Here is a 57,671-nt window from a genome sequence, read left to right as displayed (position 1 = left end):
CAACATTGACGCAATCCCTAATTTGCTTAATCCAATGGCCTTAGCCACTAGATAAATCAACGTTAAAGAAATAAAAGAACCAACAACTAACGCTAATAAGATCTCTTTCCAAAATTTCTTCACAATATCATTACGTTTATACAACGGGACTGCAAACGCAATTGTGGCGGGGTTCAAGAACCAAAAGATAATGTCACCACCCGGCTTATAAGCTTGCGTGTAAAAGGCCGCGGTGCTCATTCCGAGCATTTTTGCCAATGCCATTAATGCTAAAATCCCAGCAACCATGCCGACAAATAAGGGCTGAAATAAAAAGAAACCATGCGAAATCTTAAATAACCATTGACCCAGTAAAAAGACCACAATCGATAGAAAAATACCAAAAAATGGGGTAACAAAGTAGGCCAAAGGTCCCTTAACAACGGGTGCTGTTGCCATTAGTAACGTACCAATTGTCATTTTGCTTACCTCTCATCTTTCGTTTCTGTGTCCACGTGAGCATCTTGGTGCAACCAGTGAACACGCATCCAAATAAAGAGCCGCGTACAATACGCAATCGTAACCAGCAAAATCACCGTCGAAATTATGATGACAACAATTAATTTCCATCCTTCCTTACCTAAAATATCAAGAGTGCCGGCTAGTTGAATCCCTGATGGAACAAACAAGAAGCCAATGATCCCAATCAAAAAGGCGCCCAATCCATCCACCCATTCAACTTTAATAACGTGCAAATTCAAAGCGACATATAAAAGTACTAACCCCACTACTGGTGTCGGTAATGGAAAATTGGGAAAGGTTTTCGCACCCCACTCAGAAATCAACCAAGAAACAAACAAGACAGTTGCATAAACGCCAATTTGAATCAAAATTGGTGCAGGCTTTGGCGCTGATTTTGGCGTGTTCTTTGACTTCTCCATCAACGTTTCCTCCGTTCAATTGAGCAAGCTTGAGTTTGTGAAATTGAGTTTCTTCCCTTGAATTATAACCGATTATATATCAGCTTAGAAGCTTTTATATCGGTATTGTAAGCGCTTTATAATTTATCAGAATTTTATTCCAGTTTGTTCATGATTTTTGTATAAAATCATGAATTTCACAATGTGACTTCCCCGGGCCACAAAAAAACGATACCTTATCTCGAAAGAGACTCAGTATCGTTCAATCCTGTTATTAATCGTTAAACTAATTAGTGTAAATTAACAATCGCCGAGAAAATCGGTACAACGATATCAATCACGATCCCGATAATAACCACAGCAATGGCAGCCATTGAACCTTGGGCTGAACCGAGTTCAAGCGCGAATGCTGAACCAACGGTGTGTCCAGAAGTACCTAATCCTAGTCCAGTCCCGATCGGATCAGAGTTCAAACGGAACACCTTAACAAGCCAGCCACCCAGCGCGTAAATAATCACGGCATTCAAGATGCAGGCCATGGCCGTAACCGCTGCATTACCACCGATCGCGGTCGAAATTGGCAAGGCGATCGCTGTCGTTGCTGCTTGTGGGAGCATTGAAGCAATCCCGATATTGCTCAACCCAAAGGCCTTTGAGATGCCATAAATGACGAACAAAGATACAAAGGCCCCAATAATGAGTGAAAGCAGAATTTCCAACCAGAATTTTTTGACAATATCATTACGTTTGTACAGTGGTACGGCAAACGCAATCGTAGCTGGGTTCAAGAACCAGAAGATGATATCGCCACCTGGTTTGTAGGCCATGGTGTAAAATTTCGCAGTATCCATGCCTAGCATTTTTGCTAACACAATCAGGGCAATGATTCCTAAGACCATGCCGACAAATAAGGGCTGGAAGAGAAAGAAACCATTGAACTTCTTAAATAACCATTGACCTAACAAATAAACAATCACGGATAAGAAAATGCCAAAGAATGGTGTTGCAAAGTAGGCTAACGGTCCGGTGATAACTGGTGCTGTCGCTGCAAGAATTGTAAATGACATGATTATGCTCCTTTCTACTGTTTATTCTTCGCGTCGACTTCTGCATCGCCGTGGAATAAGTGGACCCGAATCCAAATAAATAGCCGCGTTGTGTAGGCCACAACGACCAAAAGAATCACGGTGGATAAGATAATGACAACAATTAACTTCCACCCTTCATGTTGCAGGATTCCCAAAGTACCGGCCAATTGAATTCCAGAAGGAACAAATAAGAAACCAATCAGGCTAATCATGAAGCCACCGAACGAATCCACCCATTCCACCTTCACAATTTTCAAGGTTAGTGCTAGGTATAAGAGCACCAAACCAATCACTGGTGTTGGCAAAGGAAACTTGGGAAAGGTCTTCGCGAAGAATTCTGAGATTAACCACGAAATAAAGAGAATCGTGGCATAAATCCCAATCTGAATAAGAATTGGTGCTGCTGGTGTCTTTTCACCAGTTGTCGCCTGTGATGCTGTTTGATTAGAGCTAGGTTGCTTTGCTGCCATGACAATGACCTCCTAGTCATGTGAATGATTGCGTAACAATGATGAGAACATAAATTCATCTCACCTAACACCCTTATTTTACGAATATCCGCGCTCTAATTGCAGTTTCACTTGTCAAAGGTCAAAAAAAGCGATCGAAATGCCATAATCAAGTGGTGAAATGACAAATACATCAGTTGACTTTGATCACATTTGAACTTATGAAACATCTAACGCTTATCAAATTTTCTTAAAATGCAAGGTTAACCCAAACAAACAACCCGGCAACTAGTATCTCTGCAACACTCGACACAATAAACTAAACACAAAAATCAAGCCACCATCAAAAAAAGACCAGTCCACAAATACTTGTAGATGGCCAAGATTTAATCGGATAGTGATCGAGCTACATATTCAATCGCTGTTTCATTTCTTTGACAAAAGAGCGACTGACAGGCATTTTATCTCCATTTGTCAGTGTGATTTGGTATGTATGGTTGAACCATGGTTCGACTTCTGAAACCGCGTTTACATTTACAACCATACTGCGGTGAATCTGCATGAATTGTTCAGGTGCCAACCGGGTCAATAACCAGCTCAACGTTTGGTGTGCGCCAATCCGTTGTGTTGCGGTAATAATGACTAATTCTCCATTTTCGACGAATCCCGCAAGTATATCGCGTTGCTTCAATACCCGTGTCTTTTCATCTTCGGTGATCGATATCACTGCATTTGCCATCGGTGTGGGCGTGAGGTTTGTTTCTCGCTGGTCAACACTGCGCGTCTGCAAGGCCGTTGCAGCTTTAGCAAGTGCTTGGTCGATTCGTCGTTGCTCAAACGGTTTTAATACATAATCAATCGCATCAATATTAAATGCCCGAACCGCATACTGATCATAGGCAGTTGCAAAAACAACTAACGGTGGCGTCGCTAATTGGTGTAACTTATCAGCTAAATCAAAGCCATTTTCGTTGCTCAATGAAATGTCTAGAAAGACTAGATCCATTGGCATTGCAACTAACTGTGTGATTGCTGCACTAATGGAGTCCGCTTGTTGTACTTTCGTCACCACTTGATTTTGAGTTAACAAATATTCCAACTCATCACGTGCTAATGGTTCATCATCAACGATGAGCACTTTCATCACCAACAACCTCCTTTTCCGGAATGGTCAAACTCACACGAGTACCGGTCATACCAGTCTCAAAATGTAAACGACTCATTTGACCATAAAGTCCTGTTAGTCGAGCGTTCAAATTTTCCAAAGCGGTTCCGCTTCCCTTGGCAGATTTAACAATTTGATGACCAAGTTGCGGCAATACCTCGGCATCAATTCCTAAGCCATTATCGATCACTTCGACCTGCAGTGCCGCTGACACTTGGCGGACGTTAACCCACACTTGATTGCCATACCTTCGATCACCAAACGCATGTCGCAACGCATTTTCCACTAGAACTTGAATTGTGAAAGGTGGCAGCATGACTGTATCTTTAACCGAAGTATTAAAATGAATCTGATACTTATCAGGAAAACGCGTTTGCTCAAGTGACAAATAGGCTTCAACATGCTCACGTTCCTGCTGAAGCGTAATTTCTGTCTCGCGTACCCCCTGTAAATTAGTTCGAAAATAAGTCGACAACTGTAACAATAATTGCCGTGCCTTATCCGCGTTCGTTCGCATTAACGCCGAAATTGTATTAATCGCATTAAAGAAAAAGTGCGGATTAACTTGTGCCTGCAAAGACTTAATCTCCGCATCTTTGACTAGTTTAGATTGTTCTTCAGCCATTCCCAATGCCAACTGACTGGAGAAAATTGACGCCAAACCTTTCGCCAACTGTTCTTCAACGGGAGTTAAATTTTTAGCATTGGTAAAGTACATTTTTAACGTCCCCACGACCTGTTGCTGAACGATCAGTGGAATAACTACCGCTGCCGCTAATGGACAATCCGCATGTGGGCAACCAATTTCCACTTTGCTATGAGCAATTCTCATTTCACCAGTTGCTAATACTGTTTTTGATAGACTGGTCATCACTTCTTTTTCCGGAATATGATGATCACTTCCTGCGCCAACATGGGCCAACACATCGACGGAGTCGGTAATTCCAATGGCATCAAAATTCGTATAATTTCGAATAATTGTTGCGGCTTGCTGCGCGTTGGCCTCATTCAATCCAGAACTAAAGAAGGGTAACGTTCGGTCAGCCAGCTCCAACACATCGTGCGTTTGTACGGCCCGTAGTTGTTCTTCTTGATGCAAATAGGCCGAGATGACTGACATAAAGATCGACGTCCCAACACTATTTAGAATCATCATCGGGAAGAAGATCAGACGGACCAATGCAAATCCAGCATGACTAAACCCAAAGATGAATAGCATCTGGACCGCCTCCATTGAAAGGCCAAGTAATGCTGACATCGCTGTGCTGGGATACTGGTTTCGATCTGCATTTCGTTGACCAACAAGACCAGATAATATGCCCACCAGCAGTGAACTGGAAATGTAGAATAAATCAGAACCATTTCCTTGGATCACACGATGAACCCCTGCAATTAGGCCAACAATTCCCCCTACAACTGGTCCACCGACTAAGCCAGAGACGGTGATCGCCAATGTCCGAGTGTTAGCAATGGAGTCGGTCGCAGGTAATCCAGTCAACCAAGTACTGGAGATAAGTGTATTGTGGGCGGTAATTTCCACGCCAGTTAAATTAGAAATAATGGCAAATAACGCAAAAATAATAATTAAGATCCCTTTAGCCGGCCACGTATCTCGATCTTTTAGTAACTGGCGAAAGTAGCGAACATTGACGAGCATAAAGGCCAAGATAATGATTAGGCCAACGCGCTGCATCATTAGTAAAAATAAAGTCAGCATGGTTACATTCCTTTCGCAGATGTACACCTATTATACGCATGGTGATCGCATCCCCGAAAGTCAAATGTGTTTAAATAGCTACCTAATCATCACTAAATGACGCTTGTTCTTGGCCAGGAATGGATGAGTAAAGAAGGTTCATGTTCTGATTTAACTGCGGTTTGCGTAAAGTTTAAGCGGATACAATTCTAAAAAAGGAAAATAGTTCTACTAGTGCCAGATCAAACCTTCGCACAATTAATTTTAAACGGTCAAGATGCCTAATTAATGATTATTTATGTAAGCCTCTACACAACTGACAAGATAATCGCAAACTAACATCGTATGTGACAGCGGTGGTCAGTAACCAGTTTGTTTCACAGTTTAATCAACAACTTCGCTTTTACTAGGACGGAATCACACATAGCTTCGGAATATGAGTGAATTAATCAAAAAGTCGATCAACATGCCTGTGACGTTCAGGCTGATCGACAGTAAACAACACTACAAAAGATTAACCTGATCCTAATACCAATTTTATTTTCCGCCTAAATGTTGGCATCACCTCGTTCATACGCTTGCGGGCATCTCCTGAAACCCTTATATTAAACGAGGATGTCGTATTTTTAATTCCATAATCACCATAAAATAAGTAAGGAGCTGCTCATATGTCGTTAGCCTCGCCCAAACGGCCTGCCAGTGTTCAGGCGTTGTTCACCAAATTGGCACCACGCTATGATCGCATGAATAATATTATTTCACTTGGTCAGCACAAAAAATGGCGACAACGCGCCATGGCAATAACACATATTCTACCAGGCGATCTGGCCTTAGACCTTTGTTGTGGTACAGGTGACTGGACGATTGCGTTAGCCAATTGTGTTGGGGCTAAGGGTCATATCGTCGGCGTAGACTTCAGTGGCGCCATGGTTAGCATCGCACGCCAAAAAATCGCGGTCCAAGATTTGACTGATCAAGCGACCGTCATCGTCGGCGATGCGTTGCACTTACCATTTCCAAACGATACCTTCGCCGTCGTCACGATTGGCTTTGGCTTACGCAATTTAGCTGATCGGGCGGCCGGCCTTTCCGAAATTTTACGCGTATTGCAACCAGGCGGTCAGCTGATTTGTTTAGAGAGTTCCCAACCAACTGCGCCAATCATTCGCCCCCTTTGGCATTGGTACTTTAGTCGAATTATGCCGTGGCTTGGACAAGTGTTTGCTCATGCTCATGATGAATATGATTATTTACAACGTACAACGGCCGCTTTCCCTAGTTACCAAGCTTTATCAGACTCTTTTGAAACGGCAGGGTTTACTAAAGTGACCTTTCAACGGTTTACTTTCGGCGCGGCTGCCTGCCACACTGGATTCAAGTCAATAGCAGCCCCCGTTTACAGCCATTAAAAATTCGCGTACACTAACACCAAATCACGTTAGGAAAGTCAGGGATTCATTGTGTCGGAAGAACGCTATTACCAGCCCAAAGACAGTAAAGATGCGATGCGCTACATTGAGCGGCTCTTTAATCGCTACAAAGATGCGCCGATAACCCAAGCATTGGTCGACTATAATCACAATTTAGCGGCTTCATTACGCGATGACATTGCTACTGCCGCAGTTAACGAAGGTGCTCCTAACCGACACGACACTGCCCTCTCGATGGCCAATGAAATGGATCGTTGGGCCCGTGTGCGCGCTGCGGGGCAACCCTATCATGGACGACTACGCCATTTTAGGTTTGAAGGTGAGGCCGCATCACTAAGGTTCAAAGCGAACCAACTGAAAAATCACCAGACCGGTTCATTGCGTACCACGCGCCATTAAACTTGGCTCTTAGTGTTGGTGTTTAAATGACACTAACAAATAAAGATCCCTATCTTCAAACTGTGATGACTTTTGCCAAATCGGCAGGCGCCAGCGCAGGCAAAAAGATAGGGATCTTTTTTAGTTTATTCGTTGTTCAACCCAACTTAATTAAACAACAACTTGGTCACTAATTTAAAACTCCTCACCGTCGTATGAATCTGATGATGATTCATATGCTTGAGTAAAATTTCATGATAATTTGGGATACGTCCGGCGGTCAAATAACGTAATGACTGAGCCTGAACGATCGGTACCGCGTTATCCGTGTCTTCGCCATCTGTTGAACCGTAAACATTATCGATTTGGGCATTACGATTGGCCAACAAATGCGGTGCGTCCGCCATCGATTGCCGATAAATCCGTGTAGGACGTTTCGGTTTACCATTACTAAATAAGTCTTTGGCATGATTAGCGCCTTCATCTACTGGAGTTCCCAGCAGTACCATTCGATTTAACCGAGGTAAACGCGTGTCATTTCCATAACGAATCAACTGACTGACCAAAGCGCTCCCACCCCAAGAATGGCCCACGGCATTATATTGTGTCATCCCGTAGCGGTGTTTTAGCAGGATTAAAATCTGGTTGAGCCATTTGACCTGTGGTTGATAAGTGTTCGCCAAATTACGGGAGAAGGTCACTTGAATAAGTGGATTGACGTCAGTCGCCTTTAAGCGACCATACACATGGATATGTCCCAACCAATCAACATTGATCCGCATTACTTTCCCAGCGGTGTGCTGTTCTTGCATATATCCAATCATTTGATTAAAGGAGTTCGCAGAGGTACCCCAACCAGGCATAAAAATGGTTGGGATGTGTGTTTGATGAACTGTCGCGCTCACCTTAGCGGCAGTCAAAGGCTCCGGTGCCACGCCAATACTCGTTACTTTTTTGAATAAGGTGAAGCTGGCACCTAAGACAAGAATTATCGCACCCGCAATGGTCCAAATGCGTCTATGCATAGCCTTTCCTCCCATAAATTAATCATTGTCACTGTACCCCTTTTGTCCACCGGTGACTAGCCGTGGTACCACCCTTTGGGAAATCTTTAGTTGGTTAACTTTTATAAGCATCAAAGTCAGACATTGTGACGCCGCACGCTTATACTGAGTTTGATCAACCTTATAAGGAGGAACGATAAAAATGGCAAATCCAATTTTAGCAATCGTCGGCGTTGGGCAGACAGGTTTGGCTCAAGGCCAGGCAAAACTATTTGCACAACACGGTTTTGATATCGCCCTAATTTCTCGTGATCAAACCGCTTTGAAAACGGCCACCGATGAATTGGCGGCTTTGAACATTAAAACCACAATTCTGACAGCTGACTTAACCAAATTAGACACAATTACAGCCGCCTTCGACCAGATTAAATCTCTCGGTCAATTACGTGCTGTTATTTTTAACGCCACTTATCGACCAGGAATCGCGCCATCTAAGATGACTGCCGATCTCGTTCAGACCGGACTCACGATTGGTGCTGTGGCACCGGTAGCCATTGTTCAAGCCGCCTTGCCGCAATTAACCGCCACCACTGAACCAACTGCGTTGTTATTCACTAATAGTATTGCTGGCGCCAAGCCGTCAACAAATGCTGCCCTGCAGGCCATGGAAAAAGCTGCCATGCGCAACTATGTGATTACTTTAAACGAAGACTTAACGAAAAAGCAGTCAACCGTTTATGCAGGAATGGTCACCATTAATACGTATATTCGCCATGGCAAAAAGGAAAATCAAGATCCAGACAATATCGCGCGAGCATACTACAAATTGTTTGAAGCGCGAAGCCCCGTTGAATTACCGTATCATGATTTAATTTCTGAATAGTCCACAATCAATGACTCAGAGTGAAGCCGGCCTGGTGATCCTGAGCATTAACTAGTCAGCAACGATTGGCGCCTTCTGCCGATTGTTGCTGACAGGTTAAGCACAAGGATCAGGCTGGTGCAGCTCGACAAAAAAACGTGTTTCTGCCACTAATGGAGAAACACGTTTTTATTAACGACTTTTATTTAAAACAAATCTAATTGGTGGTCATTAGGCCTGACTTCATCCACTATCGACTGAGCCTTTGCCAAAGGTTGCACGCCATCGTGTTTTCCCGTTGGATTGTCAGCACTCATGGCATCCATTGTTCGATTCAACAATTCATCCACAAATACATTCCCGCGGTTATCTGCGTGCCCTTTCGTCCATTCAAAACGGAGCTGTTTAAATTGGGGTAACACCTGGCTCATCGCTTGCCAAAGTGCTTGATTAGCCACGACTTCACCATTACTCTTGCGCCATCCACGCCGTTGCCAGCCTGCTAGCCATCGTTTGGTAATGGCATCTAACACATATTTTGAGTCAAGAACCGCTACAATTGATTCTTGTTGCTTGCCAGTTGCGACTAACGCACGTAACGCCGTCAATAAGCCAGTGAGCTCCATTTTATTGTTTGTGGCGCCAAATTCACCTTGCGAATCAAAATATCGATCTGTCGGCGTTTGAACTAGGTAGGCCCATGCAGCTGGATCACCATCTCTGACATGACCGCCAGCGACATTACCGGTATTTCGTGAACCACCGTCGGAATAAATGACAATTTCATCAGGCTGGGGACCTCGAACTCGGTTAATCCCTACATGACTAGTCGCTGCATTGGCCGATACTTGCGTTTGATATTTACCACCTGTATCTAACCATGCTTGGGCTTCTTGACGAGTTGGAAAACTCTTATACCGCGCCCCGGCTACACTGTCGACTTGTTGTTTAGCTTGCGACCAAGTGGTGTAAATCCCAGGAACCTTTCCCTTGGCAATTGCGTAAAACTTATGACCTGCCATGCTTAGCCTTCCTTCCCTTTGTCGGACTCCATGGTCTTCACCCACGCTCGCCATAGCTTTTGTTGTACCGTTGGCATTGCAAACTGCGCAAAGGCTGACGGTGCGATCACTTGACCTGGAAATAAGCTTAGATCAGGGTCTGCTGACAATGTTGCCTGAACCAATTTCAATTGCCATTTTTGATGCGTAAATGTGTGGCTGACACGACGACTAGGAACCGCCGAAAGGGTCACTTCAATCCCGGTATCGGCAGCAAACTCCTCTGCTGCCCGTTTGATTAAAATCTCTTCGTCAAGTTCACCTTGTTTTTCGTCATCTTGCACTAAATCTGCTTCCAATTGCAACGGAAAGGTCCACAATCCCGCTAACATCCCAGTTGAAGGACGCTGCGTGAATAAGTAGCCGGTTGGAGTCTGGATCACCAAGGCTAAATAAGCCATTGGCACCGGTCGTGGTTTTGCACTCCGAACCGGATAATTCAGCTCTTTCCCATCTAAGAAAGCTTGATTAAATGCGCGAACCGGCGAATGTTCACTATCCGGCTGCTTGGCCGTCATGTAGCTACTCCCAAGGTCCATAATCGCTTGATTGAAGTCACCCGGCCGTTTAGGATCAATAACTTCTCCAATAACCTGCTCAAACAATTGCCGCGTTTGTGGTTTTGTAATATCAGCGTCAATTTCCATCAGCCGACTAAACACGCGAAAAGCATTGCCATCGACCGCTGGTACTGGTTCTCCAAAGGCGATGCTGGCAATTGCGCCAGCCGTATACGGACCAATTCCAGTCAAGCTTTGCAATTCAACCGCCGTCGTTGGCCACTGACCATGACGCTCATTGACGATTTCTTGAGCGGCCCGCTGCAGATTACGCGCCCGCGAATAGTAGCCTAACCCAGCCCATGCACGCATCAATTGTTCAGTTGGCGCACTCGCCAATGCATCAACGGTTGGAAACATGGTCATAAAGCGTTGATAATATGGAATGACCGTTTGGACTTGCGTTTGTTGTAACATGATTTCGGAAACCCACACATGGTAGGGATCGTGGTCCTTACGCCAAGGTAGAACCCGACCAGCTTCATCGTACCAAGATAGTAATGTTTTGCGAAATGCGGTTATTTTAGTTGGCGACCAATGTTCCACGTAAAGAGCCTCCCTGAATTCAGTGCTGTTATCGTAGCATATTCTGGTCCGCCACCTTTGTTTTATTACATAAGATTAAACAAACCTTTGTACCCCTGAGTAAGATCGCGGATTTGGGGCAAAAGCCAAAGATAAACACCATGTCCAAGCCTAAATAGCCAAACCTGCGCCAACCTAATTACGTTGCGGGATCAAAATACTTAAACCTTGTTTGCGTAATGAAAATGACAATGGAATCCAGGCGTTGGTGGTTCGCCGAACTGACTTGCCCGTGGCAATTCGCGCCATTTGCATTTCATAATAGCTCAACCCAATCATTGAACCAATTTTACCATCAAGACTTTTAATCCCAGTGGATAAGAAGTCTAAATCAATCGACTGAAATTGACCAGATCGAATCTGCATCGGCAAGTCTGGCACTAATGCCAAAACCCGGGCCGTCCCCACCATTTCAGTTGCGCCATCGGCCACAGCCGCGTTCATCCCCGCTGCTGTTTTAAAACCGCCAGTCACCGCAATTGGTGTTGCAATTTGAGCCTTGACCTTTGCCGCGTAGTTAACGAAAAAGGCGCCGCCAGTTGTCTTTATCATTTCAGGATTTTCATAGTTTCCACCGGAAATTTCAATTAAATCGACCCCTAGTTCAGACAATTGTTTAATTACCGTCAATGAATCTGCTTCACTAAAGCCATCCTCACTGAAATCAGTTGAATTAATCTTGACCCCAATGGAAAAATCATCGCCAACGGCTTCACGCATTCCCTCATAAATTTCGACTAAAATCCGCATCCGATTAGTGAGATTACCCCCATATTCATCAGAACGACGATTGTCATGAGGAGACAAAAATTGATTCAGCAAATACCCATGTGCGGCATGAATTTCCACGCCATTGAAGCCGGCCTTTTTAACGATTTCTGCAGATCTGACAAATTTACGAACGATCTCGTGAATTTCATTGATAGTCAACTCACGTGGATCATTAAATGCAAAGCTATTAGCGCCCGCCATTGGTACTGCACTGGGAGCTACGGGGTGCTGACTCACATTACGCGGCGACTGCTTGCCAGGATGATTTAATTGAACCCAAATTTGCGCGCCATTTTGTTGACCTGCTTCAGCCCAGGTGCGTAACCAGCCTAGATTACTTTCGTCTTCAATCACAACATTTCCGACCTCACCAAGGGCGTTTGAATCGATCATTACATTACCGGTGATGAGTAAGCCTGTTCCACCCTCCGCCCAATGCCGATATAAATTGATCAGCTGTTGGGTAGGACGATGCGATTTATCACCCATTACCTCGCTCATCGCTGGCTTCAAAAAACGATTTTTAATTACTTCACCACTAGCTAGTGTCAACGGTGCAAATAAAGTTGATGTCGTCATAAATCGATCTCCATTCATTTTTTAATTGTAGGTTTAAACAAATGAACGTATAGGCTTAAAAAACAGACAACGATTGACGTTGCCTAAATGAGCTTTCTTTATGTTCGTTTGTTTAAACTAAGTAAAACACACTAACTTTTAGTTTGCAAGTTCCTCTTCCTTCGAAATGGCGACTCGCCCTCATGCTTTCTTCAAATTAAATTTATCGTAGACCAGTCACACACCTAACGAATCGCGATTAGCTCATTATATTTATCACCTTTCTCACAGCACCATCGTTGACGATAATAATTTTTCATTAACCACCGTCACCGCGTGCTGAATCTGATTTTGATAATGATGTTCCTGTTCAAAAACGAGTAAGTCATAGGAAAATTCATTGCAGTATACGTCAGTGGCGATCGAACCTAAGTTGTTGCCTCGCTGAATGCTAACTTTAATTTGTTTGACGCCTAAAGCTTGAGCGATGTCGGCCAAATCAGTGCCAAAGTGCGACGCCTCAGCCATTAAATTAGTCACGTAATTTGGCGTTAATGCATCAAAGATGCTAATTTCATCGTCGTCCACCCAGACGATAATGCCAAGTGTCGCTTGATTCGCTAATGCCGTTTGGAGCGCATAATCAAACCCGTCGACGTTCTGCGTTTTGGCATTAACGACAGTTGCAACAAGGTCAAAGCGAGTCGTATCGATTAATTGCATCCAAATCACTTCCTTTTCGTGAATATTGTTTCTTTTGGAAACTTTCATGAGTATAGCACCCATTGTTTCTCAAAGAAACATTTTGCGTTAAAATAAACCCACACATCGATTTTGCTTTTAATCGACTATCTATCCTACTCATAAAGGAGAACTAATGGCACAAGATCAATCAAAGAGCCAGGAATTAAATGATCTTTATTCCCAATTAATTAGCTTTGAAACCGCGCGTCAACCATTTGACCAGCGTTTCAAACAAGTCATCGATATGCACAGAGCTCATGGTCATCATGGTGATTTCCCCTTTGATTCCCACGACATGCATAACTGGCAACATTGGTCGGAGCATTTTAATCACCACTTCCGGGAACCAGTCCGCAATGTCTTAAGCACGATTCAAAAAAATCCTGGCATCAACGCTCGAACGATTAGCGGTAAATTGAATCTTCTGCCAGGTACTTTATCTAAATATTTAAAAGCGCTTATTGGCCGACATCTCGTCAAGGAAGAAACCAACCCTGACAACCGGCGGGAAAAGTTTTATTACTTGACCGATAATGGCGAATGGTTGCTTGCCTTAGTTCAAGGCGCCCAATCCGATGACCAACAAGCCAAAATAGCGGTCTTCGATGAATTCAATGGCGATGAACAAGCTGTCATCATCCGCTTTCTATTGGCGATGCGCCATCGTAATGACGACTAAAAAAACCGGCTGATGATGATCATCAGCCGGTTTAATCAACCTAATTAGCCCTGAAATAACGGCGTGGATAAGTATCGTTCACCATTATCGGCCGCTAAAGCCAAGACTTTTTTACCCTTAGGCAACGTCTTGGCTTTTTCAATCGCCGCCCAAACAGCTGCACCACCAGAGAAGCCTAGCAAGATGCCTTCCTGGCGTCCAATAGCTCGAGCAGTAGCAACTGCATCTTCGCCAGTGACATCTGTCACACTATCGTAAATTTTAGTATCCAAAACATCCGGGACAAAGCCTGTCCCAATCCCCTGAATGGGGTGCTTTCCAGGGTCACCACCATTTAGGACCGCCGAAGTCGCCGGTTCAACACCGATAATTTCAACATCAGCATTTGTCTCCCGCAAAAATTTTCCCGTTCCTGAAATAGTCCCACCGGTGCCAATCCCAGCGACAAAAGCATCAGGCGTTCCATCAAAATAATCGACAATTTCCGGACCAGTCGTTTCATAATGAGCTTGCGGATTCAGTTCATTAATGAATTGGCCTAAGCGAATATAGCCACCCTTTTTTAAGGTTTCATTAACTAGATTAATGGCGCCATTAATCCCTTCTGCGCCTGGTGTCTCAATTAATTCCGCACCATAAGCACGCATCAATTGTTTACGTTCCTCACTGGCTGTATCGGGCATGACGAGCACCGCATGATAGCCTTTGGCCGCAGCCACTGCAGCGATACCAATTCCAGTGTTCCCAGAAGTGGGCTCAATGATAGTTGTCTCAGGGGTCAACGAACCATCCTGTTCCGCGGACTCAATTAATTTTAAGGCGATCCGATCTTTAACGGAACCCGCCTCATTGAAGAATTCCAATTTGACGTAAACGTCAGCGGCATCTTCAGGTGTAGAACGTTGTAATTTTACAATCGGTGTATGGCCGATGTAATCTAAAATACTTTCTTTTTTAATCATAACGATGTACCTTCTTTCAATTCAGGTTGTTGGTCATAGATGTGGATCGCAGGAATTTGTTGCTGCCAGGGTCGAACAACATGCGCCGGATTGCCAGCAACAGTGGTTCCAGAAGCAACTTCTTTGAGAACCACGCTCCCTGCGCCAATTTTAGCTTGGCTGTGGACCGTAATTGGCCCAAGGATTAACGCGTTAGCGCCGATAAAGACGTGGTTGCCGATTTTGGGATGCCGGCGGCCGGTGATGGCATGGCGTGAACCGAGTGTAACGCCATGTAGTAGGGTCACATCATCACCAATAATTGCGGTTTCACCGATAACCACCCCCATCCCGTGGTCAATAAATAGACGACGACCAATAGTAGCGCCAGGATGGATATCAACACCAGTGTGATGGCGGGCCCAGTGGCTAAGTAACGCAGCCGTCAATCGATGGCCATGCTGCCAGAATTGATGAGCTACCCGGTATAAGACCGTCGCTTGATAGCCTGGGTAAGTTAAAATCACTTGCCATCGACTTTGCGCGACGGGATCTTCTTTGATGATCCGATCAATCGTGTCAAACACGCCTTTTCCTCCTCGTAGGTCAAATTAAAACGCATCCACTTCCGATAACTCAGTTGAGACCAAGTCAGGGAAGTGGATGCGTTGACACTGTCGCTTAAAATGCTATTGGTTGGCCGACTAGACCTCAACACAGCTAGCAGTGGTGACGGACAGATGACGTTTCCCAAAACTTAGTACACGATCGATAGCACTACAACAAGTTAAGTTCATCATCGTCCACACCTCTTTTTCCGTTATAAATTATCTGTTAGTGTACCGACTTCTTTTTTGTAAGTCAAGTAAAATCAGAGCGTGAGCTAGACCGGGTGAGCCTGATCACCACTATGGCCTTGAAGAACTGATACAATTTGACTAATGTTCACTTGAATATCCATTATCTCATGAAAATTCTGTCACGAAAGGCTGTGACCCATATATGGAAATTTTGTTTGCGGTTGGTATCTTAATTGTGGCGGTCATTGCCGCTGAAATTATTTATCAACAATTTTCCGCGATCCCCCTCGCATTTTATCAAATTGCTGCAGGTGTGCTGTTGTCTTTGACGACCTTGTACCACCACTATCAATTTGATCCTGAATTTTTCTTGTTGGCCATCATCGCGCCAATCATGTTCAATGATGCCCAAGAAACATCGCGCAAGACGCTTTCTCGTAATATCACAGATACGCTATCTTTAGCGATTATGCTGGTGGTTACGACCGTTTTAATCGTTGGTTTTGGCGTTCATTTAATTTATCCAGCATTAACCTTATCCTTGGCTTTCCTGTTAATTGCCATCGTGACCCCAACTGATGCGACAGCGGTCAGTTCAGTCACGCAAAACTTGCAACTGCCTACTGGACTGATGGATACCTTGAAAAATGAATCCTTGTTCAATGACGCTTCTGGGATTGTTGCTTTTGATTTAGCGCTAACCGCTTTTATGTCAGGCGATTTTTCTGTTAGCCACGGTGTCATCTTCTTTTTAGAAACGTTTTTCGGTGGTCTACTTGTCGGTGCTTTTCTTGGTTGGCTGGTCACGGCACTACGAATTGCGTTAATTCGTTGGAATATTGAAAGTGCCTCTATCGCGGTGCCAGTTCAATTATTGACCCCATTTATAATCTACTGGGCGGCTGAAGAATTCCATGTCTCCGGCATTCTGGCAGTTGTCGCGGCAGGCCTGATTCATGGGATTGAACGAGACAACCTGCGACTAACTTCTACTAAGATTCAGGTGGTCAGCACCAGTGTCTGGGGACTAGTAACCAGCCTGTTAAATGGTTTTGTTTTTGTGTTACTAGGCGTTAGTTTGCCAACCATTATTGATAACCTATTGGCAAAACATCAAGTTTCCATTTTAATTCTTACGGCCCTTGCCATCGGTATTTATATCTTAATGATGGGGATTCGTTTTCTCTGGATTCGTCAGTTCATCCGACTACCTTTCGGCAAGAGTGTTAATCTATCTGCCGCCCTTCTGAGTCTCAGTGGCGTCCATGGGACAGTAACGCTGGCGATGGCTTTTTCATTACCATTAACTTTGACAAATGGGACGACCTTTCCCATGCGCAACGAACTCATTTTTATCGCCGCCATTATCATCCTACTCAGTTTAATCGTCCCATTGTTCACCGTTCCATTTATCCTGCCAGTACAAGAGTCGGATGATCAAGACGACTTCGACACTGCCCATCATGCAATGATAGATTACGCTATTGCGTGGTTGAAGAATAACGCAACGGAATCAAACGCCCGGCATCAAGTCATTGAGACGCTTGCCTTTGAAAAGGGGTTACGGACACGTCCAGACCGTAAACAAGTAGACGCACTCTTCAAAATGGCGACACAAGCAGAGGTGACTGCAGTTAATAATCGGATTAGTAGCGGCGAACTAACCAACATCGAGCAGACCATCTATCAACGCTACGTTTTCATGTTGACAAGTCGGCAAGCAAGCCCTACTGGTCACACACGGATTGGTTTGCGGACAAAATTCATTTTGGCCAAATTGAGTCACCCACTCAAACACTATAAAATGCGGAAAAAGGCCCGCCAAATTTACAAACAAGCCGAACAGCAACGCAAATCTTCACAGCTGTCAACCAGCGATCAATTAGTGGCTGCTACCCGCACTAACGAGCAGCAGCCACTTAGCCAATCATTGATTTCAGCGGTAAATGAACAGCCTTTAGCAAGGTTAAACCAATCACGCCAAATTATGATTGACGTTGAGCAACTTGGGAATGAAGCAGTGATGACCTGGTTAAAGAATCAACAGGTAAGTTCTGATCAAGCAGCCGTGAATTTTGTTCGGGATACGTATATTAAACGAAGTCGGCGTTTCAAGCATGATGACGACAAAGCTGATGACGAGATGCTTAACGCGCTCTATCTAGCTGCCTTTCAGGCGGAATATCAATTTGTTCAAGATGCCTTAAGTCGTGATAAACTCTCAACCAGTTTGGCCAAAAGCTTACGCGAACAAGTTTCTTACGATCAAATGGTTTACATGCAAAATGACAATCTTTAACCACTTCAGGTTTCATCCAGATGAAATTGCTGCCGAAGTTTAACGACCATCTCATTGCTGAGGGTTTCACTGGTAAATCGTTGCATTGGCGTCCACTGATGACGATCTTTAAACGCCACAGGTTGCGTTGCTAAAACAGCGATTAATAAGTTGTTTTCTGTTAAAAATAACTGACCAAGTTGATTAAAATGACCGCGAGTATGTTTGCCTGTCCGCCAATCGTGAAGCTTTGAGCCTGTAGTAACCACATAATGGCCTGCGGAATCAGTCGTCACGGGAACGCCAGTGTAGCGGGTCACTTCATACTTTGCTTTCATAATTATCCCCCTAAAAACCTTCTGCGCTGATTTTACCACAGCCAGTTTATAATCAGACAAAATGTCAGAGACAGGAAAATATGCATTTACCCTGCAAAACGGCTACAATAAACGTGTAATCTTTTGTGAAAGAGGTGAATGCATATGGCACAAAACTTTCCAACTGGTCAAGAAGCCAACGAAGAACGGCGGACAGTGAACGTAGATGGCGTTGAAATTACGTTGTTTGTTCGTGATGACACGATTGTTAATAATTAATGCATAAAAAATGAGCTGCAGTCCTGTTAGGGATCGCAGCTCATTTTTTATGCATTCAGATCACACCATCGCTTTAATTAATTTATCAAAGACTCGGGTTGGCAAGACCGTGTGCATAAATACCGATACTTTAGCGCCATAACCGACTAAATAGCGTGGATGCGGATGTGGACTATTGGTGGCACGGGTGATGGCATTAGCGATGACCATTGGATCTGACAAGCGGTTAGAAGTATAGGTTTTTTGCATCTTGTCTGCCGCTTGATCGGCCATCTGCTCATAAACAGTGCCTTTGGATGAATCGCGTAAGTGATCGGCAGCGATCAAGCCCCAATTTGTTTTGATTCCGCCCGGTTCGATAATAACAACATCAATGCCAAACGGAGCGACCTCCATTCGCAAAGCGTCACTAAAGGCCTCGAGTGCATACTTCGTGGCATGGTACCAAGCACCCATGTAGGTCGTAATTCGGCCTGCCATTGAAGAAATATTAATGATCTTACCAGCATGTTGCGCTCGCATATGGGGTAAGACTAGCTGTACCAAGCGGGCCAAGCCGAAGATATTCACTTCAAATTGGTTCTTGGCTTCGGAAATTTTCACATTTTCAATGACACCATATGAACCATAGCCAGCGTTATTAACGAGTACGTCAATTCGGCCTGCTTGATCAATCACGCTTTGAACCATTTCAGCGATTGAGTCTTCGTCAGTAATATCTAGATAAACTGGAGTGACACCCAGCTGAGTCAAACCAGCCATTCGTTCAACGCGGCGTGCTGCACCAAAAACTCGATACCCTTGCTTAACTAATTTTTCAGCCGTCTGATAGCCGATACCACTACTGGCACCAGTGATTAATACAACTTTTTCTTGATCCATCGTAATGCTCCCTTCACTCAATAACAGTGTTATTGTCAGATGAATATTCGTTGGTTTAAACATCTGAACTAATATGCCAAAAACAAAACCGGTCTATTCAGTACCGGCCTTACTTGCAATATCCGCTTCTAAAGATGACGTTAGTTCCTTTAATAAATCTAACGCATTCCCCATATGAGCACTATAATAACGCTCCGTCCCCGTCTGGCTAACCGATAGAATTCCTGCATCACGCATGAGTTTCAAATGATGTGACACGGCGGGGCGAGAGAGTGATAGTCGATCCGTAATTTGGTTAACCGTCATGTGATCCGTCTTGCACAACATCACCAAGATTTGTTGGCGATTTTCATCCTGCAGCATCGTGAAGATGGGAGCACCTTCTTTAAAAATTTCTAGCGTTCTTTCTGCCATTTACTCATCCCTTCAATTAGTAAAATAATTTCTATAAACGTTCATGTTCTCAAACCATTTAACGATATTTGCTTAAATTTGTCAACAAATCTTCGTTGACATCAGGTCAAGAACGCGCTAAAATTCGTCTCATAATAAGTTCAAAAGATTAAACTAACGAACGAAAAAGATGGAGGAAAATAATTTTGACAGCAACAATGAAAGCAGCCGTGATTGACCGTTACAAACAACCAATGCCGGTGATTAAACCCGTACCACGGCCTAACATCGGGCCAAACGATGTGCTGATTAAGATTGTGACCGCTAGTATTAACCCCATCGATATTAAGACCAAAGACGGTGGTTTGCGAATGTTACTCAAATATAAAATGCCAATGATTATGGGGAGCGATTTCGCTGGCATTGTAACTAAAACTGGTTCTTTTGTATCGGATTTTAAAGTTGGTGATGCCGTCTACGGTCGTGTCCAAAAGAATCGCATTGGAACCTTTGCAGAATATATCGCCGTGGGTCAAGGCGACATTGCTAAGAAACCGGCGAACTTGACGTTTGCACAGGCTGCTGCGATTCCCCTCGTTGGATTAACAAGCTATCAAGCACTGCACGACATTATGGACATCCAACCTGGTCAAAAAGTAATGATCCAAGGTGGTTCTGGTGGAATCGGTGTCATGGCAATTCAAATTGCCCACTATCTCGGCGCTTACATTGCTACGACAACTAGCAAAGATAACTTTGATTTAGTTCGTTCACTTGGAGCTGATTACCCAATCGATTTTCGGACAACTAACTTTGCGGACGTGCTCAGCGATTATGACTATGTATTTGATACTCGCGGTGGTAAGACCCTAAGCGATGCCTTTAAGATTGTAAAACCTGGTGGAAAAATCGTCAGCATCTCTGGCTTGCCAAATGCCCGTTTTGGCAGAGAATACGGCGTACCCTTGTGGAAACAACTGGCATTTGGCTTCGTGACTCGTGATTTAACCAAATTGGAGAAACAAACGGGCGCCTCTTACACCTTTCTCTTCATGAAACCAAGCGGCGTTGAATTGGAAACATTGCGTCAGCTCATTGAAGCTGATATTTTGAAACCGGTTATTGATCGTATAGTCCCATTTTCCGCGATTAACGAGGCTCTGGCATACTCAGCTTCCGGTCACGCAACTGGAAAAATCATCCTGAAAATGACTGACGATCCCGAATCGAAGGTCTTTTCATGATCATTTCTGCTGTTAGTTTCCTCATTGTCACAATCATCGCAAGGTTGCTTCGCGGTCAAACAAATCAAAGGCCAACCGCAATCTGGCTTTTGGGCGAGAGCTTGTTCACAAGTTCCGCAGGATTTCTATTTGCCTTAACACTTTGGTCAGTTGCACACCAATGGTGGCTGCCAGTTGACCCCATTTTAACTAGTTTACTCTGGCTAATCATGTTTGTGGGTGAGGTCATAGCAGTGCGACTATTAGGAACACATTTTGCTGAGGTCAACCAGACCGCTCCTAGTTCTTTAAACGTCACCAAACTAGTGGATGGTTTCGCTTATCATGCGGCAACCTTTTGGCAATTGATGGGTGGCATTATGTTGGTCACAATTGGTACTACCCGTAGTTGGCCAAATCAAAGTCTCCTCATTGGCTGGAGCTTTGCAATGAGTGTTGCGATCACCTTGCAGAGCGCCGTTAAATTATTTCATGTCTCTCTTTATGATTAATGATCGACACACAAAAAATTAAATATGAATAATTGTAAGCAAGGCCTGAGCCTAAATTCAAATAGACTCAGGCCTTGCTTTTGCTGACCGACTGACCAAGAATTTGGGACAATTTTTGCTTTAAATTCATAATTATATTTGGTCATAGTAAAACCCCCAGAGTTGAATTTTGTCCAACTCTGGGGGTTCGCTTCACCCGCCAAAGTACGGAAGATGCTCACTTTTTCGCTAGTGCTCGCTCTCAATTCGGCGTTATGTCCCACTCTCAAGATATAATCTTCTATTTAACTTCGTTGAGCAATAACTTAGCCACTGCTCGAACTGAAAACGGATTTTGCCCCGTTAGCAAATGACCATCTTTAACAGCATATTCACTGTAGAAACGTTTCTTTTCAAAATGAGCACCACGGGCTTCGGCGGCTGCCTTGTTTAAAAATGGGACAACTGATTTCTTACCAGCAATGATTTCTTCAGCTGTCGTAAAACCTGTGACATTTCTTCCATCAATCAAATAATCGCCTTGATCATTCTTGATGTTCAACAAACCCGCAATTCCATGACAAACTGACGTTACATACCCATCATTGCGATAAATATCCATCGCTAGCTTTTGTAACTCAGGATTGTCAGGAAAGTCCCACATCACCCCGTGACCACCCGTATAATAAATAGCAAAATAATCGGCTGGATTAATTTGATCAGGTCGTAACGTATTCTTTAAAGCGCGTTCAACAAAATCCTGACTTTCATACACCCGCATAATGGCTTCATCGGTATACTTCATACTTCGCGGATCGAGTGGAACAAAACCACCCTTAGGGCTGACAAAGTCGACACCAATTCCGGCATGGTTCATCTCGTCGACAAATTCGGCCGCCTCGCCTAACCATAAACCGGTCGGATCCTCAGTGCCCTGATACCGTGTCGTGTTGGTCTCAACCACTAATACTTTTTTCATATCAGTTACTCCTTGTCATGATCTTGGTGACATCGTTTAACATCTGTTGTAATTTATCAAGCGTTTGTGTTTCATGGGTCAAATAATAATAGTTCTTTGTCCCAATACTACGACATTGCACTAATTGAGCAGCTTTAAGAATTTTTAGATGGTGAGAAACTGCCGGCCGTGATAGCTGCGTCACTTCCGTCAATTCGTTAACCCGCACCCCTTGACAAGCCTGATCTTCTAATAAACGAATAATAATGGCTTGACGCTTTTCATCACCTAAAGCGATCAGAAAATCGCTACAAGTGGAAAACGCTTCTTTCAATGCGGTAAATTTTGCCATGTCGCTCCTCCGTTCATTGTTTTAAACTATTAAACTATCGAACGCTCTCGCTGTCAAATTATTTTTTCTAACTTACATCCATAATTGGGATAAAAGTTAGCGTTGAATTTTACTTTCAAACAAAAAAAGCGGAACGTAAGCCACCTATCGACTTACGTTCTGCGCTCCTCATGCTTCAATTAAATAAATTCGGCCACTTTCTCCGCTGAATAACGAATTGACTTGACACTTAAGTCCTCACCAAGATTACCCTCGACAGCTGGCTTTCCAATCGCGATCCCCATCACGGGCACATAGCGCTCCGAATCTAATCCAAGTGTAGTCGCCGCTTTACTGGGATCATAGCCACCAATAGGATTCGTTGCATATCCATGAACAGGCGCTGCTAGCATAAATTGCATTGCTGCTAAAGAAGCGTCAACAGTTGCATCATTATGCAAAAATTCTGGTGTGGCCGTTTCATAAAACGGATAAAAAGTCTTTAAAATTTCATCGCGCTTGGCTGCTGTAACCTGCCCGTTTTCGTATGCCTGTTGCCATAATTCTCGATAAGACTCATATGATTTAGTGTCGACAAAAATCATAATCATGGCTGAAGCAGTATCCAATTGACGAAAATTGAAAGGTAAGAAAAATTCACGTAACTTTGCCTTTCAATCCGACGTATCAACGACGGTGAAATGCCAAGATTGTAAATTACAGGCCGATGGTGCCGAAATTGCTTCGGTAATCATTTCAGAAATTTCTTGACGTGCAATTGTGACATTTGAATCAAAATTCCGAACAGATTGGCGTCCAGTCATCATCGTTGAAAAGTTCTTTGTCTGGAAGTTATCCATGTCAATGCCTCTATTGATTATGTTTTAGTTCACAAAAGCAGTATAACCTAAGCTAAGATAATTAGTTTAAGCTTTTGAAAATTTAAACGATAATCATTTTGCTTTTCTGTTAGCAAAACTATCCTATACATCTATACAAAGACAGATCACCGCACGTAACCTGCCCCGCTCACCCTCGTGACTGTTGGTACAGATCCACTTGCTATAAGACCCGACTATATAATGGCCTCACTTTCGGAACCAACAGAAATCTACAGCATGCCCGCCGGCTGCCCCCATAAAGTAAAGGTTAATTTGGCAAAATTAGCATCATCGCCCCATCTAGCAATAGTTGCACCTAGATAGAGACTATTATAGTATTGTTCACATGAATTAAATTCGGTAATCACCATAGAAGATGGGTAAAGAAAGACATGGCACAAACAAGCAGTTTTCAGGATCAAGCTTTCGAACAAATTAAAAGTATGATATTACGTCTCGAATTAAAACCTGGCGAGCGCATCAACAAAAACGACCTAGCAGCTTCTTTAGATATTGGCATTACACCTGTCCGCGAAGCTCTGATCCGCCTACAAAGAGAGGATCTGCTTGATATTCGTCCTCAAAGTGGCACATTCGTATCTAAAATCACGCTTGACGAGGTCTATCAAGCACGCTTCGTTCGGAAAACCTTAGAGCAAGTTGTTGTTGCCGATGCCAGTAAAATAACGACCACCACTCAGCTAAAGGAATTACGAAAAATTCTTGGCTTGCAGCAAGTTTATTTAAACTCTCGGGACTACGACAATTTTTTTGATCTTGATGAACAATTTCATCGAAGCTTTTACGAAATTACACATAAGCTATATGTTTGGAGCTGGCTTCAAAAAGTCAATATTCAGTATAATCGGTTCCGGTACCTACGCTTAGATGTTTCGCCACTTGATTGGAAAAAAATCTATCAGGATCATGAACAGTTAACCGACGCCATCGCACATCAAGACAGCGATTATGCAAGCAAACTCATTGGCCGGCATCTTGATATGTTGGATACTGACGCCGAAGTTGTTAAAAAGAAGTTTCCTGAATATTTTTCATAGTTATCTTGTGCACAATTAGTAAAGCCTATCAATCTTGATGGGCTTTTTTTATTACCCATAAGTCCTTACTTTAGGATGATTATTGGCCTTCAAAACTCAATCCATCAGCATTTGACATTGCTCGAATATGAACAAACCATTGACACCATTTTTAGTAAGCGCTATCATGAGCTTGTTTCAAATATACTAATATATTAGTTCTCGGCTGGCGCAGTTTTTTCTGATGTTGATAGCAAGGAATGATCCTTGTATGAAAGGATGAATTTTTATGGACCAAAAGCGGTGGGTTTACACACCTAAGGAAATTAATGTTAAGCGTGGCGTTGCCTATGGTTTAACTGATCTAATGGGTGGCGGCTGGAACAATATTGTATCAGGGGTTATCTTCGCTTATTTGACCTTATCAGTTGGTTTGAATCCTGCGATGGCAGGGGCGATCACTGGGGTCGCGAGAATATTTGATGCTATCTTTTCCCTAATTTTTGGAACGATTACCGATGGTTTTTATAAGACTAAACTCGGTAAAAAATATGGCCGTCGTCATTTTTGGATGCTTATCGGCCTAATTGGATTCGCAATTTCATTTCTAGCCTTTTGGGTACCGGCAACTTCAATTTTTGGGCCCGGGCATGATTTCGTCTATTATCTGACTGTTTATACTTTAACCGAGCTTTTCGTCGGCATGATTCTCATTCCATGGGAAACACTGCCAACAGAAATGACAACTGATTACACCAAGCGGACGGTTTTGTCAGGATCTCGGATGTTTATTTCAGCTACTGGGACTTCGCTGGTGTTCTTTATTCTGGCCATTTTGCAATCATTGCCTAGTGCAGCGGCCAAAAAGAATGCTTATCTATTTGCAGGAATTCTTTGGACAATTCTTTTCGTTGTTGCAATTTTCATTTCATATCGTATGACTTGGGAACGGCCTCTAACAAAAGAATTCATAGCAGAACTAGACGCTCGCCCAAAGCTAACCGTTGGCCAATACATCAGGGAAACCTTACATGATTATGGTCAGACTTTTCGAAACTCTGCATTTCGCAAACATCTAACAATTTATATTTTCTCTTTTACAGGTAAAGACTTCTATGCAACATTGCTTCCTACCTTCATCGTCGTTTGTTTGGGAATGGCCTCAAATATCCCCTGGGTTCTTAACGCCTTTGCTGTCTTCGGAATTCTCTCAACCCTAATTGCTGCTAAATTAATGATCACCCACGGTCCACGATTCTTGTATAGTCTTTCATATATTGGAATTATTTTAGCTATGATTGCTTATGGATTAGTTTACTTCCTGCATGTAAAGAACCCTTTGACCGTCCTAATTATCATCACGATTATCTATCAGATGTCTCGGGGCATATTAGAATTCACCCCATGGAATGTATTTCCCTTTATTCCTGATGTTGACCACATTATGACGCGCGGTGATAAGGCTGGTACATATGCAGCAGTGATGACCTTTTTCCGCAAATCCACTGGTGCTTTGGCCACTTGGTTAGCTGGGATTCTACTTGAAGAACTTGGTTATGTCACTAATGCCACACACCAATCAGTGGGCGTCACTGACAGAGTTGCCCTAGTTTTCATGATTGCACCCATCATCTTAATTGCCATCGCACTGATAGTCTCATGGACTTTTAAATTAAATCGTCAAACTCATGAAACTTTGCAAGCCGAAATTAATCGACTTGAGGCTGGTGGCAATAAGTCAGAAGCTACTTCAGAAACCAGAGAAGTGGTCGAAGAATTAACTGGTCATCCTTATGAAAGTCTCTGGCCTGATCAAACTTTCGAAGAACGACAAGTTCAAAAAAACAAATAGGAAGGAGGATTTAAAAATGGCAGTACATGTGATCGTCTATAACAAACCTTTAAAAAAGTTAACAACGCTTTCGTTAATACCTAACCTAAATTCAGTAGACCTAACCGAAATCAATCTTTCGTTAACCACAGACTTAAGCAATTCCTTGACCGACGATACTTTCGCGCTGGTTTTCAACGGAACCGACTGGCAAAGTCTAACCTACACACAGTGGGAAACATTGCGCATTAACGAGGCCTTGCAAGAGGTAAGTAATAACTTCGGCAGTCAAACTCAGGGTATTCTTTCTAGATTTGTTGATAGCATGAATATCAAATACAAAGGCAAAAAATCTTGGGTGGAATTGTTAGATCAATTAGGTAAAGAAATCGAGGTAAAATAATGGCACTTATTAATGATAACTTTTTATTAACAACGAAGATTTCGCAAAAACTATTTCACGAATATGCTGAAGACCAGCCGATTATCGACTACCACTGCCACTTAGAGCCAAAGGAAATCTACGAAAACAAAAATTATGCCAATCTCGCTCAAATATGGATCAATGAGGGTCTCTACGGAGATCATTATAAATGGCGTTTAGAACGTGCTCAGGGAGTCCCTGAATCGTTGATTACGGGCGACGACGATGATTTTGAAAAATTCAAAGCCTGGGCGACGACGATTGACAATGCTTTAGGATCGCCACTATACGAATGGTCTCACCTTGAATTACGCCGCTTCTTTGGCATCAACACGCGTTTAAACCCGTCCACGGCAAGAGCTATCTGGGACGAGGCCAACAAACAGCTCGCAACCACCTCTTTTACTCCCCGTGCCTTAATCGCTCGTTCTAACGTCCAAGTTGTGGTTACTACCGATTCACCAGAATCAGACTTAAAGTATCACGAATTATTGGCAAAAGAAAATCTTTCATTTAAGGTTCTGCCAGGAATGCGTCCAGATGATGCATTTAATTTAACTGCTAAAAGCTATGCCGACTATCTTGAGATATTAGGCAAGGTTGCCGACGTCAAAATCAACAGTTTTTCCGCTTTGCAGGATGCCATGACTCAACGCGTTCAATTTTTCTCTGATCACGGTGGCAAAATTGCTGACCTTGGCTTGAATACTTACCATTACGTCGCTGCATCTGTTGATGAATTAGAACAAATCTTCCAGAAAGCTATCGCAAATAAAGCACTCAGTCAAAATGAAATTAGCCAGTATACCACTGCCCTAGTGGAAACCATGATGAAGCTAGCCCAAGATCATAATTGGGTTCTACAATATCACATCAATGTCAATCGTTCCCAGAATCAACCGATGTTTAACAAGATTGGTCCTAATACTGGCTTTGACTCGGTGGGCACTCAATCAGACATCACAGATCAACTAACTAAACTATTCTATGACGCCCAAGCTAAACAAATTTTGCCAAAAACAATTATGTACTCACTTAATCCAAATGACTGGATAGCCATCGCGACGATGTTAGGTAACTTCCAAGAAGGACCAGTTCAGAAAATGCACCTTGGTGCAGGCTGGTGGTTTAACGACACCCGTGATGGTATGGAGAGTCAAATGAAACTCTATGCGAATGTTGGTATGTTCCCCAACTTTTTGGGCATGCTGACTGACAGTCGATCCTTCCTTTCTTACCCGCGTCATGAATATTTCCGCCGTGTCCTTTGTGACATCATTGGCCAATGGGTAGAACGTGGTCAAGCTCCCGATGATGAAGAATACCTCGGCACCATTGTTAAACGAATTAGCTACGAAAATGCACGCAACTACTTTGGCTTCTTCGATTAAAAAATCTAATCTCTAATACGATATAAATTAAGTAAAATGGCGGTTCAACTACTGTAAGCGATAGTCTCTCGCTACCAATTCTGTAGTTGAATCGCCATTTTTATGGATTTTAACTGACTGTACTTAATCAAAATGTTTTGCCCACAAAATGGACAGCATTTGCGTTCATAGGTTAATTTAGCCGCGATGATGCGCACCAAAGTGGTCTATAACTTTGGTCTGGTCAAATATGTAAATGTGGGTCTGTTATTTCGAACATATCTAAGATAGAACCAGTTTGGGACGTCATAAATACCTCGCTTTGATTAGGTTTGGTCGCTGATATCGTAGCGTAGGGCAGAATGCCCTTTTTATTTTGTCCTAAATTTGTGAATAAAAAATGGTGCTGGTAAAACCAACACCAGGAAATTTCTGTACCTGCTTAAATAGTGATACGGACGGCAATAATTAGGAAAGAACTTTTATTTTTTCGAGGCCATAATTCGTTTATATTCAGCGATGTATGCCTTGGCGTTCTCAGTCACACCAGCAAAATCATCCTTGTTTGCTGGCTTAGTTAAACCACCACCAGCGCCGACAACAACGGCTCCTGCTTCAAACCAGGAGGCCATGTTTTCAACGTTTACACCACCAGATGGCATTACGTTCAAGTATGGAAATGGCCCGTGATATTCTGCAATAGCGGCTGGTCCAGCTAACGCTCCCGGGAACATCTTAACGATTTCTGAGCCGTATTTAAGCGCCGTTTGGGCCTCAGTTACGGTGTATGTGCCAGGAACGTATGGAATTTGATACAAATTACATAAGAAAGCGACGTCTTTATCAAAGGTAGGGCTAACAATGAATTGCGCACCTGCGATAATGGCTAAGCGGGCCGACGTTGCATCAAGTACCGTCCCTGCACCCACGACCACGTTAGTTCCCTCGTATTTATCAACTAATTTCGAGATAACTGTATCTGCATGTGGCACACTGTAAGTTAATTCGAGGCCAGTGACACCACCTTTAATGATAGCATCGGCTACTTTTACGGCTTTCTCAAGCGTTTCAGCCCGAACAACCGCGATAACACCTGTATTGATCATCTTTTCTAGTAACTCGGCTCGTTTCATATCTTTATCACCTTTCCTATTAAACACTTTGGCTCATAAATTTGTGGAGCTCATCAGGCGTTGGATAACCATCATTGTCTCCTGGACTCATAACAGCCAACGCACCAACTGCACAGCCGCGCTTCACTGCATTGTCTAAAGTCTGCTTTTCCAACAATCCAGTAATCAGTCCGACGGCAAAACCATCGCCCGCACCAACGGTGTCAACCACCTTATCAACTTTGAAACCTTGAATCGTCCGACCTGGCTTACCCTTTTCTTTAATAAACGCACCTTTAGGGCCAATCTTGACGATCACAATTTGAGTATGACGACTTTGGTTCAAATAAAAATCAGCAATGCTCGCTGGATCATCTGTGCCAACAAGAATTTCACCTTCGTTGACACCTGGCACGACAATTGTTGCTAATTTAGCAAGTTCATTGGTCACCTCAATCATTCTTGATTGCGTGTCCCATAATGCTGGCCGCAAGTTAGGATCAAACGTTATCAACTTACCTGCTGATTGCAGTGTTTTACCCAAAGCTTTTAAAACTTCCAAGTCATTTTCGGAAAGTGCAGCAAAGATCCCCGAAAGATGTGCAATCTTAACATCATCTAAATTGAGTTTTTCTAAATTCCGAATATCATAATTTGCTGCGGCAGAGTTTTTACGGAAATAGTGAGTTGACGGATCGCCAACGTTTACCCGCTCCTTTAAATAAAATCCTGTCCAATACTCATTGCTTTTAGTCACGTACGTCGCATCAACATTTTCCACCTGCATTGCCTGAATCAAAAACTTGCCAAAAGGATCATCACCTACCGATGAAAGATAAGCCGCGGTATGTCCCAAACGGCTCACACCAATGGCAACGTTCAATTCAGCTCCTGCGGCATATTTTCCAAAATTGTGAGCCTCTACTAACGACTTATCGACATCCTCCGAAGCAAATACTGCCATCGGCTCACCAATGGTTAAAAATTCACTCATTTTCTACCTCCTAATAAAGCGCTTTCAAATTGTTGCAAACCTTATCAAGGCTCTCTTCTATCGAACGCCTTACCCCCATTCTAAGAAATAATCGGACCAATTGATATATTAGTATTGTAGTTCAATGAGGGTAAAATTTAAAGTCGCTTTTAACTTAGTGCGTGTCTATAAGTCAGTTGTCTGTTGTCTGTTTTTGAATCCTTTCGCTCCTTGGTTCAGTCAATTCTCGATCACTCAAGGTTTGGCGATTGATTAGTTTCGACAAATCAAGTGTTAAATGCCTCTCATTAGTCGCACTTTGATATAGACACATTGGTGACCTTCCACTCACAAATCACTTGCGTGCCAATATGAGTTCGATAAACAGAGCTTGAATTATCGTCACGAAAGGACAAAAGCCGCAATTGAAAACGGATTCATTTCGTGATAAACTGATTTTGAGAACTGATATATTAGTATATCTATTATTTTAAAAGGAGCACGCGTTATGTATAAGCTAACTGATGATTATCTTTCGAAGGTATCAGTTTTTAAAGATGCTGGCGTTTCTTTACCAAATTTTGATCAAGCCGTAGTTACAGAACATACAGTTAAAAAACCAGTTTGGGTCCACTTTGGTGGTGGAAATTTATTTCGTTGCTTTCACGCCAAAATTGCTCAAGATCTGTTGAACATTGGGGAAATGACCTCCGGTATTATCGTTGCTGAAACTTACGATGACGGTGTGATTAATGAAGCCTATAAACCCTATGCCAATAGAACCCTGCAAGTTGTCATGGATGAAACTGGTCATTACCAAAAAACGTTAATTGCTAGCGTGTCCGATGCAATTTATTACAATAAGGCGCAGGCAGACGGATGGGAAAAACTGAAAACAATTTTTCAGAATCCGTCACTTCAATTAGTAACAATGTCTATTACTGAAAAAGGGTACTCACTACGTGACGTCAATGGAAATCTAACGAAGACCGCTCAAGCTGATATAAATGGGGCACCAGATAATGCTCAGACTAACATGGGGGCTATTACCAGGTTGCTGCTTGCCAGATATAGCCACGGTAAGTTGCCGATTGCAATGATCTCGACCGACAATTTTTCGGAAAATGGTCAGCGTTTCCAAGATGGTGTCTTAACAATTGCTACCGGTTGGGTCCACGAAGGGACAGCAGAGCCAGGCTTCATTGATTACTTAAATGATCCTACTCTGGTCAGTTTCCCTTGGAGCATGATCGACCGTATCACACCGAATCCAGCCGAGTCAGTGGCAAAAATTTTAAAGGCCAGCGGGTTTGAAGACACGAAGATCATTCACACTGCTAAAAATACGACAATTGCACCGTTTGGTAATACCGAAGAAACACATTACTTAGTGATTGAAGATAGTTTTCCAAATGGTCGACCTAATTTGGAAAAAGCTGGCGTCATTTTGACTAATCGTGAAACTGTGAACGATGCCGATCAAATGAAAGTAACTGCTTGTCTAAATCCTTTACACACCGGACTTGCAATCTTTGGCTCAATTCTCGGTTATACTAGTATTGCAGAAGAGATGACGAACCCAGATCTTGTATCCCTCGTCAAACAGCTGGGATACAACGAGGACCTTCCCGTTGTCAAGAACCCCGGAATTATTAACCCTAAGTCCTTCATTGACGAAGTAATCAATAAACGATTACCGAATAAAAACATCCCGGACACGCCGCAAAGAATCGCCAGTGACACCTCACAAAAATTGCCGATTCGCTTTGGCGTCACTTTAAAACATTATCTAGATAAAGAGGCCGATGCTAGTAAGTTAAAAGCCATTCCGTTAATCATTGCTGGCTGGTGCCGGTTCTTGATGGCCATTAACGACGATGGCGACGCTTTCGTGCCAAGTCCAGATCCATTACTAGCAGAATTACAGCCATATGTGACTAATATTAAACTTGGCGACACAGTTGATGCACACACAGTATTGAAACCAATTTTATCTAATAAACAGATTTTTCCCACTGATTTGAGTGCGCTAGGTTTGACCGAATCAATTGAAAAAAGCTTTACTAAAATGATTGCGGCTCCCGGAGCCGTTAGCAAAACATTGCACGAAACATTTAATTAAGTATCAGAAGGAGTAAGACATATGGAGAATATGGGATTTCGGTGGTACGGATCTAAAAATGACCCAATCACCCTGCAGAACATTCGTCAAATTCCTGGGACAACACAAGTTGTGGGCGCATTATTTGACGTACCAGTAGGCGAAGTCTGGCCGAAAGACAAGATTGCCGCGTTAAAAAAAGAAGTTGAAACAGCTGGTTTGAAATTAGAAGTGATTGAATCAGTCAATATCCATGATGATATTAAGATTGGCTTGCCTAGTCGCGATCAATATATTGAAAACTACCAGCAAACAATTCGAAACCTTGCTGAATTTGGCATCAAAGTTATCTGTTATAATTTCATGCCCGTATTTGACTGGCTACGCACCGACCTGCACTATGTATTGGAAGATGGTTCTAACGATATGGCTTTCGAAGCTGATAAATTAGCTGAGGACCCACAGGAAATTATCGATGCCACACGAGCAAATTCGAACGGATATACATTGCCGGGCTGGGAGCCTGATCGTCTTGCCACAATTGAGGGTTTATTCAAAGCTTACAAAAATGTTGATGAGAGTAAACTACGCGAAAATATGAAATATTTTTTGGACGCCATCATCCCTGTCTGCGAAGAATGTGACGTTCGCATGGCCATGCATCCTGACGATCCTCCGCGTCCGCTCTTTGGTCTACCACGCATTTACAAAAATGCCAAAGATATGCGTGCTATCGAAGCAATGCATGAATCTAAGTACAACGGTTTTACCATTTGTACTGGTTCATTAGGCGAAAATCCCGATAACGACGTGCCGGCTATCATTCGTGAATTTGTCAGTAAAGATCGCGCACCTTTTATTCATGCCCGTAACATCCGCTTTATGAATAAAAAAGGTGATTTTCACGAATCAGCCCACCTTTCTGAATGCGGAAGCCTAGATATGTATGAGATTATGAAAGCACTGCATGACACAAACTTTAATGGCTATATCCGTCCTGATCATGGCCGTAATATTTGGGGAGAAGATGGCGTTCCAGGATATGGCCTGTATGATCGTGCTCTAGGAATTGCCTATCTGAATGGGCTCTGGGAAGCACTTGAAAAAAATAGTCGTAAGTTATAGTACGTGGAGAAACATCTGGAGCCTGAATCATCCGATGACTCTTACTCAAAGCAAAAAGTCCAAAGGCCATCTTTGCTAGGCTTGGTCACCAAATACTGATCTATGTTATAAGCTCAATAAAAGCCAGCATCTCGAGACGCTAGCTTTTATTGAGCTTATTTTCAGAACCAAAACACTGAGCAAATTTAAAGTCAGTGCTTAATTAGTGGTTTCCATTCATGATCCAATTCGTCGCCATTGCCATCGCTGCTCGAGTGGCATTGGTCTGGTCTAATGAATTAACCATCACAAAATCATGGATCATCCCTTGTAGACGCAATTGTGTCACGTTAACTTCAGCTTCGCGCAGCTTATTGGCATAGGCCTCGCCTTCATCTCGCAATACATCTGCCTCGCCAGTTATAATCAGCGCTGGTGGTAATTTTCGTAATTGTTCAATCGTCGCACGTAAAGGTGAGGCTGTTATTTCTGCTCGTTGTTTTTCGTCTGTCGTATATTGATCCCAGAACCACTTCATGCCATCCTTCGTTAGGTAATAACCTTCTGCAAACTGATCGTAAGACGTCGTTGTGAAAGTAGCATCAGTCACTGGATAAAATAAAAGTTGCTGTAAGATCGATAATCCACCGCGCTGCTTCGTCATAAGGGTCATCACCGTCGCCATATTTCCACCGACTGAATCGCCGGCAATGGTCAGTCGACTAAGATCAAACTTTTTACTTTCAGCCAGGTTACTTAATTGCTGTAAAACGGCGTAGTTTTGTTCAATTGCTGTCGGATACTTGGCTTCTGGAGACCGCGAATATTCAGGGAACACGATAACTGAGTTCGTCCGCACCGCCAATTCACGAACTAACTTGTCATGAGTTTGGGCACTACCAAAGACCCATCCTGCACCATGAATGTAGAAGATGACGGGCAATTGACGATAATTGCCAGCTGGACGAACAATTCGCACCGGCACTTCGCCCCACTTACCTGTTGCAACAAGGATATCTTCAATATCAACGTTATATTTATTAACTGGTGACGTTTGTACTTCCTCCAATAATGCACGTCCGTCTTTGGGTGGTAATTCATAGATTCGTGGATGCGGCTGGTTGGCTTCGCTAAAGGCTTGTGCTGCTGATTCTAAAACGATTTTTCTACTCATAATCGAACCTCCTTTGCAAAACTTCGATGTCTCTAAAAATATGAAAGCTTACTGTTCTACCTTCATATTAACGGTAATTAAATCAATCTTCACTTATTTACTCCCGATTACTACTTGCAAAATGGTAATACAATTCATTAGAAAATCATAAAATTTAAAACTCGCCGAGAAAGAAATCTTCAATTATCTCATTGCTAAAAATTTATTCCACCAAGGTTAGGGGCACCTGTGACAAATTATCAATAATGCACCATGAACCACTAAAATCACTTTCTCAAGTCTCCACTTGCTAAATAGGCTTCGTCACATTTTCTACTTGAAAAACATTTGCTTAATCACCCGACTAATACCCATCATTTGTGCCGTAACGATCGCGTTATTCCGAAAAATCATTTGAATAAACACAAACCTTCTAACTTAATTCATCGCCTAAATTACACTTTTTAACAAAAAAGGTGCCATTCCCAGCACAAACCAGGTATGGCACCTTTTAATCCAAAAAAATTTAAATTGGTTAACGCTTACGCTTAAAACCAAGCACACCTAAACCAGTTAACATTGCCAATGCTAACCCTAGTAGACCAGTTTGTTGTGACGATTGTGCACCAGTTGCCGGTAATTGTTTTTCGTGAGATGTCTGTATAGCCTGGCTCTTTGTCTTAGGGGCCACTACAGAGTTTAATACAACAGCCGTGTCAGTCGGTTTTACCTCCCAAGCTGGCATTTCCGTCACATTCCCTGTTGAACTTCTTGTACCTGTCATGGATTCGACCGTACTCTTTGACATATTAGATATTGACATCGCTAATGATGACTCTGCCATAGAACTCGTTGAGGATGTTGATGTTGACGTTGCTGCCGAACTCGTTGAGGCTGTCGATGTTGACTTTGCCGCTAAACTCGTTGAGGATGTCGATGTTGACGTTGCTGCCGAACTCGTCGAGGCTGTCGATGTTGACGTTGCTTCGCTGGTAGCTGATGACGTAGAATTAGCAGCTTCGTTAGCTTGCTCTAATTGAACTTGAGCAGCATTTAGTGCCGTAATAGCCGCATTATACGCCAATTGGGCGCTACTTTGGGCGTCTAAAGCGTCTTTAGCATCATTTTGAGCTTTGGTCAAAGCCGCGTTTGCTTGATCCAAAACTTGTTGAGCAATTATTATTGCAGTATCAGCATTGGTTAATTCATTCGACGCATTTTGGGCGGCCGCTAATTGTTGTTGCAAAGTGGCTAATTGAGCCTGATCACTCATCAGCTGTCTTTGAGCGGCATCTAGTTGTCGGCTAATCGCCGTTTGAGACGTTGCCGTCGCCTGATAAGTCGTCGTAGCTTTTGACTGAACTGCTTGATCGGTTGTCAACTGTGCCTGAGCAGCGCTAACCACAGCCGTTGCTAGCTTAATTGCAGTGGTATCAGTTGCAGCCGTCGTCTTGGCTTGCTGAACGATCTGCGATGCCTTGGTTAAAGTGACTTGATCTGCCGCTAACAGCTTTTGAGCCTGATCGAGTTGCTGAGTTGTCATCGTAACACTGTTATTTGCTTGCCGCAATTGTTGCTGTGCAGTATTCAAAGCATTTTGCGCAGTTGTATCTGACTGAATATTATTCAATAACGTAGTTGCCTGTGACAAGACCTGTTGATCAGCCGTTAGTTTTGCCGTCGCTTGATTCAATTGAGCGATCAAGGCAGTTACGTCAGATGACGCTGGTTCAGATAAGTTGTTAGTCAAACTAACTTGTACTGGTGCTGATCCCAATCCAGCAATTCCATTATAACCATCCATATTAAAATGAACCCAGTCGTACTTATCACCAGAAATCCCAATAACATTGGTCGATGAATTCAAGAAGTTTTCTAAATGCCCCCATCCAGAGTCAGCATCATCAAACAGCATGCTGGTAATGGAAATATATAGAAAAGTTTCAAAGTCGTTCATATTAGGATACAAAGACAATGTATAGTTTCCAACATTGGTATTCCAACCAGAAATTGGTCCGCCAGCATTTTCGCTCCAGCTCGATAAGCCAGCAGCGCTGTCAATATTATTTAAAGCGACTTTATCATGACCTTGTGAGCTCAAATCCCAATTGTCAGCGTCGTACTGAGCGGCAATTTTCGCTGAAATTTTCATCATATCCGCATTAGCGGCAATCGGTTGTTCCCCTAAAGCGCTCCGAACTTGGTTAACGACGGCCACTGTGAATAGACCGGCTGCATCAGCCTGGGCCGACGTCAAGCTGGCAACGTTAACTGTTTGATCCGTTGCACTAGCTGCATTTGATAAAGCACCTTCTGTTGATCCGGCCAAAGAATTAGCTGCAAAAACACTACTCATGTAGGTGCTAAAATCGGCGGATGTGACATTTCCTGCACTAAATGCGTTGTATTCACTTGCAAAAGTAGTTGGTAGCTTTAAGGCACTCACATCTGTTGATGTCTGACTTGCAGCCGCAATCTGTGTCTGTAAACTCGTCACTGTCACATTATCACTGCTGAATGTGGTCTGAGCCAGTTGTTGCGCTGTTGATGCATTGACAACCGCCTGACTCTGTTGCGCCATCAATGATTGGGCAGAGGAAACTGCACTCGTTGCTTTACTCTGAACTGTCTCGGTCTGTCCAAGTGTTGCCGTCAAACTGGCAATGACTGAATTGTCCGCATTAACTGCCGACTGAGCAACTGATTCTGCTGACTGTGCACTCACTAAGTCAACTGAACCAGTCAGTGTAGCCAGCGCTTGTTGCGCGCTAGTTAACGTCTGTTGATCATTGGTCAATTGGGCATTGGCCTCATTGACAGCTGTGGACGCAGTCGTAAGCCGCTTGGCAACATCAGTATTTGTTGATTGTGCTGAACTCAATCCACTTTGATCAGCAAATACTGTCTGCTTCGCCTGACTAACCATACTCTGTAACTGATTGAGTGATTGTGCGGCCGCACTTAGATTAGTCGCACTCTGCTGTGCTGCAAGTACGTTAGTCGATGCTTGAGTCACAGCAGTTGAAGCTTGTTGAACGCCGTTTGTGGTTTGACCAACTGCACTAGTTGCACTACTCAATGCTTGACTCGTTTGGCTGACAGTGGAATTAGCAGATTTCACTGAGTGACTGGCCAACACTTGAGCAGATGTTTGACTGCCTGCCGCACTGGTCGTAGTTGCACTGGTCTGCGTAGTCGCCGCCTGTACTTCACTTACGCCAACGCCAATACCGATTGTCAATAACGCAGTTCCTGCAACTAGCCAAAGCTTGCCGGCCTTATACAGCTTAAAACGCGTTACCCGAATTTGAGATTGTTTCCCATGCTTCAATTTCATGATGTGGCCTCCCAGCCAATTAATGGACCGACTCAATTGAAGTCGGCTATTCTAGCAGTTATGGTGATTTCAAATATGTTTTTGTGTTAAGACAGTTAACTAGCAAAACCACTAAACACCATAATATAACTACAGCTAGATAAATGTGAAGCGTTATTATATTAAAAGTTATTCAATAATTGTTGGTTGGTTATTACTCATTCATCATGTACATGCCACTCTCAAATCGACATATGTTACAAATTATTTTTACCAAGCATTTTTGTTGTAAGCGTTTTCTGAACGTGCTACTATACTGGTGAGGAAAGGAATTACCTCCCTCAATCGACGCCTTCTCATCATGGTCGTACCGGGATGGTTCTGGGAACCACGGTTGACGATCACAGCTACCCCAGCGTTTGAAAAGCTGGTAGTCCGCAGGTCACGTAAAGTTATGGATGTTGAGAAACATTTAGACCGCGCCTTGTCAACGAGATTAGCTGACCGCGCGAAGTGTTGGTGACACAGTAGGTTACGGTAGCACCGGAATGTTGAACCATTTTTTATCCGCTCCAAGTTCCAAATTAGGTTTTAAAGTTTCAAATTGGTGAGCGTGTTGCATCAGTTTTTCTGAGAAACAGCAGGTGATTCCAATGACCCAAATTGTTTAACGAAACTCGTAATGTGAGTTTCATGCGTACCCTGCACCAAATAAATCACGTTCCAATTTGGAGGTGTATGACTGATAGATAGTCATATGTGTGCCACGCGTGATGCCTATACCGCCGTTTGCCTGCCGATCAAATGGTGATGAGCGACCAGTCACGAGGTAGTCGTTGACTTCGCCCACATTAGCAGACAGTTTACAAGTGGACAGGTAGGTCAGGACAAGGGATTGCGTAAATTTAATATTGAGGTGTTAGCTCATTCAGAATTGTAAAACGAATGTTGCGCCGATTGAGGATCTTTCCTTGATTAACTAGGTTCCGGGTAGAGAAGGCTCGGAGCCTTTTTTGTTGCTAAGGAATGTGCTTAAAGAGCAAGAAGATTTCTTAGTGCGGAGCTTGAGACTATGCTATGCTTCTTTTTAAATAAAAAGGTAAATCCAAAGGAAGTAGTCTCATGAAGTATACAATCACGACTAATACTACATTTCCCGTCGTTAACCTGACTTTAGCTCAAGATGAAACGATCCAGATTGAATCTGGCTCTCTGATCTATCATAATGGCCTTGTAACTTTAAGCGGTCACCTGAATGATAATGGTAAGAAAGGACTCGGCGGCTTCGTCAGCGCTCTGGGCCGTTCCATGACAAGTGGAGAAAGCTTTTTCATCACAACAGCGACTGGAACTTCAGTCGATGCTAAAATGACTATTGCTCCGAACAACCCGGGAGCTATTAAAGCGCTCGCTATCGATGCTGATCATCAGTATCGGCTGAACACCGGTGCCTTTCTCGCTATGGATTCAACGGCAAGTTATAACATGGTTAGCCAAAAGACGAGTGGTGCAATCTTTGGCGGAACTGGAGGCTTCTTCATCATGGAAACTTCTGGTACAGGTACTGTCTTAGTTTCCTCATATGGCGATATTATTCCGATTGAATTAGACGGCAGTCACCAATATGTGGTTGATAATAATCATGTGGTCGCTTGGGATAGTAGCTTAGAATATTCTATTAAGCCAGCCAGCGGTGTGGTTGGTTTCAAAACTGGTGAAGGCTTAGTCACTGAATTCAGTGGCAATGGTACAATCTATATTCAAACACGGAATATGCAGTCACTGGCTAATTTGATTCAGCCATTCTTACCGAGCGATAAAAAATAACCTAACAAATTCGTCTTTTTCATTGCTACTGGTATGCCGCTTAAACAAAAGGCAGTCTTCCCGAATAACTAGGAAGACTGCCTTTATTTGATTGAACACAAATAGCAACACACACAAATCAATTATTTTAAGGGGACGTGGCAGTCAATTAAAAGCTGTTAATTTTTCCGAATAATGACTATTTTGAATGACGCACTTCAAACACAATTCTTTTGGTTCCTTTTTCCTGCCATGCTTCTTCAAAGTCATCCAAGGGAACTTGTTTAAATACAAAGCTAAACGGCTGTTGAGATTCAGATTGAAGAATTTCTTTAAACGATTTTATAATATCGTGAACCCCGATTGATCCTTGACCAGAACCAATTAACTGCAATTTCACTGCTCGAAAAGCTGCCCCTGGTAACGACGCTGTTTGACCGGCAGCGGTCCCTATTGAGACCCACTTTAATTCCTGCTCATCATCATTTCGGTGAGGAATAATCGCCCACATCGCGTTGGCAGTAACCTCGCCCCATAGATAATCTAATACAACATCAATATCTTGCCCTGCAAGCGCTAATGCCTGTTTAACCATGGCAGCTTCTTGATCCAACTCAATAACTTGCGTTGCGCCTAAAGCTGACAACTCGGCTTGCTCAATGTGTCGGCCAACAGCAACAATCTCTCCTGCGCCTAGGCGTTGTGCAACCTGAATGGCGACTTTTCCGGCATTGCCGGAAGCCCCCAAAATCATCACCTTTTGGTGTTTTTTAAAATTGACCCGATACTTTAGCGCCATCCATGCAGATAACGCAGGATTCATCAATCCAGCTACTTTAGAGTCGTTTACGCTACTTGGTAATTCAACCCAGTGGCCTTTTTCAACTGCCACTTGTTCAGCAAAACTTCCATCAGCGACGAAGTAAACCTTTTTGCCATTTGGCAGTGTGCCCACACCATCAATTCCGGGTACCATTGGTAATTTTCCGGTCGCTGTGTAATGTTGCCCAGTCGCGCTTGACCGAGCACGATTAGATAGCGATGATGACAACACGTTGATGATCACCTCATCTGCTTGTTCACTTGGTGTTGGATAATTTGTTTCAAATTTTGGTCCCTCATCAAAATTTCGTACAACAATTGCTTTCATCATTTTTAAGACTTCCTTTATTTTCACTTTTATATTACATGTAATATAAAAGCATTATAATCAAGGCGCCTCATAAAGTCAAAATATATTACAAGTAATTTAAAAAGGCTTGAATAACGCTGCGGCGTCACCAACCCACCATTGATATTCCTATACCAAAAAACTACCCACCAAAATGGCAGATAGTTAAAGTTTAACTGACGATTTATCCGCTAACGCAATGCGGTATCAATGGTAATTAAAATTAATACCAGCTTGGTTTATCTCCGTCAGTATTGGGTTTATTAACCCCCAATGACGCCTTTACATGCTGGTCAGGATGCGCAGCAATGTCGGCCACCAATGCACCAATGCTCTTACGGGAAACTTCGGTTCCTTTAAATGGTTCACCTTTATTCGTCAGCTCATAGCTCACTTCGTCTTCATTCTGTAACCAAGCCGGCCGAATGATCGTGTAATCTAAGCCGGATGTTTCAATGACAGTCGCCGCTGCGGTATAAGTCGGCAGATAACCGTCATCAAGCATTTCATGATTCCATTCACCAAATGCACCAGGCACTTCATCGTAAATTCCTAGCGTTGAAATCCAGATTAATCGCTTAACACCAACATGGTTCATCGCCGTAACAACATCCTTCGCTTGTTGCTCAATGTTACTGCCAGCCAAGTTTGCATAGACAATATCTTGTCCAACCATCGCTTGGTTCAATGCATCTGCGTTGGTAACGTCCCCTGTAACCACCTTTTCATGGTCTGGGGTTACTCTTTCTAAATTATCAGGATGACGTAGGAATAACGTCAGTTGCTGGTCTTGTTCGACCATAAATTGTTCAGCAAATTGAGCGATTTGACCGCCCGCACCTAAAACTAATACATGACTCATGAAAATAACCTCCTTGATTAAAATGACAATCACGATTCTCAGATATTAATCGGTGTGGTTAACCCTTGATGCCGTCTGAGTCAGCCTCACTGTTTAACTGTAATTATAAACATTACAATTATAAAAACAAGCAAAAACGCTTGAAAATAACTCATAGTGGAACCAGCCGGGTGAGCCTGAGCACTAACTGACCGGCGACTCTATCACAACAATGCTTTTAGCACAGCTAAGTCAGCTTCAATTAACGGTCGTTTGCTAGGGAACCGGCGGACATATGACGGATGAAACATCGGAAAAAGTGACATGATTTGGTTGCCGGCCTCATAACGCTTGATCGCCGGATGGTACTGTAACAATGGTGCCTTGATAAGTTGTCCATGAACTTGGGTAATCTTGTATCGTGGACCTAATAAACGTTGCAAGCCGGTGTTTCCTAACGGCAAAATCAATGTATTGATAGGCATTCGTGCCAATTCATGGTCCAGCAATGGCGCAAACGCAGCCACTTCTGCAGCGGTAGGTTTACGGTCCCGTAACCGCCCATCATGCTCATCAAACGGTCGAGCGCGCACGGCACCGGTGATATATATTTGATCACGGGTTACGCCTAATTGGGCTAACCATTCATTTAATTCCTGCCCAGCAGGGCCTTGGAACGGGTGGCCCAATGCAGCCTCCTTAGCGCCAGGTGCTTCACTGATAATGGCCAATTTAGGTGTTAGTGAACCTTCACCGGGTACAAAACCAGTTAACTTTGGATTAGCCGCAATTAATTGTTTTGCTGTTTCAATTTCAGCTGTGGTCATCATAGTTGTCATTTATCCTGCTCCTTCACGATCTTGTTGCCAAAAGTTGTTGACGCAAGCGGACAATTGTTCAAGTCGACCAACTGATCGCCAATATCGCCAATGCGCCGGAAATAGTTGCGTATAACGAGATTGACTAAACCGTTGATCCATTAACAAAATAATTCCCTGATCCCGCGCGCTACGAATTAGGCGTCCGGCTGCTTGGAACACGTTGTTCAGTCCTGGCAATTGATAAGCATACTCGAAACCATGTCCATTATGTTCGTCAAAGTAATCGCGAATTAAGTCCGTCTCCGTATTAAGTCCTGGCAAACCCACACTGACAATGCCAACCCCAATCAGACGATCTGCGGGTAAATCAATTCCCTCCGAAAAAATCCCACCTAATACGGCAAATCCAACTAAAGTTGTGGTGGGTGTCGGCCCAAAATGTGCCAAAAATGCGTCGCGGTCGGCACTCGTCATCGCGCCGGTTTGACTAAGCGTATTCACATCGGGACATGCCTGCTGAAAGGCAGCGACGACTTGTGTTAAATACCCGTATGATGGTAAGAAAATTAAATAATTGCCCATTTTTCCGGATACGAGTGCTTGAATACTAGCCACAATTCGCGACAAATTGGCCTCCCGTTGTCGGTAGGTTGTTTGAATATAGTTCGTGATGAGAATTGCTTGATGCCGAGGCTCAAATGGTGACGGCAATTTGTAGGTGAGACCGTCTTCATCAACACCTAAAACCCGCTGATAATAGTCTAATGGCGATAAAGTAGCAGAAAATAGAACTGCACCGCGGCCTAGGTGAAGCGATTGATTTAAGAATTCACTCGGGTCCAAGCAAACCAATCGCACACTCACCCCTTGATTTGTACCTACTAATCGAGTTCGATAGGTGGCATTGTACAATTCACTCAAACGTAAGTAATCTAAACAACTAAAATAAACCGCTAAGACCTGTTGTAAGTCCTCAGATTCCTCTTGATTGGGCAACCAGTCCCCTAGATAATCGACAAAGTGTTGCACCTCATCCGTAAACGCATCCAATGGGGGTTGAAAGGTTAACTCACCATTTTCCTCCGTCCCGAGTAGCTCATTGAGCGTATTAAAGGTTTTTACTAATGAATTAACGCGTCGGTGAAAGCTGCGTTCCCCTTTAAATAGCAGCTTTAACGCAGACACGGTTTGCTCATCTAAACTCGTAGAATACATCTCACGTGCTCGGCTCAATAAATTATGCGCTTCGTCGATAAGAAAAAAATTATCTTCGTCCGGTTCACTAAAAAAACGTTGTAAATAGACTTTAGGATCAAACAAGTAATTGTAATCACCGATAATAACATCGCAAAATAAGCTGGCATCAAGAGAAAATTCGAAGGGATCCACGGTATGTTTGCGTGCGTATTGCTCAATAATCGGCCGTGTCAACTCATCTTCATGCGTCAATAAATCCATTAGAGCCGGCTTTAAGCGGTCATAATAACCCAACATAAAGGGATTATCAGTCGGTGAAACATCCGCTTCTTCAGGAAACATAATCTGTTGTTTGGCCGTTAGCGTGATGCTTTTTAAACACAATCCTTGTTGCGCCATTAGTGCCACTGCTTCTTCAGCAACTCGGCGTGTACTCTGCTTGGCTGTTAAATAAAAAGTTCGTTGAATCAGTCCTGCCCCCATCGCCTTTAACGCTGGAAACAAGGTCGAGATTGTCTTCCCAGTTCCGGTTGGCGCTTCAACTAGCAGCTGTTTTTTCAAAAAAACGGTCTTATAGACGGCTGCTGCAAGCTCATGTTGACCAGCCCGATAGGCCGGATAAGGAAAAGTCAGTGTGTCTAGTGATTCATCTCGCCGGTGCCGTAATTGTGCACGTAAAATCAACCATGATTCATATTCATCCACCAACCTCTGAAAGAACTCGTCTGCGTCAGCTGTGGTTAGTTCCTGTTCGTTAGTGGTGATATGGTCCTCACCCGTTTGATAATAGGTCAGCTGCAAGGTGACCGAATCCAATTTCTGATCCGCCATCAATAAATACCCGTAGACCTTAGCTTGACCCCAATATAAAGTGAGTGTACTGTCTGGCACGTCAGCAAACGTTAAATCTGAAGTTTTAATTTCTTCAATGTGAGCGTGACCTTGATCATAAAAGATGCCATCTGCACGACCTTGAATCACGTAATCTTGATGATTCATAGTAACGGTTGTCTTCAAACTAACTTCTTTTTGGTAGTCGGGGTGCGCCACCAACCGTTGCTTTTGTAAACGACGATGGATTCTAGCACCTGCTAAGGCAGTGTTATTACTACCAGCTGTTTGTGGGTTTAAATCCCCACTGCGTAGCACGAATTCAACCAATTCGCGAATGCCAAGTTTAATCATCGCCATTGTCCTCACCTCATCTACTCAGTTTTCTTGATCTACTTTAGCATAAGTTCGTCACTTATAAGGGTTGACCGGTAACGCCTCCCAAAAGATAAGTCTTAAGATTTTGCCCACTTTAAGGAATATTAGCAGACCTTTGGCAACCAGGAGCGTATTGTTATGTACAGAAAAATTTTAATTTGTTACGAGGTTAAGCTATGCGTCTAAATCCCTTTTTGCGCTATTTGGTAACAATTGTGTGCCTGATTGCCGGACTAGCTTTGTTTCAACCAGCTAATGCGTCAACCAAGGCTGGTCAATTTAATGGCCTCACACTGGATGTTGCTCGTCACCATTACCAAGTTAAGACACTCAAACAATTCATCCACCAAGTAAAAATCAATCATGGTCAATTCGTCCAATTACATTTAACTGACAGTCAATCATTTGCCATTGAAAATGAAACGATTGGGCAGACCCTTGCCAACGCAACACAATCACATGGCGTTTGGCGGAATAAGACCACACATCAAGCTTTTTATAGCAAAGCTCAAATCGCCACGCTGCTTGCCTACGCTAAGCAACAACAGGTGACATTAATTCCAGAAGTCGATACCCCAGCTCATCTCGGCGGCTTGGTTGCAACATTAAAAGCTAACCATCAGCAAAAATTAGTTCAACAATTGATCACGCAAAACCACAGTTACGGCCCAGAATTCAAACTCACCAATGCCAGCATCGACTTTGTCAGTCAAATTGATTCGGAAGTCGCCCATTCCTTTACTGGTCAAGCAAACGCGCGTTTTCACCTCGGCGGCGATGAATTCACTGACAATACAAAACCGAATCCGGCCTACGTGACTTATCTCAACCGACTCGCCGCCAACGTGAAACGGCTTGGTTTTATTCCTGAGGCGTGGAATGATGGCTTTCTCACCCACGATCTTCCTTCACTAGATCATCAAATTCAAGTCACCTATTGGAATTGGACCGCTGATGAAAAAGGGGCAGCTGGTCGAGCACGTAAACAGACTTGGGCGACAATGCCGCAGCTCATCCATCAGGGATTCAAAGTGTTGAACTATAACGATTATTATTTATACTTTAATATCACCAAGGCTAATTTAAAGCCGAAAAATGTTGCCTATATGAGCTCTGACATGAAACAAAACTGGGATCCAACCATTTGGGACAATGATGCTCAATCTAGTCTCAATTCACTTCATGGAATCACCGGTAGCAGTATTTCAATTTGGTGTGAATCGGATAAACCGGCCACTGATAAGCAAATCTATCAAAGCTCACGTTCATTTTTGAAAAAATTTTTAGACTTAGCACGTCAACCAATCTAATCTTCAAATATCTTGGGGGAATTCATGAATTTAATTAGTTCTTACGTCATTTTGTATCCAGTCATTATTTCAATTGTCTGGATTATCAGTTCGATCTTTTTTACGATTCAACAACGGACTGTTCCGTTAGTCAATCAGCACCCAAAACGCAAAGGTGAACTCGTTTCCGTGCTCATTCCGGCCCATAACGAAGGTGAAACCCTTAGCGGTGTCGTTGAATCAGTTGCTGCTTTGAACTACCAAAACATTGAGCTTTTACTCATTGATGACGGTAGTGATGATAACACCTTAACTGTCATGCATACTTTGGCTGATCAGTTTGCCAATCGAATGCCAATTAAGATTGTCCCGATTACACCTAACCAAGGTAAAGCGAACGCACTTAATATTGGCGCTAAACAAGCGAATGGCGCGTTTCTATTATGTCTCGACGCTGATTGTTATGTCGACAAGGACGTCCTCACACCAATGCTAGCTCGATTTTACGACGATGATCGCTTGGGCGCCGTCGCTGGCAAACCAATTGTCCGTAACCGAACGAGCTTATTAGGCCGTTTGGAATTACTTGAATATATTGGGGTCATTGATATTATCAAACGCGGTCAATCTTTTATTACTGGTCACATCACCACTGTTTCTGGCGTGGTTGTTGCTTACCGAGCTGAAGCAATGGCTGATGTGGGTTGGTGGAATAAGGAAGCATTAACGGAAGATATCGATGTGACATGGCGTTTATATCAACACAACTGGCATGTTAGTTATTGTCCGCAGGCTGTAGCGTGGATTTTAGTGCCTGAACACATTGGGGCTTTAATTCATCAACGTCAGCGCTGGGCTCGCGGTGGTTTTGAAGTCCTGTGGCGCAACAAGGGGATGTTTGTTCGTGGACCTCTAAGTGCTCAAGGCCTCCTAATTGATATGATTCTAAGTGACACGTGGGCGATTGCTTGTGCCTTCGTTCTCCTTTTTTACGTCTTCACCATTGCGTTTACGCAAACACTCGTCTTAGATGGCGTCATTTTATTCCTCCTATTGTTGATTAGTCTTGTGCAATTTCTCATCGGTTTTGCGGATTCTAAAGAATCTGATTTCATTGCCGGTCGTGATCTGCTTTTATTACCAATTTATATCGTATTCTACTGGTTTATTAATTTAGTCAGCTGCTTAACCGCTCTGGCATCATTCTTCTTGGACCCCCACCACACTGGCACATGGCGGAGTCCAGATCGGGGGTTGTAATGAAAAACAAACAGCAAAAATCGACACTAATTATTCGTAAACGTCCCTCACTTTTCGCCATGGCATATCGAGCCATTCTCTTAATTGGTCTATGGCTGGTCACGGGTTTTATTATTTACATCAATGTTTGCTTTCTGTTCAACGTTTACTCTGATAATTTAGTGTCAGATTACTTGGTCTTAAACTTATCATTACATCTCTATAAAGTCTTAGGCATCTTAGTGATTGTCGTTGCTGGGTTCATTACACTCTTCGGCACGATTCACATTAATCGGTTGAAAAGGAGGGCCCTTGATCGTGAGCAAAACAATGCGTAAATGGTTACTAGCTGGCTTCTTAATTTTAATTTTCGCCTTCTTAGGGATTAGCGTGCAGCGTAATATCAAATTTGAATTAGGAAACAAAACTAGCTACGCCATCTCGACCCACGACCAGAATATGCGGTCGGGCATTATGGTCTTTTGTTACCACCGCGTCTTAAAAAACACTCGCACGGTTCGTTTAGATGAACGTTTGTCATCCAATAGTCAATTTCACGATTTCAATGTTAATTTGAACGATTTCAAGGCACAAATGGCTTATCTACATCGTCATCACATTCAAGTCATTTCAACGGCTGAAATGATCCAATTGGCCACGTCCCACCAGCGTTTGAAGCATCGTTATGTCGTCTTAACGTTTGACGATATTGATCGGACAACGATTGATAATGCCCTTCCCGTAATGATGAAATATCACGATCCCTTTACCGTTTCCATTATTACTGGGGACACTGGCGCATATCGGGCAGGAACAAAATTAGCTACGTGGCCGCAGATTTTAAAAATGAAAAAAATTGCTGGAGACCTTGTCACCTTTGGCGTTCACACGAACAACATGCATTATTTAACGGCCTCTGGCACACCAATTTTTAACGTACCAAGTCAATTTAGCCGATTCAAGCGTGACTATGCAACTAGCCAAGATGTCATGCAAAAAAAGATCGGTGCCGAAACACCAATCTTCACTTATCCGTATGGTAGTGGTGATATTCAAGTACAAGCCTTTCTCGAACGGCAACCTTTACAGGTGATTTACACGCTAAACACTGGTATTGTGACACCCCATACAAATCTGAAATCAACCCCCCGAGTCATCATCAACACGAATAGTTGGCCAAGTATTACCAAGTGGCTCACTCCAAAAACAACAGCATAATTTCGAGAGCGGGACATGAGTCGTTAAGCGAAAGCACTTGACTTATGCCCCGCGTTTTAGCTATTTAGGTTGAAAGTGAAATTTAGATTTTGGTTTTGTCCCAAGCTCAATTGAGGCTCATTACGGCCACCTACTTGATCGCCATAGACTACCCTAATTCAACACCAGCTTGGCTCAATGCGGTTAAGTAACTGGTTGTGAATAAGGTCCGCACGTTATCAACCTCAGCATTTTTAACAAACATGATCACTGAGACAGCCAAGCCCCCAGTCGCTGGCAAGATGATTGGTCCTTGAACGCTAACCCGTCCAACAACTTCTGGATGTTTGGGTAATAACCGCTCATTAACTTGCTTGATAACTTTATTGACTTGACTAGTCGCGGTTCCTGTTTTGATTGGCAAATCAATCTGAACGCGCAAGTGATTACGTGACTGATTGGTGATGACCGTAATACTGCTATTTGTGATGTAGTTAATGCCACCATCTGCGTCCTTAATTGTCGTTAACCGCAGGCCAAACCCCACAACACGACCGGCAACTTTATCATTGATGATGACATTGTCACCGACTTCCATTTGTTGTTCCATCAAGATTAAGAACCCAGCAATGACATCGCGAATGATTCCTTGAGCACCAAGCCCAACCACCACTGTGACAATTCCAGCACTGGCAATGAGCGTCCCGATTGGAAAACCTAGAACACTCAAGATTGTATACAAATAGAAGAAAACAACAATGTAACGCGTCGTATTCTTAATCAAAGTATGCAATGTTTCGGCTCGCTTTTGATTGATCCGCCGGTTACTCATATAAGTATCAAAACTACGATCAATCAAAAAAATGGCCAGACGGTTGACCAACCAAAATAACACTGAATACAATATAACTTGTAAGACACCATCGAACAAATGAGGACCTATCTGACGCCATCTGAATTGATTGAAGTAATTCGTAATACTATTTGCTAAAATTAAATTCATCTTCGTTCCCCACCATTCGTTCTTTTATTCACCACTTTAGCACAGCCACGTATCGTCTACGGCACTTTTTTGGCCACTAAACTGCTCGTATTCAAGGATTGACCTTTTCTGTGAAATCCATGTTTTTATTTATTGACTTCTAATAAACCTATTGATAAACTTGCTTTATTGATATATTTTTCTTATTGCTCGGTGGCACAATGGTACTGCGCTCGACTGTTAATCGAGAATGTGTTGGTTCGATTCCAACCCGAGCAGTCTTTACCTCCAAAAGTAACAACCTTGATGACTTAATCACTCGCATTTAGTGATTAGGCCATTTTTTATTTGCTCGAACAATCAATCCACAATATGAAACACTGCCACCAGCAAACCACTAGCCAGCTTATATTTAAATGAGTTGCAAAAAAATGAATTCGTTTAAGCTGGAGGAAATCAAGTGAAAACCCTCATCACGGTTGCGGCCGTTATTTCAATTACTTTCTATTGTTACTTCTTGATCACCGTTATTTTGACCAATCAAGCGCGCCAACTGGTCCACTTCGAGCAAAAAGGGGCTACACCGTATCATTTATTTATTGTTATCCCTGTTCTCAACGAAGCGGGAGTCATCGCCCATACTATTTCAAATTTAATTAACACATTTACTGAATTACCAGCCACGATTACGCCACATATAATCGCAATTAATGATAACTCAGATGATGATAGTCTAGCGATTTTGCAAACGATCGATTCATCATTCTTAACGATTATTAATCGGCAGGCGCCTACCGCCCGTCAAGGAAAAGGCGCGGCGCTTAATCATGCCATTAAGCATATCCAAAAACATTACCCAACCTTAGACGATACGATGACCATCATTGGGATCCTCGATGCAGATGCGATTATGACGGCAGCTGATTTCACCCACCTTATCGCTGACTTTGAGGCTGATCCAAAGCTCAGTATGATTCAGACAGCTGTCGCCATTTACAACCAAACAAATTGGTTAACCCGCATTCAAGACTTTGAATTTATGAGTATGAATAACTCAACACAACAATTGCGAACTTCATTAGGTCAAGGAATTGCGTCGGGCAATGGTCAATTTGTCACGTTGCGGTTAGCTATTGAAAATCCTTGGGGAAATAGCTTACTAGAAGATCTCGAGTTCACCCTTCGCGCTTGGCTAAATGGCTATCAAACGGCTTTTACGCACAATGTGATTGTCCACCAAGAAGGCATCACCAAGCTGCGCCCTTTTATTCGTCAACGGATCCGTTGGTGCCAGGGTGGCTTAGACTGCTTACCCTACTTACCTCGTTTATGGCGATCCCACTATGTTAATTTATTCCAACGTGTCGATACAACTTTATGGGTAATCACCCCTTTTCTTGCCTGCGTGGTCCCAATCACCAATTTAATTGTTCTCATCACCCAAGTCGGCCTATATCTGACACAAGCACCACAACATTGGGTTTCACCGGCGCTCATGTTAATTATGTTTCTCAATGTCATGATCTGTTTTGTCTTAGCCATGCAATATCAACGTAACTACGCCAAAGTCACTCGCATGCCTTCATTTTTAGCAGCATTATGGCTCAGTGTCTCCTTCCAAGTTTATCTAATCATCATGAGTATCGTGCCTTTTATTGCCATTGGACGGCAGCTGAGTGGTCGACACACCTGGGTGAAAACGACACATAGTGTTGTGGCCTCCAAAACGAATTGATTGGAGGTACCTATGATAATCCAGAAAAAAAGATTCTTAATGACGTTTCATTGGTTCATCATGCTAATCGCCTGCCTGACTTTTACCCTAACACTTTGGGGAACCTGGCGAGCTCAAGTCGTGGCCAAGCACCAGTTCACTTGGCATTTGGGCTTACTATCCGCTGGTTTAAGCTTACTTTTGGTCGGGATCGTCTGGCTGCTCACCCATTGGCTAAATCGGCGTGGTGACGCCGCTTTATGGTTAACGTTTGCCGCGTTAATCGTGATTAAAATCATCGCAATTCGGACCATCCCAACATGGCCAACTTCAGACTTTTGGAATTACCATTACTTTGCCGCCCTATCAGCAAACGGCATGTCTTGGGTCGCAATGTCGCAGCATCACCTGATTGCTAACAACTTTGTCTTTCCCCATGTTCTAAACATTGCCGCCGCCTTTAGTCTGCCAGAAGCGATTTTTGGCGCTAACTACGGCGTGTTGCAAATCGCGAACACGCTCGTGATTTTCGTCAGTATGCTGGTCATTGTTAAAATTGGTCAACGACTCAAGTTACGTTCCTTAGGCATTGCCGTGGCGTTAGGCTACTACTGGTTGCCTGCTTACTGGCTTTACACGCTCATTGATGGAGCCGAGCCTCTATTCATAGGATTATTGTTAATCGCGACCCTAGCATTACTCAATGTCATCATGCCGCCAGTAACCAGTTATCGAAATGACCAAATTATGTCATTGCTGATGGCTGTTGTGGCGGCAACCTTAGCAAATGCACTACGCCCAATCGTCGTAATTTGGTTAATTGCGATCCTCATTTTTAGTAGCTTAGCTCGATCCAGTAGTGTCATCCACCGCCGCCAACGGTTAATTTTGGGATTCATGACGGTGATAACAGTCATGAGCCTGACGCTTGTCGGTGCCTTAACACCAAAATTTTATGGAATTACTATCGCCCCAGATCGCGTCAGTCAAGCTTATAGCGTTGCCACGGGCACTGATCCCGCAACAAATGGCGCATATTCAACAACTGTTAGAGCCGTTTTAGACCGTCATATATCACAAATGTCGCGCCCTAAAGCCAGTGCTAAGGCAGATCAGACTGCCATTGATGACCTTAATCGCCTAACCAAACAGCATCTCCGTCAGTTAAATCAAAAACATGATTGGCCCATTTTTATGCGAAATAAAATAACTGCCTTTCTAGATGAAGACTATGGTTTCGATTGGATAGATTACAATTTTGCCCATCATACAAAGATTCAGCGAGCTCAACAACGTCAATTCTTCAAGCAAAGTGATTTATTAACATTATGGTCAACTTTTTGTTTTAGTGGTTTGCTAGTCGTGCCCTTAGTCGGCGAACTTTGCCTCCTATTTTGGCCGCAATTACGGCGACGGCTATCTTCACGACAACGTAACCTGCTGTTATTCAACAACTTGTTGTTTCTAGGCTTCTTTTATGCATCCTTACTTGTTGAAGTGCAAGGACGCTATCACATTGTCTTGTATCTCCCCTTACTGACATTAACCTCTCTTGTCATTCAAAATGGTGGTGCGATGATTCGACCGCAGCATCAACACTAACGCTTCATTTCGACCGTCACGGTCCATTGACAACCAAAATAAAATCTAACGCAATATAAACTAAAACGCAGGGTATAAGTCGGTAAGTAACTAACTTATATCCTGCGTTTTATCTATTGATTCGCCGCTTTTTTGAGCAGCGAATAATCGTGTTAGGCCAACGATTCTTCTTGATCAGCTAACGATGTTAAAATCTTGATCATCTGCTTAAAGTCCAGCTTATTTTGTGCTAACTCCACCGCTTGAAAGGCGCTTGCCAGGTAAGCTTCTAACTGTTCTTCAATCGCTTGACCTTTAGCCGTCAACTGAATTTCTCGAACTCGTCGATCCACTTTTTGGGGTACTGATTCGATCAATCCCTCCTTGATCAATCCGGTAATTTGGCTTGAGACCGATGACAGACTAACCTGATTAGCGCTTGCTAAACTCGTCACGGTAATTTGTTTGTGCTGGCTAATTTCATACATTAACATGGCCACAGGAAACGAATGATCGGCCATTTGAGGAAAGGTATGCACCAGCTGATCCAGTGGACGATAAACTTTCATATACGTGGCATTAATAGCCGTTAAGAGTTCTGATTGACTTTCTTTTTCTGACACTAGTTAGTCCTCCGCTTTTCTTAGTAACTGCGCTTCCGCAACATAATTTTGAATCTGCTGAAGCGTCTTTAACATTTCCGCCAATTGGGTAGGACCACAGGCAAGCTGCAGTTCCGCAAAAATGTGGTGATAAGTTGTTTGCAGTTGTGCCAAACTTTGGCGACCAGTTTCCGTCAACGTAAAAATTCGAATGCGCCGATCTGTTGCGGCAACGTGCTGTTCGACCAACTGTTGACGCAATAATGCGCCCATCAGTTGCGATAGTCGACTCCGACTAATTTGCCGACGAGCGGCCAATTCGTGCAAACTGACCCCTTGCTGTATATCAATCGCCGCTAACAGTTGAAATTCACTATAGCTGAGTGAAATGGCTTTACTTGGCTCTTCAAACAAATTCGTTAGTTGATGTAAACCAGTCACATAAATTTGGTCCCAAAGGTGTTCTACTTCATCATACTTATCTGTCATCATTATTGATTGAATGTTTCTTTTTTTATCCATCCTAATTACCGATCAGTCAAGGACTGCCCTTCTGGTTGTGTCACCGCGCTTAATAGCTCCTGCCAATGTCGCCAAATGGGTAACGGCCCATACTGTTGGGCGTGGTCAATGGCAGCTTGGCTCATAGATTGGCGTCGCTTCGACTGAGCTAACAGTTCATTAATCGCTGTTGCTAATTCGCTCACATTGCCATCACTGACCAAAACACCAGTTGTTTGATCAATAATCTCACGGGGACCATAGTGGATGTCATAAGCGATAATTGGTAGTCCGTGGGCTTGGGCCTGTGGTAAGACGCGCGCGAAGCCTTCCGTTTCACTGGTTAATAGCAAAATCTGGGCAGACTCATACACGGGTGTTAGATCAGTCGTGTAATCAGTAAACTGGACTGCATCGACTAGGCCTAATTGATCGACAAGTTGGTGTAGTTGTTGATCGATGATAGCCGTGCCATATCCGCGCAATTCAAGCGTGGCATCCGGATAGCGTTCGCGAACCTGCTTTAAGGCAATGATCGCCTGATCTAAGCGTTTTTCCGGAAAGCGCCGGGCAACACATAACAAGCGGTTAGTCGGCCGATCATTTAACGGTCGTGGTCGGTGGCTTAATTCAGTTGGTGTCAATACAATGCTAGGAATCACATAGATCGGGACTGAGATCGCTAAACGCTGCAACAAATCTTGTCGTTGTGCTTGCGTTTGCACGATCAAGCCATCTACTTGATCTAAACGATCAACTAGGGCTGTTTCATAAACAGAATTTAAGGGTGCTGTCACTTGGTTATCTGGTTGCGTCGAATGGGTACTGTGAATCATCACCAATTTGGTTGCTGGTGTATGCATGGTCAACATGGCTTCGTCAAGGTCAATCCGGCGATCTGAGATAAATATATTAGGCTTGCCTGTCTGCTGGTTTAATTCATCTAAGAAGAATCGGAATAGTTCCGTCAAATTAGCAAAATTTAAATCACGGCCGTGGTAATCAATCAGCTTCAGCAAGGAATTTTCCCGTTGATTCGTTTGTGGATTGATCTGATAGTATGATTCGTACACACGTTTCCCCCGCGGATTAAACATCCATTCCGCATTGACCTGTCCATCGCCATTAAAGCGCTGGGTCATGGACAAGAACCCCCGCCAGTCATAATAGTCCACATGCAAAACGTTCCCGAAACGATCAAAGTAACGGATCCAGTCCACCCGACTGTGACTGTATGTAAAACAGCGTATCTCCGCGATGTGTTGACTACCATCATAAATCTGGGTGAAATTCTGGTGACGGGTGACTTCATAACCTTTAAAAATCGGCAATTGTCGATCACTCAATGGCCGATCTGGTGTCTGTTCAGCCTCTTGAAAAAAGTTAAACATATTGCGTAATTCGCCGACCTTCAGACCGGCTTGTTCTTGATAGTAAGTCACTTGACGAGAATAATTGCGAGTTACAATCTGAGCGGTTTGACCGTTACGATTAAACAACCGAAGCCGGTCAAATTCAGCATGTTCAATGCCCGAATTATGCAACACTATTTGATCATTCAAAAAGAAATTCATCGGACAACCTCCTCGTAAAATTGTTGCGCATCTTTGATCACATTTTGCCAGCATTGCCAAACAGCCTCTTCACTAAAATTCTGACTAGCCGCCAAAGCGCCTTCATGTAATCGTTGCCATAAGGTTGGCGATTTTAGCAAAGTGGTCAACTTATCAGCCAATTCATCAACTTCTTGGTGACTCGCCAGTAAATAACCGCTACGTTGATCTTGAACAATTTCAGCTGGCCCATAGCGAACATTTGTTGTAATAACCGGTAACCCAGCTGCCTGACTTTCTAAAATTGATAGGCCAAATCCTTCGACAGAAGTTGGTAAAACAGCGACTGTCGCCTGTGCATTGACGCTAGCAATATCATTGGTATAGCCATTAAGCTTCACACGATCATCCAAGTGATGCTCATGAATCGTCGCACGCAAGGCTTGTTCGACCGCATCATCGCCATATCCGTAAAATGTTAGCGTTGCTTGCGGATCACGTTTGGCCACTTTAATAAATGCCGCCAATGTCGCCGCTGGATGCTTTTCTGGTACTAATCGCGAGACTTGAATGATTCGATGTGCTTGAGCGCGTTGAACATCGAATGAGGCCGTGTGCTGCTCATGAATCGTCACATATCCAACCGGAATCCGATAAACCTTGGCCCGCTGATCTTGCAAACGTCTCAGCACATCCGTCCGCTGCAACTGTGTGGCAGCAATAATCCCGTTCCACGCCGCGGCATTGCTTAAACCAAATTCATAGTTATTATTCAAAACAGAATGATCCACATCATTTGTATCAGCGACCTGTGCATTGTGTAGATGCATGAGTTTAAATGCACGAGTCTTCATGTGCAAGGCGGCCCAATCTGCCGTTAAATTACGGTCAATCACGAATACATTGGGACCAGTCGTCTCACCCTCATTGGCCTGATTGAGGTCATCCAAAAAGGCCGCAATGAATTCTTTCTCACCGGCAAACACCCTTACGCCTGTGTCCGAAGTCTGTGAATACAGTAAAATTGCCGATTCACTGCGATTACCAGCCCGATTGCGCTGATAGTGACGCTCCAGAGCCACTTCTCCAGTCGGGGTCAACATTAATTCTGTGCTCGTTTTCCCTTCAGCACCATTTAAAACGACCATCGACAAAAATCCGCGCACATCATAATAATCTTCCCGAATCGCGTACTCAAATTTGTCAAAGTAACGCACCGCTGAGACTGAACCAGGCCGTTTTGGCCAAAAGGAAACGTCTGCCACCAACTGCCCTTGATAAAAGCAACGCCGATTGCCACCATCCGTTTGAACATCGTCGTAAGTGGGCAACAGTAAATCCGTGTAGGCGACGGTGCGGTCAGGCACAGCTCGCGCCTGTTGATAATAGTCATACATATTGATCACGTCATCATCAGCTACCCCTGCCATCTGCAAATTATCGTGGAGAAAGCGTTTGTAGTCAGTTGTCACAATCTTTGCCGGCTGCCGAAAATGTTTAAACAGAATCAAGCGTTTAAATTGAGCATGTTCAATCCCCGAGTTATTTACTAACACTGTGTTATTCACAAAATAGAACATTTCTTTAATACCATCCTTTTAATCACTTACAGTGGTGATCTATTGAGGATTCAAGGTTATTCCGCGCTTAAATACTGCACAGCCTGAACTAATATCCCGAAAAAAGAGCGGGTTACCCCACTCTTTTCATGTCAATCGATCACCAATGACGGTTTAGTGTTGACGGCGACGGAATCCAAGTCCTGCTAGTAAACTAACCAAACTGATCCCTAAGATCGCCAACCCATTCTCTGATGCTTCAGCGCCCGTATTTGGTAAATCGTT

The 57,671-nt window shown here is 43.4% G+C and carries 52 protein-coding genes, 1 tRNA gene and 1 pseudogene (2 of these 54 only partly in view); 21 read left to right on the top strand and 33 right to left on the bottom strand.

The window, feature by feature from the left end:
• The 6 genes from lrgB (ACYQ0Y_RS07765) to ACYQ0Y_RS07740 form a co-directional block, all read right to left on the bottom strand.
• On the bottom strand, nt 1–438 hold the 5' portion of the coding sequence (gene lrgB, locus ACYQ0Y_RS07765; RefSeq protein WP_407883454.1) for an antiholin-like protein LrgB. Its footprint begins 321 nt before the window's first position; only the first 438 of its 759 coding nucleotides appear in the window; its start codon is at nt 436–438; its stop codon lies beyond the left edge, outside the window.
• A 26-nt stretch (nt 439–464) separates the two neighbouring features.
• Nucleotides 465–920 (bottom strand): CidA/LrgA family protein, encoded by a 456-nt coding sequence (locus ACYQ0Y_RS07760; protein WP_407883021.1) that lies wholly within the window; start codon nt 918–920, stop codon nt 465–467.
• A gap of 269 nt (nt 921–1,189) precedes the next feature.
• On the bottom strand, nt 1,190–1,966 hold the full coding sequence (gene lrgB, locus ACYQ0Y_RS07755) for an antiholin-like protein LrgB (protein WP_407883019.1): 777 nt from the start codon (nt 1,964–1,966) through the stop codon (nt 1,190–1,192).
• 14 nt (nt 1,967–1,980) lie between these two features.
• Nucleotides 1,981–2,457, bottom strand: coding sequence for a CidA/LrgA family protein (locus tag ACYQ0Y_RS07750; RefSeq protein WP_407883017.1), 477 nt, complete (start codon nt 2,455–2,457; stop codon nt 1,981–1,983).
• A gap of 385 nt (nt 2,458–2,842) precedes the next feature.
• Nucleotides 2,843–3,580 carry a LytTR family transcriptional regulator DNA-binding domain-containing protein gene (locus ACYQ0Y_RS07745; RefSeq protein ID WP_407883015.1) on the bottom strand — a complete coding sequence of 246 codons (738 nt, stop codon included), beginning with the start codon at nt 3,578–3,580 and terminating at the stop codon, nt 2,843–2,845.
• Nucleotides 3,561–5,318: a LytS/YhcK type 5TM receptor domain-containing protein gene (locus tag ACYQ0Y_RS07740; RefSeq protein ID WP_407883013.1), complete on the bottom strand. Its 1,758-nt coding sequence runs from the start codon at nt 5,316–5,318 to the stop codon at nt 3,561–3,563. Before ACYQ0Y_RS07740 ends, ACYQ0Y_RS07745 begins: the two co-directional genes overlap by 20 nt.
• Nucleotides 5,319–5,965: 647 nt before the next feature.
• Between ACYQ0Y_RS07740 and ACYQ0Y_RS07735 the strand changes: the two genes are divergently transcribed.
• Both ACYQ0Y_RS07735 and ACYQ0Y_RS07730 read left to right on the top strand, forming a co-directional pair.
• Complete coding sequence (locus tag ACYQ0Y_RS07735) at nt 5,966–6,706, top strand: demethylmenaquinone methyltransferase (protein ID WP_407883011.1); 741 nt, start codon at nt 5,966–5,968, stop codon at nt 6,704–6,706.
• A gap of 51 nt (nt 6,707–6,757) precedes the next feature.
• The gene (locus ACYQ0Y_RS07730) at nt 6,758–7,126 is read left to right on the top strand and encodes a hypothetical protein (RefSeq protein ID WP_407883009.1); all 369 of its coding nucleotides are present in this window, start codon (nt 6,758–6,760) and stop codon (nt 7,124–7,126) included.
• Between the two features lie 146 nt (nt 7,127–7,272).
• Here ACYQ0Y_RS07730 and ACYQ0Y_RS07725 read toward each other — a convergent pair whose 3' ends face one another.
• On the bottom strand, nt 7,273–8,130 hold the full coding sequence (locus ACYQ0Y_RS07725; RefSeq protein WP_407883008.1) for an alpha/beta hydrolase: 858 nt from the start codon (nt 8,128–8,130) through the stop codon (nt 7,273–7,275).
• Nucleotides 8,131–8,311: 181 nt separating this feature from the next.
• On the opposite strand from ACYQ0Y_RS07725, the gene ACYQ0Y_RS07720 reads away from it, so the two are divergent.
• A complete protein-coding gene (locus ACYQ0Y_RS07720; protein ID WP_407883006.1) occupies nt 8,312–8,992 on the top strand; it encodes an SDR family oxidoreductase in 681 nt (226 codons plus the stop codon).
• A 185-nt stretch (nt 8,993–9,177) separates the two neighbouring features.
• Here ACYQ0Y_RS07720 and ACYQ0Y_RS07715 read toward each other — a convergent pair whose 3' ends face one another.
• The 4 genes from ACYQ0Y_RS07715 to ACYQ0Y_RS07700 form a co-directional block, all read right to left on the bottom strand.
• Complete coding sequence (locus tag ACYQ0Y_RS07715) at nt 9,178–9,993, bottom strand: ribonuclease H family protein (RefSeq protein ID WP_407883004.1); 816 nt, start codon at nt 9,991–9,993, stop codon at nt 9,178–9,180.
• Nucleotides 9,994–9,995: 2 nt separating this feature from the next.
• Nucleotides 9,996–11,138 (bottom strand): A/G-specific adenine glycosylase, encoded by a 1,143-nt coding sequence (gene mutY / locus ACYQ0Y_RS07710; protein ID WP_407883002.1) that lies wholly within the window; start codon nt 11,136–11,138, stop codon nt 9,996–9,998.
• A gap of 174 nt (nt 11,139–11,312) precedes the next feature.
• Nucleotides 11,313–12,527, bottom strand: a complete 1,215-nt coding sequence (locus ACYQ0Y_RS07705; RefSeq protein ID WP_407883000.1) for an NADH:flavin oxidoreductase/NADH oxidase family protein — start codon at nt 12,525–12,527, stop codon at nt 11,313–11,315.
• Between the two features lie 264 nt (nt 12,528–12,791).
• On the bottom strand, nt 12,792–13,229 hold the full coding sequence (locus ACYQ0Y_RS07700; protein WP_407882999.1) for a hypothetical protein: 438 nt from the start codon (nt 13,227–13,229) through the stop codon (nt 12,792–12,794).
• Nucleotides 13,230–13,383: 154 nt separating this feature from the next.
• On the opposite strand from ACYQ0Y_RS07700, the gene ACYQ0Y_RS07695 reads away from it, so the two are divergent.
• The gene (locus ACYQ0Y_RS07695) at nt 13,384–13,929 is read left to right on the top strand and encodes a MarR family winged helix-turn-helix transcriptional regulator (RefSeq protein WP_407882997.1); all 546 of its coding nucleotides are present in this window, start codon (nt 13,384–13,386) and stop codon (nt 13,927–13,929) included.
• A gap of 44 nt (nt 13,930–13,973) precedes the next feature.
• Here ACYQ0Y_RS07695 and cysK read toward each other — a convergent pair whose 3' ends face one another.
• Together cysK and cysE are read right to left on the bottom strand one after the other, a co-directional pair.
• Nucleotides 13,974–14,891 carry a cysteine synthase A gene (cysK, locus tag ACYQ0Y_RS07690; protein WP_407882995.1) on the bottom strand — a complete coding sequence of 306 codons (918 nt, stop codon included), beginning with the start codon at nt 14,889–14,891 and terminating at the stop codon, nt 13,974–13,976.
• Nucleotides 14,888–15,457 carry a serine O-acetyltransferase gene (gene cysE / locus ACYQ0Y_RS07685; protein ID WP_407882993.1) on the bottom strand — a complete coding sequence of 190 codons (570 nt, stop codon included), beginning with the start codon at nt 15,455–15,457 and terminating at the stop codon, nt 14,888–14,890. The genes cysK and cysE overlap by 4 nt, the downstream gene beginning before the upstream one ends.
• A gap of 415 nt (nt 15,458–15,872) precedes the next feature.
• On the opposite strand from cysE, the gene ACYQ0Y_RS07680 reads away from it, so the two are divergent.
• On the top strand, nt 15,873–17,969 hold the full coding sequence (locus ACYQ0Y_RS07680) for a cation:proton antiporter (RefSeq protein WP_407882991.1): 2,097 nt from the start codon (nt 15,873–15,875) through the stop codon (nt 17,967–17,969).
• 5 nt (nt 17,970–17,974) lie between these two features.
• Here the strand turns inward: ACYQ0Y_RS07680 and ACYQ0Y_RS07675 are convergent, their stop codons facing one another.
• The 3 genes from ACYQ0Y_RS07675 to ACYQ0Y_RS07665 all read right to left on the bottom strand — a co-directional run bounded on the left by ACYQ0Y_RS07675 (nt 17,975) and on the right by ACYQ0Y_RS07665 (nt 19,840).
• The gene (locus ACYQ0Y_RS07675; RefSeq protein ID WP_407882989.1) at nt 17,975–18,286 is read right to left on the bottom strand and encodes a DUF7671 family protein; all 312 of its coding nucleotides are present in this window, start codon (nt 18,284–18,286) and stop codon (nt 17,975–17,977) included.
• 318 nt (nt 18,287–18,604) lie between these two features.
• Nucleotides 18,605–19,426 carry an oxidoreductase gene (locus ACYQ0Y_RS07670; RefSeq protein WP_407882987.1) on the bottom strand — a complete coding sequence of 274 codons (822 nt, stop codon included), beginning with the start codon at nt 19,424–19,426 and terminating at the stop codon, nt 18,605–18,607.
• 93 nt (nt 19,427–19,519) lie between these two features.
• Nucleotides 19,520–19,840, bottom strand: a complete 321-nt coding sequence (locus ACYQ0Y_RS07665; protein WP_407882985.1) for an ArsR/SmtB family transcription factor — start codon at nt 19,838–19,840, stop codon at nt 19,520–19,522.
• 197 nt (nt 19,841–20,037) lie between these two features.
• On the opposite strand from ACYQ0Y_RS07665, the gene ACYQ0Y_RS07660 reads away from it, so the two are divergent.
• Together ACYQ0Y_RS07660 and ACYQ0Y_RS07655 are read left to right on the top strand one after the other, a co-directional pair.
• Nucleotides 20,038–21,063, top strand: a complete 1,026-nt coding sequence (locus ACYQ0Y_RS07660) for an NADP-dependent oxidoreductase (protein ID WP_407883452.1) — start codon at nt 20,038–20,040, stop codon at nt 21,061–21,063.
• 233 nt (nt 21,064–21,296) lie between these two features.
• The gene (locus ACYQ0Y_RS07655; protein ID WP_407882983.1) at nt 21,297–21,554 is read left to right on the top strand and encodes a hypothetical protein; all 258 of its coding nucleotides are present in this window, start codon (nt 21,297–21,299) and stop codon (nt 21,552–21,554) included.
• Between the two features lie 280 nt (nt 21,555–21,834).
• Here ACYQ0Y_RS07655 and ACYQ0Y_RS07650 read toward each other — a convergent pair whose 3' ends face one another.
• The 3 genes and pseudogenes from ACYQ0Y_RS07650 to ACYQ0Y_RS07640 form a co-directional block, all read right to left on the bottom strand.
• The gene (locus ACYQ0Y_RS07650; RefSeq protein ID WP_407882981.1) at nt 21,835–22,512 is read right to left on the bottom strand and encodes a type 1 glutamine amidotransferase domain-containing protein; all 678 of its coding nucleotides are present in this window, start codon (nt 22,510–22,512) and stop codon (nt 21,835–21,837) included.
• Between the two features lies 1 nt (nt 22,513).
• Complete coding sequence (locus ACYQ0Y_RS07645; protein WP_407882980.1) at nt 22,514–22,843, bottom strand: ArsR/SmtB family transcription factor; 330 nt, start codon at nt 22,841–22,843, stop codon at nt 22,514–22,516.
• 179 nt (nt 22,844–23,022) lie between these two features.
• Nucleotides 23,023–23,682 (bottom strand): annotated as a pseudogene (locus tag ACYQ0Y_RS07640) (nitroreductase family protein).
• Nucleotides 23,683–24,095: 413 nt separating this feature from the next.
• Here ACYQ0Y_RS07640 and ACYQ0Y_RS07635 point away from each other — a divergent pair.
• The 4 genes from ACYQ0Y_RS07635 to uxaC all read left to right on the top strand — a co-directional run bounded on the left by ACYQ0Y_RS07635 (nt 24,096) and on the right by uxaC (nt 28,386).
• Entirely contained in the window at nt 24,096–24,761 is a 666-nt protein-coding gene (locus tag ACYQ0Y_RS07635) for a GntR family transcriptional regulator (RefSeq protein ID WP_407882978.1), read from the top strand.
• 268 nt (nt 24,762–25,029) lie between these two features.
• A complete protein-coding gene (locus tag ACYQ0Y_RS07630) occupies nt 25,030–26,592 on the top strand; it encodes an MFS transporter (RefSeq protein ID WP_407882977.1) in 1,563 nt (520 codons plus the stop codon).
• Between the two features lie 16 nt (nt 26,593–26,608).
• Complete coding sequence (locus ACYQ0Y_RS07625) at nt 26,609–26,974, top strand: hypothetical protein (RefSeq protein WP_407882975.1); 366 nt, start codon at nt 26,609–26,611, stop codon at nt 26,972–26,974.
• Nucleotides 26,974–28,386, top strand: a complete 1,413-nt coding sequence (gene uxaC / locus ACYQ0Y_RS07620; RefSeq protein ID WP_407882973.1) for a glucuronate isomerase — start codon at nt 26,974–26,976, stop codon at nt 28,384–28,386. Before ACYQ0Y_RS07625 ends, uxaC begins: the two co-directional genes overlap by 1 nt.
• Before the next feature lie 461 nt (nt 28,387–28,847).
• Here the strand turns inward: uxaC and ACYQ0Y_RS07615 are convergent, their stop codons facing one another.
• Together ACYQ0Y_RS07615 and ACYQ0Y_RS07610 are read right to left on the bottom strand one after the other, a co-directional pair.
• The gene (locus ACYQ0Y_RS07615; RefSeq protein ID WP_407882972.1) at nt 28,848–29,498 is read right to left on the bottom strand and encodes a bifunctional 2-keto-4-hydroxyglutarate aldolase/2-keto-3-deoxy-6-phosphogluconate aldolase; all 651 of its coding nucleotides are present in this window, start codon (nt 29,496–29,498) and stop codon (nt 28,848–28,850) included.
• A gap of 19 nt (nt 29,499–29,517) precedes the next feature.
• Nucleotides 29,518–30,471, bottom strand: coding sequence for a sugar kinase (locus ACYQ0Y_RS07610; RefSeq protein ID WP_407882970.1), 954 nt, complete (start codon nt 30,469–30,471; stop codon nt 29,518–29,520).
• Nucleotides 30,472–30,958: 487 nt separating this feature from the next.
• Here ACYQ0Y_RS07610 and ACYQ0Y_RS07605 point away from each other — a divergent pair, with 487 nt between their 5' ends.
• Together ACYQ0Y_RS07605 and uxuA are read left to right on the top strand one after the other, a co-directional pair.
• Nucleotides 30,959–32,572 (top strand): mannitol dehydrogenase family protein, encoded by a 1,614-nt coding sequence (locus tag ACYQ0Y_RS07605; protein WP_407882968.1) that lies wholly within the window; start codon nt 30,959–30,961, stop codon nt 32,570–32,572.
• 21 nt (nt 32,573–32,593) lie between these two features.
• Complete coding sequence (gene uxuA, locus ACYQ0Y_RS07600; RefSeq protein WP_407882966.1) at nt 32,594–33,676, top strand: mannonate dehydratase; 1,083 nt, start codon at nt 32,594–32,596, stop codon at nt 33,674–33,676.
• Nucleotides 33,677–33,878: 202 nt separating this feature from the next.
• Here uxuA and ACYQ0Y_RS07595 read toward each other — a convergent pair whose 3' ends face one another.
• The gene (locus ACYQ0Y_RS07595) at nt 33,879–34,829 is read right to left on the bottom strand and encodes an alpha/beta hydrolase (RefSeq protein WP_407882964.1); all 951 of its coding nucleotides are present in this window, start codon (nt 34,827–34,829) and stop codon (nt 33,879–33,881) included.
• A gap of 514 nt (nt 34,830–35,343) precedes the next feature.
• Nucleotides 35,344–38,145 (bottom strand): SEC10/PgrA surface exclusion domain-containing protein, encoded by a 2,802-nt coding sequence (locus ACYQ0Y_RS07590; protein WP_407882962.1) that lies wholly within the window; start codon nt 38,143–38,145, stop codon nt 35,344–35,346.
• A gap of 1,101 nt (nt 38,146–39,246) precedes the next feature.
• Here ACYQ0Y_RS07590 and ACYQ0Y_RS07585 point away from each other — a divergent pair.
• Complete coding sequence (locus ACYQ0Y_RS07585; RefSeq protein WP_407882960.1) at nt 39,247–39,951, top strand: TIGR00266 family protein; 705 nt, start codon at nt 39,247–39,249, stop codon at nt 39,949–39,951.
• Nucleotides 39,952–40,129: 178 nt separating this feature from the next.
• Here ACYQ0Y_RS07585 and ACYQ0Y_RS07580 read toward each other — a convergent pair whose 3' ends face one another.
• From ACYQ0Y_RS07580 to ACYQ0Y_RS07565, 4 genes are all read right to left on the bottom strand, one after another.
• Nucleotides 40,130–41,083: a zinc-binding alcohol dehydrogenase family protein gene (locus ACYQ0Y_RS07580; RefSeq protein ID WP_407882958.1), complete on the bottom strand. Its 954-nt coding sequence runs from the start codon at nt 41,081–41,083 to the stop codon at nt 40,130–40,132.
• Nucleotides 41,084–41,324: 241 nt separating this feature from the next.
• Nucleotides 41,325–41,963 carry an SDR family oxidoreductase gene (locus ACYQ0Y_RS07575; protein ID WP_407882954.1) on the bottom strand — a complete coding sequence of 213 codons (639 nt, stop codon included), beginning with the start codon at nt 41,961–41,963 and terminating at the stop codon, nt 41,325–41,327.
• Between the two features lie 203 nt (nt 41,964–42,166).
• Entirely contained in the window at nt 42,167–42,781 is a 615-nt protein-coding gene (locus ACYQ0Y_RS07570) for a uracil-DNA glycosylase (RefSeq protein WP_407882952.1), read from the bottom strand.
• Nucleotides 42,782–45,151 (bottom strand): helicase C-terminal domain-containing protein, encoded by a 2,370-nt coding sequence (locus ACYQ0Y_RS07565; protein WP_407882950.1) that lies wholly within the window; start codon nt 45,149–45,151, stop codon nt 42,782–42,784. It abuts the gene before it with no gap.
• 194 nt (nt 45,152–45,345) lie between these two features.
• Between ACYQ0Y_RS07565 and ACYQ0Y_RS07560 the strand changes: the two genes are divergently transcribed.
• Genes ACYQ0Y_RS07560 through ACYQ0Y_RS07545 form a run of 4 tightly spaced genes read left to right on the top strand, consistent with a single transcriptional unit; the run spans nt 45,346 to nt 48,915 of the window.
• Complete coding sequence (locus ACYQ0Y_RS07560) at nt 45,346–46,479, top strand: family 20 glycosylhydrolase (RefSeq protein ID WP_407882948.1); 1,134 nt, start codon at nt 45,346–45,348, stop codon at nt 46,477–46,479.
• A 24-nt stretch (nt 46,480–46,503) separates the two neighbouring features.
• Nucleotides 46,504–47,718 (top strand): glycosyltransferase family 2 protein, encoded by a 1,215-nt coding sequence (locus ACYQ0Y_RS07555; protein WP_407882946.1) that lies wholly within the window; start codon nt 46,504–46,506, stop codon nt 47,716–47,718.
• The gene (locus ACYQ0Y_RS07550) at nt 47,718–48,035 is read left to right on the top strand and encodes a hypothetical protein (protein ID WP_407882944.1); all 318 of its coding nucleotides are present in this window, start codon (nt 47,718–47,720) and stop codon (nt 48,033–48,035) included. The genes ACYQ0Y_RS07555 and ACYQ0Y_RS07550 overlap by 1 nt, the downstream gene beginning before the upstream one ends.
• The gene (locus tag ACYQ0Y_RS07545; RefSeq protein WP_407882942.1) at nt 48,016–48,915 is read left to right on the top strand and encodes a polysaccharide deacetylase family protein; all 900 of its coding nucleotides are present in this window, start codon (nt 48,016–48,018) and stop codon (nt 48,913–48,915) included. Before ACYQ0Y_RS07550 ends, ACYQ0Y_RS07545 begins: the two co-directional genes overlap by 20 nt.
• 148 nt (nt 48,916–49,063) lie before the next feature.
• On the opposite strand, the gene ACYQ0Y_RS07540 is transcribed toward ACYQ0Y_RS07545, so the two are convergent.
• Nucleotides 49,064–49,897: a mechanosensitive ion channel family protein gene (locus ACYQ0Y_RS07540; RefSeq protein ID WP_407882940.1), complete on the bottom strand. Its 834-nt coding sequence runs from the start codon at nt 49,895–49,897 to the stop codon at nt 49,064–49,066.
• A gap of 186 nt (nt 49,898–50,083) precedes the next feature.
• Between ACYQ0Y_RS07540 and ACYQ0Y_RS07535 the strand changes: the two genes are divergently transcribed.
• The 3 genes from ACYQ0Y_RS07535 to ACYQ0Y_RS07525 all read left to right on the top strand — a co-directional run bounded on the left by ACYQ0Y_RS07535 (nt 50,084) and on the right by ACYQ0Y_RS07525 (nt 53,192).
• A tRNA-Asn gene (locus ACYQ0Y_RS07535) sits at nt 50,084–50,155 on the top strand.
• A 181-nt stretch (nt 50,156–50,336) separates the two neighbouring features.
• Nucleotides 50,337–51,611 carry a glycosyltransferase family 2 protein gene (locus ACYQ0Y_RS07530; RefSeq protein ID WP_407882938.1) on the top strand — a complete coding sequence of 425 codons (1,275 nt, stop codon included), beginning with the start codon at nt 50,337–50,339 and terminating at the stop codon, nt 51,609–51,611.
• 12 nt (nt 51,612–51,623) lie between these two features.
• Nucleotides 51,624–53,192, top strand: a complete 1,569-nt coding sequence (locus ACYQ0Y_RS07525) for a hypothetical protein (RefSeq protein ID WP_407882936.1) — start codon at nt 51,624–51,626, stop codon at nt 53,190–53,192.
• A gap of 152 nt (nt 53,193–53,344) precedes the next feature.
• Here the strand turns inward: ACYQ0Y_RS07525 and ACYQ0Y_RS07520 are convergent, their stop codons facing one another.
• The 5 genes from ACYQ0Y_RS07520 to ACYQ0Y_RS07500 all read right to left on the bottom strand — a co-directional run.
• Nucleotides 53,345–53,794 (bottom strand): MarR family winged helix-turn-helix transcriptional regulator, encoded by a 450-nt coding sequence (locus tag ACYQ0Y_RS07520; RefSeq protein WP_407882934.1) that lies wholly within the window; start codon nt 53,792–53,794, stop codon nt 53,345–53,347.
• Nucleotides 53,795–53,797: 3 nt separating this feature from the next.
• On the bottom strand, nt 53,798–54,265 hold the full coding sequence (locus tag ACYQ0Y_RS07515) for a MarR family winged helix-turn-helix transcriptional regulator (protein WP_407882932.1): 468 nt from the start codon (nt 54,263–54,265) through the stop codon (nt 53,798–53,800).
• Nucleotides 54,266–54,300: 35 nt separating this feature from the next.
• Nucleotides 54,301–55,848, bottom strand: a complete 1,548-nt coding sequence (locus ACYQ0Y_RS07510; protein WP_407882930.1) for a glycosyltransferase — start codon at nt 55,846–55,848, stop codon at nt 54,301–54,303.
• A complete protein-coding gene (locus tag ACYQ0Y_RS07505; protein WP_407882928.1) occupies nt 55,845–57,407 on the bottom strand; it encodes a glycosyltransferase in 1,563 nt (520 codons plus the stop codon). Before ACYQ0Y_RS07505 ends, ACYQ0Y_RS07510 begins: the two co-directional genes overlap by 4 nt.
• Nucleotides 57,408–57,560: 153 nt before the next feature.
• On the bottom strand, nt 57,561–57,671 hold the 3' end of the coding sequence (locus ACYQ0Y_RS07500; RefSeq protein WP_459935469.1) for a KxYKxGKxW signal peptide domain-containing protein. It continues 5,379 nt past the right edge of the window; the window shows 111 of its 5,490 coding nt (coding positions 5,380–5,490); its start codon lies beyond the right edge, outside the window; the stop codon is at nt 57,561–57,563.

It is taken from the genome of Furfurilactobacillus curtus, from assembly GCF_054657915.1.
The sequence above is the reverse complement of the archived record's forward strand: the minus strand, read 5'-3'. Positions and strand labels throughout refer to the sequence as shown.

Excerpts from the sequence above, each read along its gene's own strand:
- ACYQ0Y_RS07660 (WP_407883452.1), top strand. The coding sequence starts at position 20,038 with ATGAAAGCAGCCGTGATTGACCGTTACAAACAACCAATGCCGGTGATT.
- ACYQ0Y_RS07760 (WP_407883021.1), bottom strand. The coding sequence starts at position 920 with ATGGAGAAGTCAAAGAACACGCCAAAATCAGCGCCAAAGCCTGCACCA.
- uxuA (WP_407882966.1), top strand. The coding sequence starts at position 32,594 with ATGGAGAATATGGGATTTCGGTGGTACGGATCTAAAAATGACCCAATC.
- ACYQ0Y_RS07665 (WP_407882985.1), bottom strand. The coding sequence starts at position 19,840 with ATGGCAGAAAGAACGCTAGAAATTTTTAAAGAAGGTGCTCCCATCTTC.
- ACYQ0Y_RS07740 (WP_407883013.1), bottom strand. The coding sequence starts at position 5,318 with ATGCTGACTTTATTTTTACTAATGATGCAGCGCGTTGGCCTAATCATT.
- ACYQ0Y_RS07745 (WP_407883015.1), bottom strand. The coding sequence starts at position 3,580 with ATGAAAGTGCTCATCGTTGATGATGAACCATTAGCACGTGATGAGTTG.
- ACYQ0Y_RS07580 (WP_407882958.1), bottom strand. The coding sequence starts at position 41,083 with ATGATGAAAGCAATTGTTGTACGAAATTTTGATGAGGGACCAAAATTT.
- ACYQ0Y_RS07715 (WP_407883004.1), bottom strand. The coding sequence starts at position 9,993 with ATGGCAGGTCATAAGTTTTACGCAATTGCCAAGGGAAAGGTTCCTGGG.
- ACYQ0Y_RS07610 (WP_407882970.1), bottom strand. The coding sequence starts at position 30,471 with ATGAGTGAATTTTTAACCATTGGTGAGCCGATGGCAGTATTTGCTTCG.
- ACYQ0Y_RS07555 (WP_407882946.1), top strand. The coding sequence starts at position 46,504 with ATGAATTTAATTAGTTCTTACGTCATTTTGTATCCAGTCATTATTTCA.
- ACYQ0Y_RS07625 (WP_407882975.1), top strand. The coding sequence starts at position 26,609 with ATGGCAGTACATGTGATCGTCTATAACAAACCTTTAAAAAAGTTAACA.
- ACYQ0Y_RS07560 (WP_407882948.1), top strand. The coding sequence starts at position 45,346 with ATGCGTCTAAATCCCTTTTTGCGCTATTTGGTAACAATTGTGTGCCTG.
- ACYQ0Y_RS07680 (WP_407882991.1), top strand. The coding sequence starts at position 15,873 with ATGGAAATTTTGTTTGCGGTTGGTATCTTAATTGTGGCGGTCATTGCC.
- ACYQ0Y_RS07750 (WP_407883017.1), bottom strand. The coding sequence starts at position 2,457 with ATGGCAGCAAAGCAACCTAGCTCTAATCAAACAGCATCACAGGCGACA.
- ACYQ0Y_RS07705 (WP_407883000.1), bottom strand. The coding sequence starts at position 12,527 with ATGACGACATCAACTTTATTTGCACCGTTGACACTAGCTAGTGGTGAA.
- ACYQ0Y_RS07525 (WP_407882936.1), top strand. The coding sequence starts at position 51,624 with ATGATAATCCAGAAAAAAAGATTCTTAATGACGTTTCATTGGTTCATC.
- ACYQ0Y_RS07675 (WP_407882989.1), bottom strand. The coding sequence starts at position 18,286 with ATGAAAGCAAAGTATGAAGTGACCCGCTACACTGGCGTTCCCGTGACG.
- ACYQ0Y_RS07725 (WP_407883008.1), bottom strand. The coding sequence starts at position 8,130 with ATGCATAGACGCATTTGGACCATTGCGGGTGCGATAATTCTTGTCTTA.
- ACYQ0Y_RS07695 (WP_407882997.1), top strand. The coding sequence starts at position 13,384 with ATGGCACAAGATCAATCAAAGAGCCAGGAATTAAATGATCTTTATTCC.
- ACYQ0Y_RS07565 (WP_407882950.1), bottom strand. The coding sequence starts at position 45,151 with ATGGCGATGATTAAACTTGGCATTCGCGAATTGGTTGAATTCGTGCTA.
- lrgB (WP_407883019.1), bottom strand. The coding sequence starts at position 1,966 with ATGTCATTTACAATTCTTGCAGCGACAGCACCAGTTATCACCGGACCG.
- ACYQ0Y_RS07575 (WP_407882954.1), bottom strand. The coding sequence starts at position 41,963 with ATGAGTCATGTATTAGTTTTAGGTGCGGGCGGTCAAATCGCTCAATTT.
- ACYQ0Y_RS07510 (WP_407882930.1), bottom strand. The coding sequence starts at position 55,848 with ATGAATTTCTTTTTGAATGATCAAATAGTGTTGCATAATTCGGGCATT.
- ACYQ0Y_RS07515 (WP_407882932.1), bottom strand. The coding sequence starts at position 54,265 with ATGATGACAGATAAGTATGATGAAGTAGAACACCTTTGGGACCAAATT.
- ACYQ0Y_RS07550 (WP_407882944.1), top strand. The coding sequence starts at position 47,718 with ATGAAAAACAAACAGCAAAAATCGACACTAATTATTCGTAAACGTCCC.
- ACYQ0Y_RS07615 (WP_407882972.1), bottom strand. The coding sequence starts at position 29,498 with ATGAAACGAGCCGAGTTACTAGAAAAGATGATCAATACAGGTGTTATC.
- ACYQ0Y_RS07505 (WP_407882928.1), bottom strand. The coding sequence starts at position 57,407 with ATGTTCTATTTTGTGAATAACACAGTGTTAGTAAATAACTCGGGGATT.
- ACYQ0Y_RS07605 (WP_407882968.1), top strand. The coding sequence starts at position 30,959 with ATGTATAAGCTAACTGATGATTATCTTTCGAAGGTATCAGTTTTTAAA.
- ACYQ0Y_RS07570 (WP_407882952.1), bottom strand. The coding sequence starts at position 42,781 with ATGACAACTATGATGACCACAGCTGAAATTGAAACAGCAAAACAATTA.
- ACYQ0Y_RS07590 (WP_407882962.1), bottom strand. The coding sequence starts at position 38,145 with ATGAAATTGAAGCATGGGAAACAATCTCAAATTCGGGTAACGCGTTTT.
- ACYQ0Y_RS07540 (WP_407882940.1), bottom strand. The coding sequence starts at position 49,897 with ATGAATTTAATTTTAGCAAATAGTATTACGAATTACTTCAATCAATTC.
- ACYQ0Y_RS07595 (WP_407882964.1), bottom strand. The coding sequence starts at position 34,829 with ATGAGTAGAAAAATCGTTTTAGAATCAGCAGCACAAGCCTTTAGCGAA.
- ACYQ0Y_RS07670 (WP_407882987.1), bottom strand. The coding sequence starts at position 19,426 with ATGGATCAAGAAAAAGTTGTATTAATCACTGGTGCCAGTAGTGGTATC.
- ACYQ0Y_RS07645 (WP_407882980.1), bottom strand. The coding sequence starts at position 22,843 with ATGGCAAAATTTACCGCATTGAAAGAAGCGTTTTCCACTTGTAGCGAT.
- ACYQ0Y_RS07700 (WP_407882999.1), bottom strand. The coding sequence starts at position 13,229 with ATGCAATTAATCGATACGACTCGCTTTGACCTTGTTGCAACTGTCGTT.
- ACYQ0Y_RS07735 (WP_407883011.1), top strand. The coding sequence starts at position 5,966 with ATGTCGTTAGCCTCGCCCAAACGGCCTGCCAGTGTTCAGGCGTTGTTC.
- ACYQ0Y_RS07585 (WP_407882960.1), top strand. The coding sequence starts at position 39,247 with ATGAAGTATACAATCACGACTAATACTACATTTCCCGTCGTTAACCTG.
- cysK (WP_407882995.1), bottom strand. The coding sequence starts at position 14,891 with ATGATTAAAAAAGAAAGTATTTTAGATTACATCGGCCATACACCGATT.
- ACYQ0Y_RS07720 (WP_407883006.1), top strand. The coding sequence starts at position 8,312 with ATGGCAAATCCAATTTTAGCAATCGTCGGCGTTGGGCAGACAGGTTTG.
- ACYQ0Y_RS07630 (WP_407882977.1), top strand. The coding sequence starts at position 25,030 with ATGGACCAAAAGCGGTGGGTTTACACACCTAAGGAAATTAATGTTAAG.
- uxaC (WP_407882973.1), top strand. The coding sequence starts at position 26,974 with ATGGCACTTATTAATGATAACTTTTTATTAACAACGAAGATTTCGCAA.
- ACYQ0Y_RS07650 (WP_407882981.1), bottom strand. The coding sequence starts at position 22,512 with ATGAAAAAAGTATTAGTGGTTGAGACCAACACGACACGGTATCAGGGC.
- ACYQ0Y_RS07635 (WP_407882978.1), top strand. The coding sequence starts at position 24,096 with ATGGCACAAACAAGCAGTTTTCAGGATCAAGCTTTCGAACAAATTAAA.